Raw genomic sequence first — 57671 nt, 5'->3', positions numbered from 1 at the left:
GCCAGGACCACCAGGTGCTCACGGTGTAGAGACCGACGATCAGCGCGAGAAAATAGACGGCCATGTAGGGGTTGAAGACATTGTCGGCCTGCCACGGTGTGGTGCCACCCGCGACCGCGCGCCGATACAACCACTCGGCGCCCGCCGCCCCGAGGAGGGTGCCGACGATCAGCAGCGGGCCGAAGCGGCGCACGGCACGGTCGACGGTGCCGATATGCCATGCGGCGACCGCGCCGAACAGAATGTAGAACTGGTACGGCAGTACCGTCACGTAGAGGTGATTCCACAGTTGCGCCGGCATTCCGGTGAGTGTCGGCGGATGCGTCAGCGCCCACAGCATGCCCAGTTGCACGAGCGCGCTCGTCCCCAGCACCCACCTGTGGTGGCCGGCCGTCCAGCGCACGAATCGGAGCAACAGCGGGAACAGCAGGTAGATCTGCATCGACACCAGCAGGAAGTACAACTGATACCAGGCTTCACCGGTCGCCAGTTCGACCGCCAACCGGCGTATCGCGCCGGCCAAAGACTCCTGATGAATGCCGGCGACCACCGAATAGCCCCAGTAGAACACCGACCAGATGACATAGGGGATGCCGACCAGCGCGAAGCGCCGGCGCCAGAAGTGCGGCGCGTCGAAGGACCGGTCGGCGTACTGGTAGATCAGCACGAATCCGGTCAGCGTGAAGAAGGCCTCGCGGGGAAAGTGCAACAGCACCATGGCCCCGTTCGCCGACACATTGTTCGGGTCACTGGATCTGTCGATCACGTGGACGGCGATCACACAGGCGAAGGTCAGGATCCGGAACAGGTTGACCTGATGCAGGTAGGGCCGCGACGGCTGAGGCCGCCCGGCCGCCCCCGATTCGGTCGTGACGGTGGTGGGCTTACCTCGGACCGATGTCGCAGTCGCCGTACTCATCGTGCCGTGATCCGTGGGCAGGAGCACCGTCCGTCGCGCAGCAAGGTCGCCGACGAATGCGCTCGCGGAAAGGTGTCGATCATCTGCTTCCTCGAGTCGGTCGTCGCACTCCATGATTACGACCGAGCCTGTGAGGTTCCTTATCAGCCCCTTCGAGGCGCCTGAACCGCCTGGTGGCGGCGGTGCGAATCGGCGTTCAGCCGCCGACCGCGACCGGCATGGTGATGCGGCGCGCCGCCTCCAGAATTCCCAGGATCCGGGAGCCCGGCAGGCCGATGGCGGCACCGATCGCGGCGGGAGTCCACGATTCGTCGGTGAGGGTCAGGATTTCGGCGAGCTGGTCGACCGACAGCTTGGACAGGCCGCGACGGCGGATCTCGTGCGCGACCGACCGGATGGCGACCTCGCCGGTCTCTTCCTCCGCGGCATCGATAGCGGCGGAATCGACGGCGATGGATTCGACATCGGCGAATTCGGCCTCGTCCACCTCCGCGACGCCCGGAAGGTCGGTGGGTTCGTCCGGTGCTGTCGTGCGGTCGACGTCGGCAGCGGCCGGTCGCGGTGCTTCGGCGACCGGCTCACCCAGCACCAACTGCACGGCATCGTCCACGGCCCGCCGCGTTCGCGTCTTGTGCGGTTCGTCGGAGACGATCCGCAGCCCGGCGCCGTGCGATCCCGACCGCTCATCGGATCGCGCGGGCGCCTCGTCCTCCTCGAATTCCGTTGGTGCCGTGGTCTTTGCCGGTGCCGCGTCGGAAGAGTCGTCGATCGCCGTCGCCTCGGTGACGACCTCGTATGCCGTGACAGGTTCGACGGGAGACGCGGCCTGCGGGGTCGACGGTGTCTCCGCTGGGGCCACGGCGGCAGCAGCGGCCACGGTCGCTGCCGGCGGCCGGCCGTTCTCCACCGCGTCCGCGAGCCGCAGCGCGGCATCCCATCCCGCCACCGAAACCGGTTGCGGTGCAGTCGTCGACGGGAGCTGGGGATAGCTGGGGAATTCCACGGACCCCGCGCTGTCGGGCAGCGGACGTGCCTCCGCCCACTCCGGAAGATCGTCCGGGCGGTAGCTCGGGCGGTAGCCGGTCGGCGGGAGATCGGAGTCGATGTCTTCCATCGGGATGTCGTCGATGAGCTGCGCATAGCGCGCGGAAACCCAGGCGTGCAACCAGATCACGACGCCGACCATGACCGGGGCGACGGCGGCCTCGGCGGCGCGTGCCGGTTCGCCCGCCACCAGATGCGGGCCGGCGTTGAGCGCGATGGTGACGCCGAGCAGTGCGGTTTCCAGGAATACGACCTTGCCGCGGTCGATGTCGCGACCCCATCGGGCGGCGGTCGTGGCGACGACCATGATCGTGATGATCGGGATCGAGATCATCGCCTCGAAGCCGTAACTGAGCCAGTACAGCGGATCCGACATGTCGCCGCTGGGGACGAGGTTGTGCTGGACGTTCACGCCCGCCCAGACCATGCCGAGCACGACGACGCCGATCAGTGCCCGCGAGGACCATTCGGCGCGGCGGAACAGTTGGGCCAGGCGCGCATCGGGATTCGACACCCGCATGCGGGCCGCGCGGGCGCGCCGGTGCCAGCGGGCGTCCGCGTCGTCGGCCCGGCGCAGTGCCAGGGCGACGCGGCGGTCACGCTTCTCGGCCGACAGCTGTGCCGTCACCGCGCGTTTGCGTTGCCGGCGGCGCTGGGTGCGAATCCATTCGGCGAGATCGCGTTCGGCGGCGATCTCCCGATCGGACAGTTCGGCGAACAGCGCCGGGTCCGCTTGCAGGGGCAGCTTGCCCCGCGCGGTCGCCACCCGCCGCGCCAACGCGTTCAGCTCCGCCTGCGGGGAATGTTCGGGGGTGCGCCGGCGCCGGGCCGCGCCCTTCGATGGTTCCTCCACGGAGATCTCCCCGAAGTGTGCGTCTGCGCCGGTCCGTTCCGTGTCGCGGGGCGGAAGGTGCGCGGAGTCCGCCGGAGGGACGGCGGTCGTGGTGGTCGACTGCTCGTCGAGCATGGCGTGCCTTTCCCGGCAGCGGCCGCGCTACCGAGGTCGATTACCCGAGTACTCGAACATATGTGTGATCGAGGTGAGAGAGTAATCGCCGACCATCGGCGCGGTCAACGCTTTCACCGAACATCAGTTCGGATGAATATGCAAATGGGCTGTTCGGCTCGGCGATTCCGAATTCGGCTGGGGCAGCGGAATTTCAGTGCACGGCGGTGTGCCAGACAATGGCCGCCGCGAGCGCGCCCGCGCCGTTGAGCGACCAGTGCAGTGCGATCGGCGCCAGCAGACTTCCGCTGCGCCGGCGCAACCAGGTGAAGATCACACCGGCGGCCGCGGTCGCCAGGACGGCCAGGGCGATTCCGGCGATCTGCCCGCCGACACCGCCGCCGAACAGTGTGCTCAACCCGCGATTCCCGCTGGTCAAGCCGAGCGACGAGGCGATATGCCAGCAGCCGAAAAGTAGTGAGCCGACGATGAATACGCCGCGCGCGCCGGTCGCCCGATCCAGTGTCCCGTGCAGTACGCCGCGGAAGGCGAGTTCCTCCGGAATCACCGTTTGCAGCGGAATCACGATCATCGAGGCGATCAATGCCCCGGACAAGGTCGCATATCGATTCGCGAGAAAGAACGGCCGCGTAATCGGCAGTAGTGCGCCGATCGCCACGGCTCCCACGACAATCGCGACCGCACCGAGCGCATAGAGCGTTCCGCGGCGCCACTGCCGTGGTGAAAGTCCCAATTCCGCCCAGCCGAGCCCGCGTTGTCGCATCAACAGCACGAGAATCACCGCGGCCGCGGGAACGGTCGCGATATTGGCCCATTGCGAGGTGAAATGCGCGATGAGATTCGTCCCGGCGAGCACCGCCACCACGACGGCGACGTCGAGGTAGGCGTGTAACCGGCGCCCCGGGCCGACCGGGGCCGAGGACTGCGCAACCCCGTTATCGTTTCGAGACATCGTCGCCAGTCTACGTTCATCCGGGCGGGTGTGCCGTGTTCGGCGGGTCACGGTCGCCGCGCCGCCGGTTGCGGCTCGCCGGACGGAACGAGTCGCCGCTATCCGGTCGCTCCGGCGCTCCAGCCCGCGTAGTCCGTCCACGCCTGCAGCGTCCGGGTGGTGTCGAATACCCGCTCGGCCCCGCTGATCGGGTCGGTGAAGGCGAGCCGTGCGGCCAGCAGTTGCAGCGGCCGGGTGAAATCGTCCACGGGGCGATCGGTGAGGTCGGGATAGAAGTCGTCCCCGAGGATCGGGATTCCGAGCCCGTTCATGTGCAGCCGCAGCTGATGGGTGCGGCCGGTGTGCGGGCTCAGCCGGTAGCGGCCGAGGCCGTCGCGGTGCTCGATCAGCTCGACCAGCGTTTCCGCGTTGGGCTCGCCCTCGACCTCGAAGGCGCGAAGTACGGTGCGCTCCTTGACGATCCGGCTGCGCACCGTGCGGGGGAGGGTGAGTTCGGGATCGTAGGGTGCGATCGCCTCGTACTGTTTGTGCACCCGGCGCTTGTGGAACAGAGTCTGATACGCTCCGCGCCGCGCCGGATCGACGATGAACAGGATCAGTCCGGCCGTGGTCCGGTCCAGCCGGTGCGCGGGCACCAGATCCGGAAGGTCCAGATCGCGCCGCAACCGGACGAGTGCGGTCTCGAGGATGTGCTGCCCGCGGGGAATCGTGGACAGGAAATGCGGTTTGTCGACGACGAGCAGGTGGTCGTCGCGATGCACCACGGCGACGTCGAACGGCACCGGTGTTTCGTCGGGGAGATCGCGGTGGAACCACACCGCGCCCCCGGGCACATAGGGTGCGTCCGGCACGATCGGTCCGTCGAGATCGACGATGTCGCCATCGGCGAGCATCTCGTCGATGCGCGCGGCGGGGACCCGGGGGAGCCGATGGACCAGATGGTCGCGGATGGTCGCCCAGGTTCCGTCTTCGGGTAACCGCAGCCGCGCCGGATCGAGTCCGTGGCGCTTGGGCAGCGGCGGCTGTTGCCGGCGTCGCACACATCGACCCTAGTCACCGCCGCGATCGGGGGCCGCGGCGGCCGCCGCGTGGAGACGGATCCTGCCCGGGCTGTCATCGCGCCGGCGCCGGTTCCCGGAGTGCGCGTCGGCCGCGCATCCGGGACCGGCACTGCGCGTGCCGCACTAGACGGTGCAGGGCAGGTTCGCGTAATAGGCGATCGTGCACTCGGATTCGCGGGTCAGCTTCCAGGTGCCGTCGATGTCCTTCCACTTCAGCTCGATGTACATGGCATCGAAGCCGGGGACGTTGATCTGCAGGTTGTCGGTGAGGGTGTCGCCCTGGACGTTCACGGGCGCAACGGCCTGCCACTGGAATCCGGGCACCGTGGCCATCACGCCGCCGACCTGGTCGACCAGGCCCAGCCCGGCCTCGCCGGCCTCCAGCTCGTTGGCGCGGGCGGACCGCGAACCGTTCGGGTCGAGCACCAGCTCGAGCTTGCTCTGCAACTCGCCGACACCCGGGGCGGCGGCGTGGACGGGGGCGGCGATCGGCGCGGCGACGGCCGGGGTCACGGAGGCGACGCCGCCGGCGAAGACCACGGCGGCCAGCGAAAACGCCGCAACGGCACGGGATTTGATCTTGATCATGGTCGTATCCGATCAGTTGTGGGACAGGAGTGCCGTGCCTCGCAATCGTTCCGCAAGGGCTGGCACCACTAAGCAATATAAGGTAAGCCTATGCAAAGGTAGGTAGTACTCAGTCGACTTCGGGCGGATCCGCTCTTCCCGATATGTCGGATCTGCCCAGCTGAACGCCCCGGCGCCCGGCTGAGCGGTGGCTGGAATCACAGAACGGGAGTACCAGTGAAGACGCTTCTCGTGGTCGGAGCCGGGCCGAAAGCGATGGCAGTGGCGGCGAAGGCCCGGGTGCTGCGGGACCTGGGGCTACCCGCTCCACGCGTGGTGGTGGTGGAACCCCATGCGGTGGGCGGCAATTGGCTGCCCAGCGGCGGGTGGACCGACGGCCAGCACCGGCTCGGCACCAGCCCCGAGAAGGACATCGGCTTCCCGTACCACTCCACCTGGGCACGCGGCCACAACCGCGCGATCGACCGGTCGATGATCGCCTACAGCTGGAATTCCTTCCTGGTCGAGAACGGCACCTATGCCGAATGGGTCGACCGGGGCCGGCCCAATCCGCACCACCACGTCTGGGCCAACTATCTGCAGTGGGTCGCGCGCAAGGCCGAGGTCGAGATGGTCGTGGGCGCGGTGCGCCGGATCCGCCCCGCTGCCGACGGCTGGCTGGTCTCGGTGGCCGACGGTTCCGGTGTGGAGACCGAAATCGATTGCGACGGACTGATGATCACCGGCCCGGGCGACAGCCGCCGCGCGCTGGCCGAACATCCGAAGGTGCTGAGTATCGCGGACTTCTGGGATCTCGCGGGTAAGCGCCGGCTACCGGTCTCCTCGCGGGCGGCGGTGATCGGCGGCGGTGAGACCGCGGGCTCGGCGGTGGACGAACTGGTCCGCCACGACGTCCTCACGGTCTCGGTGATCTCGCCCGCGGCCACCATCTACACCCGCGGTGAAAGTTATTTCGAGAACGCGCTGTTCAGCGATCCGGCGAAGTGGCGGGCGCTGAGCCTGCAGGAGCGCCGCGACGTCATCCGCCGCACCGACCGTGGTGTGTTCTCGGTACGCGTGCAGGAGAACGTGCTGGCGGACAATCGCGTTCATCATCTCCAGGGCCGCGTGGTCCGGGTCGCCGAGCGCGGCGAAGGAGTGGCGCTCACGCTGCGCAACGAACTGCGCCCCGACCAGATGCATGCCTTCGATCTGGTGGTCGACGCCACCGGCGGCCAGCCGCTGTGGTTCCTGGATCTGTTCGATTCCGATACCTCGGATCTGGTGGAACTGGCGGTGGGCGGGCCCATCACCCATGCCCGGCTGGAGGCGGCGATCGGCCACGATCTGGCGGTGTCCGGCCTCGACGCCAAGCTCTATCTGCCGAATCTCGCGGGGATGGCGCAGGGGCCGGGATTTCCGAATCTCAGTTGCCTGGGCGAGCTTTCGGATCGCGTGCTGGGTGAGGTGCCGACCCGCCCGGCCGTCGTGGCGGCCCGGGTCGCGGCCGGTCGGCGCCCGGAATGATTACCGAGCTAACAGTAGGCTAGGCTACCCTTAGTTCGAGGGAAGAGGTTCGGTTCATGCGTATCGTGTCGTTCGGTTATCAGACCTGGGGTCGTACCACGCTGCAGGCTCTGATCGACTCGGAACACGAGGTGGTGCTCGCGGTCACCCATCCCGCGAGTGAACATGCCTACAAGGGCATCTGGTCCGATTCGGTCGAGGAGCTCGCCCGCGAACACGGCATTCCGGTCCACCTCACCGAGCGGGCCGATGCGGAGACCATCGATCTGGTCAAGCGTGCCGAGCCCGACATCATCGTGGTCAACAGCTGGTACACCTGGATGCCGCCGGAGCTGTATCTGATGCCGCCGCACGGCACGCTGAACCTGCACGATTCGCTGCTGCCGAAGTTCACCGGTTTCTCGCCCGTGCTGTGGGCGCTGATCAGCGGCGAATCCGAATTCGGCCTGACCGTGCACCGGATGGACGAACAGCTCGACACCGGCGACATCCTCGTGCAGCGTTCGCTGCCGATCGGCCCGACCGCCACCGGAACCGAACTCGTCCTCGCCGGAATGGAATTGATTCCGGGAGCGCTGCGGGAGGCGCTGAGCGCGATCGAATCCGGCACCGCGGTCTGGCGGCCGCAGGACAAGGCCGAGCGCACCTATTTCCACAAGCGTTCCGAGCGTGACAGCCGCATCGACTGGCATTGGGACGCAGAGGATCTGGAGCGGTTCGTGCGCGCGCTGTCCGAGCCGTACCCGCGGGCGTTCTCCTACTATCGGGGCGAAAAGGTGGAGATCACCGCCGCCGCCCTGTCGCAGGCCCGCTACGGCGGAACCCCCGGGCGAGTCGTCGTGCAGGAGGGCGGTGGCGTGGTGATCTGCGGGCCGGACGCACATCGCGGCGGCAATCTCGGTCTGCTCGTGACCCGGGTGCGCACCGCCGACGGCACCGAACACGACGGCGCCGCATTTTTCGCTCGCGGTGGTTATCTCACCGACGCCCCGCGATGACCGCGCTGTCGGCGCAGGAGCCGGCCGCGGGGAAGTTGTCGGCGGGGCAGCGCCGGATCTGGTTCCTGCAGACCCGTGATCCGCAGGACACCACACTCAACTGCTGTGCGGTCTACCGGCTCACCGGTGCCGTGGACGCGGATCGGTTGCGCTCGGCAATCGCCGGAACCATTGCGCGGCAGGATATTCTGCGCACCATCTACACCGTCGGCGAGGACGACGAGCCGCGGGCCGTGGTGCGATCCGACGCGACGCCGTCGTGGCAGGAGGTGGATCTTCGTGATCTCGCCGATGCCAGTCGCGAGCGCCGGGCCGAGGTGCTGATCCGCCGCGAGGCGGGGCGACCGTTCGATCCGTCGTCCGAAACTCCGTTGCGCTGCTTGCTGATTCGCACGGACGAGCGGCGGTTCCTCCTCACTCTCGTGGTGCATACGATCGCGTGGGACGAGGCCTCCTGGCAGATATTCTTCGACGAGGTCGGTGCCCGCTACGACGCGGCGACGGTTCCGGCCGCACCGGAGAGTCGTGGAGACGACCGTGTGCGCAGCCTTCGTGATGTCGAAGGCAGTGGCGCCCCTGCGCCGGCGACCGAGGTCGCTCGCAGTTATTGGCGAAACACGCTCTCGCCCTTGCCGCAGCCGTTGGAGTTGCCGGGCCGCGTCGTCGCGCCCCTGCCCTCGCTGCGCACCGCTCGGATCCGCGCCGAATTGCCGGCCGACGTGGCCATGCGGGTGACGGAGTTCGCGCACCGGGAAGGAGCTACACCCTTCACGGTGCTCCTCGCCGCCTTCGACGCGCTGATCCACCGCTACACCGCCGCAACGGATTTCCTCGTCTGCGTACCGGCCACCGTGCGGAGCGCCGACGACACCGGTATCGGCTACTTCGGCAATACGCTGCTGCTGCGTACGACGGTCGACCCCGCGGACAGCTTCCTCGATTGTCTGCGCGCGGTGAACGACCGTGCGGCAACAGCTTTCGGGCACCGTGGCACGCCGATCGATCAGGTGATCGCCGACCTCAACCCCGAGCGCGGCAGTGGTCGCGACGGGCTGGAGCAGGTGGCTCGCATCGAATTCGGGATCCGCCGGACCGCGTCGCTCGCCCTGGACGGCATCGCGGCCACGGCGGTCGATGTCGGCAGCCCGACGACCCGGATGCCGCTGTCGCTCACCGTGATCACCGCCGGCGACGTAGCCGAGCGAATCGAAATCGTCTATCAGGCAGACGAATTCGATGCCCGCATCCTCGAGCAGTTCCTCACCCACTATGTACGCGTGCTCACCGTGGCGACCGCCGAACCCGAGCGTCGCATCGGCGAGCTGGACATTTTCGGAGTCCGCGACCGCGCGGACATTCTGGAGCAGTCCCACGGTGAACTCGTCCCCGTCGCACCCACCACGCTGGTGGATCTGTTCGAGCGGCGGGTGGCGGCGGATCCCGGTGCGGTCGCACTCGTCGATGCCCGCGACGGAGATCGCGAGCTGAGCTACGACTACCTGAACCGGCGTGCGAATCGGTTGGCGCACCAGCTGATTCGACAGCGGATCGGCGCCGAGGACGTGGTAGCGCTGCGGCTGAGTACCTCCGTGGATTTCGTGGTCGCCGTCGTCGCGGTGCTGAAGGCCGGTGCGGCCTATCTGCCGATCGATCCGGCCTATCCGGCGGATCGGGTGGAATTCCTGATCGCCGATGCGCGGCCCGCGCTGGTCCTGGATGCCGAGGATCTGCGGGCCGCGGAACGGGCCGCGCGCACATCGCCGCAGCACGATCCGCGCGACAGCGATCGCGTGCGTCCGCTGCGTCCCGGCAACCTCGCCTACGTCATCTACACCTCCGGCTCGACCGGAACGCCGAAGGGGGTCGCGGTATCCCACGCGGCGATCGCCGAACATCTCGTGGGGTTCTGTGCGCAGTGGGGGGTGGGCGCCGAGGATCGGCTGCTGCAATCCTCGTCGATCAGCTTCGACGCCTCGCTGCTCGACATCTTCGTACCCCTCACTCTCGGCGCCGGCCTGGTGATTCCGAAGGTGAACGCGTTCGACGACATACCGTATGTGGCGGAATTGATTTCGCGCTGCGGCGTGACCGTGCTGCATATGGTGCCGTCCATGCTCAGCACCTTGCTGATGCTGCCGGAGGTGAGCCGGTGGCGCGCGCTGCGTCATGTGCCGGTCGGCGGCGAGGCGCTCTACGGTGAGGTCGCCGACCGCTTCGCCGGCATCTTCGAGGCCGAACTCCGCAACCATTACGGGCCCACCGAGGCGGTCGTCTCGGCCACCCATCACACCGTGGAGGGCCCGCAGGGAACCCGGATCGTGCCCATCGGCCGTCCCAACCGCAACGTCGCCCTGTATCTGCTGGACGAGCGGCTGCAACTGGTCCCCACCGGCGTGGCAGGCGAAATCTACCTCGGTGGTGCGCAATTGGCGCGCGGCTATCTCGGCCGCGCCACGGCTACCGCCGAACGCTTCGTGGCCGATCCGTTCGCCCCCGGACAGCGGCTCTATCGCACCGGAGATCTGGCGCGCCGCAACGGAAACGGTGAGCTCGAATTTCTCGGCCGTGCCGACGAACAGGTCACGGTGCGCGGCCACCGCATCGAACTCGCGGAGGTGCAGGCCGCCGTCGGCGCCCATCCGGATGTCGCGCACTGTGTGGCAGCCGCGGTGACCGACGACGTGCTCGGCACGGTACTCGCCGCCTACCTCGTGCCCGTGCGCCGCGAAAACGGCAGCGCCGCAGTGGATCCGGAATCGGTGCGAGCGCATGCGGCGGCGGTGCTGCCGCCGTACATGGTGCCGGGCGCCTTCGCGATCATCGACGAGATTCCGCTGACCGAACACGGAAAACTCGACCGCCGCGCCCTGCCGGTGCCACAGCGGTCGCCGGTGGAGCCGTATCGGGAGCCGAATACGGCGGTGGAGACGCGGATCGCGGAATTGTTCGGGCGGATGTTCGGCCGCGAGCGGATCGGCGCCGAGGATTCGTTCTTCGAACTCGGCGGTCATTCCCTGCTGGCGGTGCGGCTACTGGCCTGGATCCGAGCCGAATTCGGCGTGCGGATCGGTGTGCGAGCGCTGTTCGACACTCCGACGGTGGCTGGATTGGCGGCCCGAGTCGAGGTATCGACGGCCAGTGTTAGCTTAGCCTAAGCTACGATTCCGAGGGTCGGGATCGCGAGTCGCCCGGAGCGAAGTACAAGGAGCTGTGCAATGAACTCAGGTCGAACATCCGCGCGTCGCGGAGTCCGAGCACGCGCCGCGGTGCTGCGAACCACGTTGCCGGCGCTGGTCCTCGGGCTGGTGACGGCCGTGGCCGCCTGTGGATCCGGCGCGGACGACACCGATTCCGGTGCGGCCGTGACGATCGAGCACAGCATGGGGAAAACCACCGTCGACGGCACGCCCAAGCGCGTGGTGACCCTCGGCCCCGCCTGGCTGGACGCGGCCGTATCCCTCGGGGTCACCCCCGTCGGCTATCTGGTGCCCGGCGCCGGGGCGGGGATGACCGTGCCGTGGTTGCCGCAGTCGCTGCCGCAGCAGTCCAAGGCGCTGAACATGGGCGGCGACGTCGTCGAGCAGATCGCGGCACTCGAGCCCGATCTCATCGTGGCGCCGGGCTACCTGATGGACAAGGCCATGTACGACAAGCTGTCCAAGCTGGCCCCGACCATCGGTCCGCTGACTTCGGCCCAGATCGATCCGTGGGAGGACCAGGTCCAGGCGCTCGGTAAGGCGCTGCACAAGCAGGACCAGGCCGGCAAGGTCGTCGCCGATGTGCACGGCAGGATCGACGCGGTCGCCGCGAAGCATCCGGGCCTGAAGGGCAAGAGCTTCCTCACCTGCATGCTCACCACGCCCACCCAGCTGATGGTGCTGGCTGATCCGAAAGACGGTTCCGCCCAGGTGTTCACGCGGCTCGGGATGACCATGCCGGCGAAACTCGTCGCCGAGGCCCCCTCGGGTGGACGGCTGGCGCTGTCGCCGGAACGGCTCGGGGATCTGACCTCCGATCTGCTGGTGTGCGGCGCGGCGCCGGGCCTGCAGGAGAAGTTCACCCAGCTGCCCGGTTACGCGGATCTGCCGTCGGTGCGCCAGGGCGGAATCTCGTTCGTGGACATGATCACGATCAACGCCATCAACCAGCCGACCGCACTGTCGGTGCCGTATCTGCTCGACAAGCTCGAACCGACGCTCGCCACCGTCGGCAAGTAAGGACTGATGACCCATGTCTGATTCGCCCGTGCCGAACACGACCGCGCCGGCCACGACTGCTCCGAACAACGCTGCGGCCGCGCCGGAGTCGCGAACGGGCGGGCGTGGCATCCCGTTGTCCCCGGCCCAGCAGGCCGCGCTGCTGCCGGAACGACTGCGCGGCGTCGCGGCGACGAATCTGTTTCTCGCCCTGGAGATCACCGGCGACCTCGAACCGGCCGCCCTCGACCGCGCCGCGGTGGCCGCGGTGAGCCGGCACGAGATTCTGCGCACGGTCTATCCGGACGATCGCCGGATTCCGTACCAGCGCGTCGTCGACGCACCCTTGACGGTGGTCGAAACGGTCGCGACCGCGTCGTCGGAACTCGACGCCGCGCTGCGCTCGGATGCCGCACACCGCATCGACCCGGTGCGCGAGCTGCCGATCCGAATCAGACTGCACCGCACGACCGATCGGGACGTCCTGTCCCTCACCGCTCATCCCGTAGCCGCTGACGACCGCAGTCTCGAGCTGCTGGCGGCGGAACTGCTCGGGGAAACGACAGCCGAGCAGGTGACGCAGTACCGCGGCTACGCGATGGCGCAGATGAAGTCGCTGGTCGCCGTCGCCGCCGCCGATCCCGACCTGGGGTACTGGCTGGACCGGCTCGCCGATCTGCCGGAACGGGCAACCCTGGCAGTGGCCGGAAATCCCGGCGCGGAATCGGATCCGGCCGCCGCCGCGACCGCGACCCGCACCCTGCGGATTCCGGCGGCTGCCTTCCGCGACCGCGACGCCGAACTGTCCGTGGTCGCCGCGCTGGCCGCAGTGCTGGGCGCGGCGGGTCTGGGTGGTGATGTGCCCGTCGCCATCGTCGATGCGGGAAGGTCCGAGGCACACGCTGATTCGGCGCTCGGTGCGTACGCGAACCATCTGGTGCTGCGGATCGATACCGGCTCGGCGCCCACCGCGCGGGCACTGCTGGAGCAGGTCACGGAGCTGTCCGTCGTCGCCCGCGCCCATGCCGCGGCCCGGATCGAGCGGATCACACATCAGCTGCGTGGCGCCGTCGCCGTCGCCGCCGGTGCGCCGTTCCAAGCGCTGGTCAACCGCCGAACCGAGGTGGTCGGTGCGAACGCGCGTGAGATCGCCCGGCGGGTGGCGCGGCCGCACGGAGTCGATATCGTCGCCGACGTCGTCACCGGAGGCGAAGAGGTAACGGTGATTCTCGAATTTCCGCCGGTACTCGCCGGGCGCACCGAAATCGATGCGCTCGCAAGCGGTCTCGAGCGGTGGCTGCTGAATCTCGCGGAGCCGGAGACCGCGCTGCCCGATGGCGAGCTTCCGACGGTGTTCGAACGCGCCGCGGCCTACCCGGGCGGCACCGGGCTCGGCGGACAGCCCAGCACCGATGCCGAACGGCTGATCGCCGACACCATTCGCGAGGTGCTCGAACTCGACGCGGACGACGAGGTGGGCCGCGCCGACACCTTCTTCTCTCTCGGCGGTGACAGCATCGCCGCGCTGCGCATGGTCACACTGCTCGGCGAGCGCGGTTATGTGCTGGACGTGCAGAAGGTGTTCGAATTCCCGGCCGTGCACGAGATGGCAGCCCAACTGACCGAGGCCGAGGCCGCCTCAGCCGCCGAACAGAGCGCACCCGTCGCGCCGATGAGCGCCTCCGGACTGGACTCGGTCGCGCTGGCGGCACTCGGCAAGAAGTTCGCCGCGCGGTGAGCGAGGTGGAGATTCTCGACGTCGTCGCGCTGTCACCGCTGCAGCGCGGGCTGTATTCGGTCAGTTCGATGGCGCAGGGCATCGATCCCTACCTCGTGACCTTCGCGGTGCGAGTGGAGAATCTGGCCGATCCGGCGGCCTTGCGTGCGGCCTTCGACGGCGTGCTGCGACGTTATCCGCATCTGGGCGCGGCCGTACTCGCCGAGGATGTGCCGCATCCGGTGCTGGTCATCACCTCGGAGGGGCGAATCGGCTGGCGCGAGGTGGATCTGCGCTCGGCCCGCGATCCGGAGGTGGCGGCGCGCGATCTCTACTGGCAGGAGGCGCGCCGGCGGCTCGATCTGGACCGCGGCCCGCTGTTCCGGGTGGTCGCGGCGCGCGTCGGCGAGCGCGATTACGAAGTGGTGTGCACCGCACACCATATCGTCGTCGACGGCTGGTCGATTCCACTGTTGTTCTCCGATCTGATCGCCCTGCATCGCGGGGAGGGCGCGGCGCTGCCGCCGGCTCCGCCGCTGCGCGAGCACGCGGCGTGGCTGGCGAGCCGCGATACCGCGGCCTCGGCACGGGCGTGGGCCGCCGCGCTCGACGGTCTGGCGCCGATGCCGATGCTCGGTCCACCGGCCCCCGCGGACCTCGACCTGCCCGTGGTGGGCGAGGCGCGCCTGGACCCCGCCGGCACCGACCGGCTCGTCGGCTGGGCGCGCGCCAACGGCCTCACCCTGAACACCGTGCTCCAAATGGCCTGGGCCCGAATTCTTTCCGGGCTCACCGGCCGCGACGACGTGGTCTTCGGCCAGACCACCTCCGGCCGCGATGCCTCGCTGCCGAATGCGGAACGCCTCGTCGGCGCGCTGGTCACCACCATTCCGGTGCGGGTCCGGATCGACGAGCGCACGCCGGCGCGGATCGGCGCCGAACTGCAGCGCTCGGTAGCGCAGCTGCGGGCGCACGAGTATCTGGGCATCGCGGAGATCACGCGGCACGCCGGGGCCGGGCAGTTGTTCGACAGCCTGCTGGTCTTCGAGAACTCCCCGGTCGGCGCGGTCGCGCCGCGCATGCCGATGGGCGGCGGCGCCACCATGACCGCCCGCCGCGTCGACTCCCCGAGCCACTATCCGATCGCCCTCGTCCCGGTGCTGGAGCAGGGCGAGCTGATCTGCCGCGTCGAAACCCGCCCCGACCTGCTCACCACCTTCGACCCCGACCGGATGGCGCGCCGGTTGCTCGCGGTCGCCACCCGGATCGTGGACGCGCGGCAGTGTAGTGCGGTCGACGTGCTGCTCGACGACGAGCCCGCCGTGCTGATCTCTGAATACGACTGTGGTGCAGAGTTTTCCGATACGGCGAAGGAGGCGGTCAGCTCATCCGATGTGTCCGGCGTACCGGCTTCCGTCGAGCCCGCGCAGGCGCTGCCCGCTGTGCCGGCCGTGGAGGCTACGACGGTTCCCCAGGCATTGCTGCTTGCGGCGCATGCGGCGGCAGACCGGGTGGCGGTAGTCGACGCGGCGGGCGAGCAGAGCTTCGCCGAATTCGGTGTCGCGGTATGCACGCTGGCCGACGAACTGCGGGCCGCCGGGGTCGGCAGCGGCGACGCGGTGGCGGTCATGTTGCCCCGTGACCGCCGAGTCCTCCACGCTCCCTTCGCGATCGGTCTCGCCGGTGCCACCTGTGTCCACATCGACCCGGCCACCCCCGCCGATCGTGTGGCCTATCTGCTGAGCACCAGCGGCGCGCGGATCGTCCTCGCCGATGCGGATGGAGCCGAGGTGCTGACCGAGGTCCGTGCCCAAGGGGCGGAGTGCCGCCACGGGATCACGGACAGCGACGGCCGCCTCCGATTCCCGGGCATCACTGCGGTTACGGCGGGCGACCGTGGTGTGCAGCGAGTGACGATGTCGGCGGATGCCGCGTTCTACGTGGTGTTCACCTCCGGCACGACCGGCAGGCCCAAGGGGGTCGCGGTATCGCATCGCGCACTGCTCAACCACTGGGGCAATCACGAGCGGCGGATCTTCTCGCCCATCGCCGCCGCCACCGGGCGCACGCTGCGCATCGGCCACGGCTGGTCCACCGGATTCGACGCTGCCTGGCAGCCCACGGTCGCGCTGCTGAGCGGTCACACCGTGGTCCTGCTGGGTGACGAGGTGCGTACCGATGCCGAGCGCATCGTCGGCGCCATCGGCGAATTCGGGATCGACATCTTCGACACATCGCCGTCGATGCTGAACCGGCTGATCGCCGCCGGACTGTTCCGCACCGATCCCGAGACCGGATCCGAGCGCTGTCCGCTGGCCGTGCTCGCGCTGGGTGGTGAGGCGATCGGTCCGGACACCTGGCGGCGCCTGCAGGGATTGGCGACCACTCGTGTCATCAACTTCTACGGCCCGACCGAGGCGACCGTCGAGGCGCTGATGGCCGAGGTGCACGATCACGCCGCGCCGACCATCGGCCGCCCGTTCGCCGGGATGACTGCCGAGGTGCTCGACCATCGGCTGCGGCCGGTGCCGCCCGGTGGGCAGGGCGAGCTCTACCTTTCCGGGCCGCAACTCGCGCTCGGGTATCTGAGGCGGCCCGCCACCACCGCGGCCGCCTTCGTCGCGGGCGAGGCGGGTGAAAGGCGTTATCGCACCGGTGATCTCGTGCGCCGGTCCGACGACGGCACCGTCGCCTACGAAGGCCGTGTCGACCGGCAGGTCAAGATCAACGGATACCGCGTCGAACCCGACGAGGTCAGCGTCGTGCTGCGCGAACTCGACGGCGTACGCCACGCCGCGGCGCTGGCCTTCACCGAGAACGGGCGGACCCGGCTGGGTGCGCTGGTGGTCGGCGAGGGCACCGTCGCAGGATTGCGCTCGGATCTGGCCCGCCGGCTGCCGCAATTCCTGGTCCCCACCCGCATCGCGTTCGTCGACGAGATTCCGTTGAACCGCAACGACAAACTCGATGTGCACGTGGCGACCGACCTGCTGACCCGCCCGGCCGACATTGCCGCCCGCGCCGAACCGCGAACCGAGACCGAACGCACCCTGCTGGCGCTGATCGAGGCGATGAGCGCGGGAGCGGGGACGCGGGTCGGCATCCTGGACAGCCTGGTGGATCTGGGTATCGACAGCATCGGCGTCATCGATCTGGTGTCGCGGCTGCGCGGCGCCGGTTACCGCATCTCGGCGCGAGAAGTGCTGGCCGCGGCCGATCTTCGCGATCTCGCCGAGCGTCTGGACGATCCGTCCGGGGACGCTCCCGGGAATGCCGAGGTGACGCCGGCGGGCACGGTGCTGCCGCTCACCGCGTTGGCCCAGGAGATCCTCGGACACGGCGATTACCGCTATCTCGCCCAGTCCCAGGTCTTCTCGCTCGATCCGGCAGTCACTCCCGAGTCGGTCGTCCAACGGCTGGAGGCCCTGGCGGTCGCCCATCCCACGCTGCGCTCGCGGCTGGTCACCGGCGACGACGGCCGCGCTGTGCTCGTCGCGCAGGAGCAATCCGGCGCCGCCGAACTGCTCACCGTCGCCGATGGAACCGTAAGGCACAGTGCGGCAAACTATCTCGCTGACACTGTGCAGCGCCTGGACCCCGGCGCCGGCCGAATGATGTCGGCCACGCTGCTGCGCGGAGAGCAACCGCGGCTCGTCCTGTCCATCCATCACCTCGCCGTGGATGTGGTGTCCTGGCTCATCCTGGTCGACGACCTGCGCCGGCTGGAACAGGGCGAACAACCGATGAACGAGGATCGGCCGGAATCGGATCCGATCCCGACGCGGTCCGACGCTCCACCGACGCTGGGCACACCGCTCGGCGGACGCTACACCGATCCACGCCGCGACCGGTCGGGCAAGGCGATCCGGCGGATCGTGGAACTCGGCCCCGACGACACCGAGGCCCTGCTCGCCCGGTGCGCGGAAACCGATGTGCCCCTGGATGATCTGTTGCTCGCCGCCTGCGCCCGGCTGGTCGCCGATACCGCCGACGCCACCGACCGCATCGCGGTCACCCGGGAATCGCACGGCCGCGACCCCGGCGACGACACCCGCCGCGTCGGCTGGTTCACCGTCGAGGAGACGGCACTGGTGCCGGCGGCCGAACTCGAGACCTGGACTCCGGCGGCCGGCCGTGCGCCGGTCCACGATCGAACCCTGCATGCGCGCGGGCAGATTCGCCTCAACCACCTGGGCCGCTTCGATGTGCTGCAGTTCGGCAGCGGCCCGTGGACGCCGGTGCCGCTGCCGGACCTCACCGCCGAATTCGGTGCGGCCGGACATCCGGATCTGCCGCTGCGCTTCACGATCGACCTCAACACCGCAGTGGTTCCGAAGGATTCGCGCCCGGTTCTGGTCGCGCATATCGACGTGAACTCCGCGGTGCTGGACGAGGCCGGGGCCGACGAGCGCGCCGAGCGCTGGCGCACCATACTGTGTGATTTCGCCGCCGGAATGTCCGAATTCGGCGCCCAGCGACAGGCAGGGTGACAGCTATGGGAGGGAAGGACTGATGACGGTTCAGACCGTGGATCCGGCCGAGCCGGAGGCAGCGCGGCCGGTGCCGCCCACCACGCCCGACGCACCGCTGGAACCGGACCGGGTCGCGATCGAACAGCAGCGCCGCGCCGACGGTCTGGCCCGCAAACAGGTGCTGGCGCCGGTCAACGGTGCGTTGTCGCTGGCGAGCCTGGTCGTCGTGGCCTCCTCGATCTGCGCCGTGGTGCCGTTCATCCTGATCGTCGAGGCGTGCCGCGAACTGCTGTCCGCTCCGATCGACACGGATCGGGTGTGGACGCTGGTGATCGCCGCGGTCGTGGTGCTGGTGCTGCGCGGATTGCTGCAGGCCGCGGCGCTGGTCTGGACCCATATGGTCGACGCGAAGTTCCAGCTCACGCTGCGACAACTGCTGGCGGCCAAGCTGACCCGGGTGCCGCTGGGCTGGTTCACCGACCGCAGTTCCGGTGAGGTGAAGAAGTTCCTGCAGGACGATGTGGAGGCCCTGCACTATCTGGTCGCGCACGCCCGGCTCGAATTCGTCGGCGCGGTGACGGTGCAGGTGGTGGCGCTGATCTACCTGTTCACCGTCGACTGGCGGCTGACCCTGATCCTGCTGATTCCGCTGGTGCTCTACACGCGCGGCCTCGCGGCCATGATGGGTAAGGCGCATCAGGAGCGCTTCGCCGTCTTCGACGCCAACGAACGCGCCATCGAACAGTCCATCATCGAATTCGTCGACGGCATTCAGGTGGTGCGGGCGTTCGGCCGGGCTCGCAAGGCGCACAGCACCTTCCAGCGCGCGGTCGACAACACCGCCGAGAGCCTGCTGGCCTGGAAGACGCCGATGACCAAGCTGCAGTCGGCCGCCGAGATCCTGCTGACCCCGGTGCTGCTCATGCTCGTCGTGGTGGTGGCCGGTGTGGGCTTCGCCGATCTGGGCTGGACCGATCCGGTCGACATCCTGCCGTTCCTGCTGCTCGGCATCGGGCTGGGTGGCGCGCTGCTGGGCATCGGCTTCGGCGGGCAGGCGCTGCGCGAGGGCGGTGCCGCGGCGTTGCGCCTGCACCAACTGCAGCAAACACCCGAACTCGAGGTGCGAGCCGACGCCGAGGCTGCGGATGTGGCCGGCAACGGCGTCGCGACGGGACTCGCGGTCCGGTTCGAGCAGGTGAGCTTCGGCTATCGCGCCGATCGAACCGTGCTGCGTGCGGTCGACTTCGAACTCGCTCCCGGTTCCATCACCGCACTGGTCGGCCCGAGCGGTTCCGGCAAGTCGACCCTGGCCCGGCTGCTGCCGCGCTTCTACGACGTGACCGCGGGGCGAATCACGATCGGCGGCAAGGACGTCCGCGAGTACTCCACCGCAGAGCTCTACCGCACCGTGGGTTTCGTCCTGCAGGACGTGCGGATGATTCGCGGGACGATCCGCGACAACATCGCGCTGGCCCGGCCCGATGCGGATGCGGCCGCCGTCGAGCGCGCCGCGCGCGCCGCCCAGATCCACGATCGGATCCTGGAACTGCCGCGCGGCTACGACTCCGAGATCGGCGTCGACGCGGTGCTGTCCGGTGGTGAGGCGCAGCGCCTGTCGATCGCCCGCACCCTGCTGGCCGACACCCCGGTGCTGGTGCTGGACGAGGCCACGGCCTTCGCCGACCCGGAATCCGAGGCCGCGGTTCAGGACGCGCTCGCCGTCCTGGTCGCCGGCCGCACCGTGCTGGTGATCGCGCACCGGCTGCACACCATCACGGGAGTCGACCGAATCCTGGTGCTGGACAACGGCGAACTCGCCGGAACGGGCGACCACGCCACGCTGTCGGTCGCCGGCGGGCTCTATCAGCGCCTCTGGGAACAGAATCAGGCGTCGGTGGGCGCGCTGACCCGGCGGGGCGCCGATGCCGCGGCGACCGGTTCCGACTCCGAAGGAGAACTGCGGTGATCAGGAAGATCTTCGCCCTCGTTCCGCTGGAACTGCGCCGCTACGTGCCGCGCCATGTGGCTCTCATCGGCGCGGGCGCGCTGGGACAGATCGCGGCCTATCTGCTGCTGATTCCGGTGTTGCAGGCGCTGTTCGACGGCGATTTCGGCCGCGCGTGGCGCTGGACCGCCTGGCTGGCGCTCGCGGTGATCGTCGCCTCGGTGTGCTCGTATCAGCAGCTGCTGGTGGGCCTGCGGATCGGCGTGGGCATGCTGCGCGGCGTGCAGACCCGGCTGGGCGATCATCTGAGCACGCTGCCGCTGGGCTGGTTCGCCACCGCCAACGCCGGCTCCCTCTCGCGGATGGTCGTCGGCGGCGTGCGCGAAATCCTCAGTGTGGTCAACTATCTGCTCGCACCCGTGCTGACCGCGGTACTGGTTCCGGTGGGTGTCGCCATCGGGGTCGCCTTCATCGACTGGCGGATCGCGCTGGTGATCCTGATCAGCCTGCCGGTACTGCTGCTGGTCAGCCGCTGGGCGAACACCAGCTACACCCGCGCCGACCGCAGACTCGATGCCGCTGCGGCCGAAGCCAATTCGCGCGTCGTGGAGTTCGCGCAGGCACAGCCCGTGTTGCGGGCCTTCGGTGCGGTGGGCGTGGGCAACCGGGCACTCACCCGGGCACTGCGCGAACAGGAGGCGGCTTCCAAGCGCATGATCGTCGCCAGTGTGCCGGGGCTGATGGTGTTCGCGCTGTGCGTGCAGATCGTCTTCCTGATCGTGGTGTCGGTGGTGGTCGCCCGCGGGACCGGCGGCGACCTCTCCATCCCGGCCACGATCGCGCTGATCGCGGTGACCTCCCGGTTCATCGAACCGATCAACCGGGCCGCGCAGCTGAGCACCGCGATCCGCAGCGCCGCCGACGCCGCCGACCGGATCACGAACTTCCTCGCCGAGCGCGATCTGGCCGAGGCTGCCGAACCCGTCACGCCGGGTGCGCCGGAGATCGTCTTCGACAACGTCGACTTCGGCTACCGCGAGGGTGAAAAGGTCATCGACGGCGTATCTTTCACCGTGCCGAGCGGCACCACCACGGCCATCGTGGGACCGTCCGGGGGCGGAAAGACCACGCTGCTGAAGCTGGCCTCCCGGTTCTACGACGTCGGTTCCGGCAGCATCACCGTCGGCGGTCACGATGTGCGCCGGCAGCCCTCGGAAACCCTGTTGCGCCAAGTGTCGCCGGTCTTCCAGGACGTCTATCTGTTCAACGAGACCATCTCCGACAACATCCGCGTCGGCAATCCGGACGCCACGACCGAGCAGGTGCGGCGGGCCGCGGAGATCGCCCGGGTGGACGAGATCGTCGACCGGCTGCCCGACGGCTGGGATTCGGCGGTCGGGGAGGGCGGTGCGGCACTGTCCGGCGGTGAGCGCCAACGGGTTTCGATCGCCCGTGCGCTGCTCAAGGACGCGCCGATCGTGCTGCTCGACGAGGCGACCAGCGCCCTCGATCCGCCCAGCGAGGCGGCGGTGGTGCGCGGCATTCACGAACTGACGCGGGACAAGACCGTCGTCGTGGTGGCGCATCGGCTCGACACCATCGCCCACGCCGATCAGATTCTGTTCGTGGAGGCGGGCCGGATCGTCGAACGGGGCACGCACGCCGAACTTCTCGAACTCGGCGGCCGCTATGCCGGTTTCTGGTCGGAGCGGTCCCGCGCGACCGGCTGGCATCTGGTGTCGGCCTGAGGATTCGGCGCCGAACGGGCGGCGGTCACGCACCTATGCCGTGACCGCCGCCCGGTGCGTGGTGGCGCCCGGTGGCAGCGTGCGGGTCACCGCCAGTAGCCGCGGGCGGCGATATTATGTTTCGGCAGTTTGGCTTTCAGCGATTTGGTGATCGCGCGCGTGGTGGCGGCATCGCAGGCGGCCCAGCCGAAGGCATCGGGGGAGCAGGTGACCGAGTCGGCCGCCTGCCGCAGCAGCTGGCCGTAGTTGACTCGCTGTACCCAGGTCACCTCGGTCTTCGGTCCGGTGCGCACCGGCAGCGACTGCTCGGACTCCTCCTGCCATTCCAGCCACACCCGGGCCGGCGTCTCGCCGATCGCGTCCAGCAGCGAATTGATCGCCGGCAGTGAGGCGCTGTCGCCGAAGATCAGGAATTCCGACGGAACCGGTTCGGGCACCGCGAATTTCGAGCCCATGACGGTGGCGTCGATCTCGTCACCGACCGTGGCCCGCGCGGCCCACTGCGAAGCCGGGCCGCCGTGCAGCGCGAATTCGATATCGAATGCGTCGTTGCCGGGATCGGGGTCGACGAGGGTGTATCCGCGCTGTTGCAGGTCGCCGTCGTCGTCGGGGAACCAGATGCGGATCCACTGCGTGGGATGGACGGGATGGTCGGCCAGCAGCCCGCCGCCGGTGAAGCCGAGCCGCAGGTACTTGTCGCCGATCTGCCGCACCGAGGTGACGGTCAGCCGGTAGTCGTCCGCGCGCAGTGCCTTGAGGATGACGCCGTTGATGCCTTTGCCCATGGGGTTAGGGTAGCTGGGTTAGGTTAGCCAAACCACACCCCTACGGTAGATGGAGGCTGTGGGCTACTATGCTTCCAGGTTAGGCAAGCCTAGCCTTTGAAGTAGGTGGTGAGGCCCGATTTCCGGCCGGTGAGGAGTTTGTCTGATGCTCGGCAAGGCTGACGTTCGTGACATCGTGGCGGCGGAGCTGGGGATCCAACCCGAATCGATCGGATACGACGACGATCTGGTCGGCCTGGGCATGCATTCGATGAAACTGATGCGACTGGCCGGTCGCTGGCGCAAACAGGGCCACGAGGTCCGCAGTTCCGAACTCGCGCTCTCACCCACGATCTCGGCATGGGCCGAGCTGCTCGGCGCCACCCCCGAACCGGCCCCCGCCGACGGCGGTGCCGACTCTGCCACCGACGGTGCGACATTCACCGAGGGCGAGGAATTCGCCCTCGCCACCATGCAACACGCCTACTGGGTCGGTCGCCGCCAGGACCAGCGGCTCGGCGGTGTCGCCGCCCATCTCTACGTCGAATTCGACGGCCGCGGCCTGGAAGCCGATCGGCTGGGCCGCGCGGTCGGCCGCCTGGTACGCCGCCATCCGCAGTTGCGGGTGCAGTTCACCGACGCCGGCACACAGCGCGTGCTGCCCGAGCCGCTGCTCCCGGTGTTCCGGGTGCAGGACCTGCGCACGTCCGACGATCCGGACGCGGAACTGGAACGCCTGCGCCAGGCCAAGAGTCATCAGCGGATGGATGTCGAATCCGGTCAGGTCGTCGACATCACCCTCACTCTGCTGCCCGACGGCGCCCACCGCGTGCACGTCGATGTGGACATGCTCGCCGCGGACGCGTTGAGCTACCGGCGCATTCTCGACGATCTGGCCGCGCTGTACGACGGCGACGCCGATCCGGCCGACACCGTCGGCTACACCTTCCGCGAATATCTCGACGCCAGAACGCGCCACGCGCCGGACAATTCGGCGGCCAAGGCCTGGTGGGAGGGGCGGCTCGCCGATCTGCCCGATATCCCGTCGTTGCCGGTCCTGGCCGAGGACGAGCGCACCGATCCCAGCCGCAGCATCCGGCTGCACCACTGGTTCGAACCCGAGGCCAAGGCCGGATTCGACACACTCGCCCGCAGCCACGGCGTCACCCCGGCGGTCGCGCTGGCCACGGTGTTCGCCGAGACCATCGCGCGCTGGTCCGCGCGGCAGCGCTTCCTGCTGAACGTCCCGCTGTTCGACCGGGAGCCGCTGCACGACGACATCGACCGCGTGGTGGGTGATTTCACGAACTCGGTGCTGGTCGACGTCGATGCCCGCGAGCCGGAATCGATGGTCGCCCGCGCCAAGCGCCTGCAGCGCGAATTGCACACCTGCGCCGTGCATTCCGTCTACGAGGGCCTGGATGTGCTGCGTGATCTCGGCCGGTCGCGTGGTGGGCCGGTGACGCCGTCGGTGGTGTTCACCTCGGGGCTGGACCTGGGTGAGCTCTTCTCCGATCGGGTCACCGCGCTGTTCGGCGAGCCGGTGTGGATTCTGTCGCAGGGCCCGCAGGTCGATCTGGACGCGCAGGTCGCCGAACTGGGCGGCGGACTGCTGGTCAACTGGGATGTGCGCCGCGACGCCATGCCCGAGGGCGTGGTCGCGGCGATGTTCGCCGAATTCCGCCGCCTGCTGCTGACCCTCGCCGAGCCGGGCGCGGACTGGAACGCACCGCTGTCGATCGACCTGCCGGTGCGGCAGCGCGCGGTGCGCGAGCGGGTGAACGACACCTTCACCGACTGGCGGGCGCGCACCCTGCACGGTGAGTTCTTCGACCGGGCCCGTCGCAAGCCGGAAGCCGAGGCCCTGCGCCGGCGCGGCGGCGCCTGCGACTACGGCGACCTGGCCGATCAGGCGCTCGCGGTGGCCGCCGCGCTCACCGATGCCGGCGTGCGGCCGGGCGATACCGTCGCGGTGATCGTTCCCAAGGGGCATCGGCAGATTCCGGCCGTACTCGGTGTGCTGGCCGCGGGGGCGGCCTACATGCCGATCGGCACCGGTCAGCCGCGCGCGCGACGCGATCGCATTCTGGCCCGCGCGGGCGCCCGGGTCGCGCTCACCGATGCGGCGCTCGACCTGCCGGCCGATGTCACCCCGATCGCACTGAGCACCGCGCTGACGGGTCGTCGTCTCGATCGCGCCTACGCCAGTGATCCGGATGCCGTCGCCTACGTGCTGTTCACCTCCGGATCCACCGGTGAGCCCAAGGGTGTGGAGGTCAGCCATCGGGCGGCCGCCAACACCGTCGACGCCCTCGCGGCGTATTTCGGCCTGGACGCGCACGCTCGCCTGCTGGGCCTGTCGTCACTGGAATTCGATCTGTCGGTCTTCGACATCTTCGCCCCGCTCGCGCTGGGCGGTGCGCTGGTGTGCGTGGACGCCGAAATCGAGCGGGACGCCCGGGCGTGGGCCCGGCTGATCGCCGAACACGAAGTGAGCGTGCTCAATTGCGCGCCCGGCTTGATCGGGATGTTGCTGGACTCGGCCGACGCGCAGGACCTGCGCAGCCTCCGGGTGGTCGTCACCGGCGGCGACCGGGTCGAGGCCGAACTCGCCCATCGCCTGCGCGCCCTGGTGCCCGGCCTGCGTTTCGCCGGTCTGGGCGGAGCCACCGAGGCCGCGATTCATTCGACGGTCTGCGAAGTGACCGAGAACTTCCCGGCCGACCGCGCAGCGGTGCCCTACGGCACGCCGCTGGCCAATGTGGCGATGCGCGTGGTGAACGAGCGCGGCGAGGACTGTCCCGACTGGGTCGTCGGCGAATTGTGGATCGGCGGAACCAGTGTGGCCGACGGCTATCGCGGCGATCCGGAACGCACCGCGCAGCGTTTCGTCGAGTACGGCGGCCTGCGGTGGTACCGCACCGGCGATCTGGCCCGCTACCTGCCCGACGGCACCGTCGACTTCCTCGGTCGCGCCGACCATCAGGTGAAGATCCGCGGCTATCGCGTGGAACTCGGCGAGGTCGAAACCGCCCTGACCACACTGCCGTCCGTGCAGCAGGCCGTCGCGCTGGTGACCGGTTCCGGCCGGTTGGCGGCCGCGGTGCGGGCCGGCGCGGCGGTCGCCGCCGACGAACTGCGGGCCGCGCTGCGGGATCTGCTTCCCGCCCAGATGATTCCGGACCTGATCGAAACCGTCTCCGAGATCCCGCTGACTCCCAACGGGAAGATGGACCGGGCGGCGATCCGGCGGCTGGTGGAGGCGGGCGCGCCCGATGCCGGCGCATCCGCGGTGCCGCCGGCGAACGAGGTCGAGGCGGCGCTGGCCTATATCGCGGCGCAGATTCTCGGTGTCGAGACCGTCGGTGTGGAAACCGATTTCTTCGAGATCGGCGGCAATTCGATTCTGGCCACCACGCTGACCGCCAAGGTGCGCGGACTGCTCGCGGTCGAGAAATTCGGTGTCACCGCGGTATTCGCCGGCCGGACGGTGCGCCGCATCGCCGCGCGGTTGCAGGCCGACGAAACCATCCCGGGTCGCTTGGCGCAGGTCTCGCGAATCCTGCTGGAGCTGGCCGAAGTGCCGGTGCCCCAGCCTGATTCGGCACAGGCCGATTCGGCTCTCGCCTCGGCGGGGAACTGAGCCACCGCAGCACAGGCCCCGAGTTTTCGTTGTAGACAGATTGGTTCGTCAGATGCGTTCGCTGGAAGACCTGCAGGTAGCGATGGCCGCTCGGCTCGCCGAGGAGGGTTTGGCCACCGCCGCGGCCGTGCCGGTGCGCCGGAATCCGGAACGGGCGCCGTTGTCGTTCGGACAGCGTTACGTGTGGGCGCATCAGCAGATTTCGCCCGGCAGCTCCGCCTACAACCTGTGCCTGGCGTTGACCTTCGAGGGCGCGGCCGATGCCGAGCCGATCGATGTGGGCGCCCTGCGCACGGCCTTCGCCGCGCTCGTCGAGCGGCACGAGGTGCTGCGCACCACCTATCACACCGATGAGGACGGTGAGCCCTATCAGCGGATCCATTCCGATCTGCCGCCCCGGCTGGTGGAGGAGGATCTGTCCGGTCTCGCCGAGGAGCAGGCCCGGCAGCGGTTGCGTGAGCTGACCGAGGCCGCGGCCCGCGAAAGCTTCGATCTCACATCGGAGTCCTCGCTGCGGGTGACCTTCGTTCGCATATCCGCCGGTGAACTGGTCGCGGTGGTGGTGATTCAGCACATCGCGTGGGACGGTATGACACTGCCCGCGCTCTCGCGGGATGTGGAGAACTTCTACCGGCAGGCACTGACCGGCCCGGTCACGGTGGAGCCGCTGCGGTTGCAGGTCGCCGATTTCGCCGAATGGGAGGCCGACCGGTTCGCCGCCGACGACCATGCCGAGGATATTAGCTTCTGGCGCAACAGCTTCGACGGTGAGCTTCCGGAACTGCAGCTGCCCTACGATCGCCGCCCGGTGGCGGCCACCGAACGCGGCGCCCGCCGCGATCGCCCGCTGAGCGCGGCCGCCGACTCGACGCTGCGCCGCCTCAACGTCGACCTGCGCACCACCCCGTTCTCGGTCTTCCTCGCCGCCTACTATGTCGCGCTGCGCGAGATGACCGGGCGCACCGACATGGTCATCGGCACCACCGTGGCCAACCGCGAAGAGTCCGGGATGGAACTGCTGATCGGCAATCTCGGCAATATGCTCCCGCTGCGCATCGCCGGCCGCGACGATCAGCGCTTCGCCGAGCTGGTCGAGCAGGTGCGCGGCGTGGTCACCGGCGCGTTCGGGCACAAGCATTTTCCGCAGGAAGGCATCGTCCGCGCGGTGAACGCCGCGACCGGCAACGTCGGTTCCCAGCTGTTCGACACGATGGTGCTGTTCCTGCACCAGAAGATCGACGGCCCCCAGCTTCCGGGCGCCACCACCAGCTGGGAGTTGATGGACAACGGCGCGGCCCTGCTGCCGCTGGTGGTGGAGACCTTCATGCACGGTGATCGAACCGACGTCCAGATCACCTATCGCACCGATCTTTTCGATCCCGTCACGATCGATCGCCTGCACGAATACATCGACCTCGTGCTCGCCGCCGCGACCGCCGACCGAAAGGTATCGGAGCTCGCCACGTTGTCGCCGACCGATCGTAAGGCGCTGGCGCAGTGGTCGCACGGCGCCGCGGTGCCGATCGAGGCGGAGACCGCCGACGCGATGATCCGCGCCTCCGCGCGCACCTACCCGGACCGTACGGCCGTGGTGTTCGGCGATATCGAATTGACCTACCGCGAATTCGACAGCCGGGTGAACCGGCTCGCGCGCCTGCTGCTGGCGGAGGGCGTGCGGCCCGGCGACCGAATCGGCGTCTACGCCGAACGCAGTGAGCGGCTGCCGATCGCGTTCGCGGCGGTGCTGCGCGTCGGCGCGGTGTACTTCCCGATCGACCCCAGCTATCCGCTCGACCGCATCGAGTACATGCTCGGCGATGCCGAGCCGGCGCTGCTGCTGATGTCGGCCGACAGCGAGATCGATCTCGAAACCGATGTCGCGGCAATCGATCTCAGCGATACGTCGGTGATCGAACGGCTGTCCGCGCTGGACGGCTCGGAGCTGTCGCCGGTCGAGCTGCCGCGGCCCCTGCATCCGCTCGACCCCGCCTATCTGCTCTACACCTCCGGCACCACCGGCCGCCCGAAGGGCGTCGTCATCCACCACCGCGGTGTCGCCAACCATGTGCAGTGGATGCGCGACTACCTCGGCTTCGGCGAGGAGCGCATCCTGCAGAAGGCGCCGATCGGCTTCGACGTCTCGGTCTTCGAGCTGGTGAACGCGCTGTGCACCGGATCGGCGACGGTGCTGCCGCCGCCGCAGTGGTGGCAGGCCGATGTGGAGGCGCTCGCCGATATCATCCACCGGCACCGCATCACGCAGATCTCGTTGGTGCCCAGTGTGGTTCGCGCCTTCATCGATGCGGGGCCGGACGCGGCGCGGCTGCAATCCATGCGCTACGTGTACCTGGGCGGCGAGGCGGTGCCGCCGGCGCTGGTCGAGGAATCGAGCCGCTTCTTCGGCGGTACGGTGCTCGGTCTCTACGGCCCCACCGAGGGGTCGATGGACCTCATGCACGAGGATTTCGCCGGGCGGACGAACACCGAGGGGGCGGCCGGCGCCGCGCTGGAACCGGCGCTCATCGGCCTGCCCGAATGGAATTCGTCGGTCTACGTGCTGGACGAGCGGCTGCGGCAGGTGCCGCCCGGTGTGATCGGTGAGCTCTACCTCGGCGGCGTGCAGCTGGCCCAGGGCTACCATCGCCGCCCCGATCTGACCGCCGGGGCCTTCGTGGCATGCCCGTTCGCCGGTGAGCCCGGAGCCCGGATGTATCGCACCGGCGATATCGTGCGCTGGAATTCGCAGGGCCGCATGGAATATCTGGGCCGGGTCGACGATCAGGTCAAGGTGCGCGGACATCGCATCGAGCTGGGTGAGATCGGCACCGTGCTGCGCCGCGTGCCCGGTATCGCCTCCGCCGTCGCGATCACCGTGCCGCAGGGCGAGCCGAGCCACGACCTGGCGCTGGTGGCCTACTATGTGCCCGAGGCGAATTCGGAGTTCGCCACCGCCGGCGACGCCGAGAACACCGAGCGCATCAAAGCCGCACTGGCGCAACGCCTGCCGGAATACATGATCCCCACGGCACTGGTGAAATTGGCGGCACTGCCGCTGACCGCCAACGGCAAACTCGACCGCCGCGCATTGCCGCAGCCGGATCTGGGTGGCAGCACCGGGCACGGGCGGGAACTGCGCGAAGGCGCCGAAACCGCGGTCGCGGAGGTGGTGCGCGCGGTGCTGCACCTCGGCGATACCACCGCGCTGGCGGCCGACGACGATTTCCTGGCCCTGGGCGGCGATTCCATCAGCGCGATCCGGATGGCGTCGACGTTGAAGAAGTACGGATTGCTGATCACCACCAGCGCGCTGTTCGAGGCGCGCACGATCGCCCGCATCGCCGCGGCGTGCGAGCCGATCGCCGAAAGCAGCGGCCCGGTCCTGATCGAGGCGGAGAGCCCGGCCGGCTGGATCCCGCTCAATCCCATCGCGGCCCTGCTCACCGAACAATCCGACGACTACCGCTCCTACACCCAGGCCACCGCGGTCGTCGCGCCCGCGCACAGCACTCGCGAGCAGATCGCCGAGGTCGTCTCGGCGCTGGCCGCACGCCATCCGATGCTGCGTGCCCGGCTCGGCACCGATCCCCAGGGCGCCACGGCGTATTACGTCCCGGAACCGGACGAGCCGACCGTCGCGCCCGCTTTCGCCGAGGTCGTGATCGATGACGAGAACTGGGACCGCACCGCGGGTGCGCAGCTGAATGCGCAGTTGGCCGAGCTGAGCGCGCAGCTGAACCCCGGCGCGGGCCGCATGCTCGCCGCCGCCTGGGTGCACTCCGCCGACGGAACCCAGGGGCGGCTGCTGCTGGTCGTCCACCACCTGGTGGTCGACGGTGTGTCCTGGCGTGTGCTGCACGACGATCTGCGTGGACTGTGGGGTGTCGCGGCCCCGACGGTCGAACCGCAGCCGGGGACCTCGGTCAAGACCTGGAACACCGGCCTGGCACAGGTGGCGAGCAGCGACGCCGTCCTCGCGACGCTGCCGTACTGGCGCGCGGCCGTAGAAGCAGTGGATCCGCTGCTCGGCAGTCGCGCCCTGGATCCGGCCGTCGACACCGTCGCGACCGTGCGTGAGATCACCGCCACCCTCGACGCGGACGACACCGCGTTCCTGATGAGCACGGCCACAACGGCTTTCGGCTGCGATTTTCTCGACATCCAGGTCGCCTCGCTCGCGGTCGCGATCCATCGCTTCCGCCGCCGCCGCGACCGGGACGCGGATGCGGTCGCGGTGACGATGGAACGACACGGCCGGGTCGAAACCCTCTTCAGCGGAGTGGATCTCGCGAACACCGTCGGCTGGTTCACCACCACCTACCCGGTCTCGCTGCGCATTCCGGAGGCGGGCGAGCAGGTCGAATCCGCGGTGAAGGCGGTCAAGGAGCAACTGCTCGCGGTGCCCGAATCGGGGATCGGCTGGGGACTACTGAGCCGGCTCAACCCGGAGACCCGCGCCGAGCTGGCCGGTTCACGCTCGCCGCAGGTGAGTTTCAATTACATGGGCCGATTCGCCGAGTCCGCCGCGGACCGCGACTCGGTCCGAACCTGGGACGCCGCACCGGAATTCGGCTATCTGGGTGGTCATGCGGATCCGGCCATGCCGGCCCCGGCGCTGCTGGACGTCAACACCGTGGCACTGGCCGACGGCGACAGTGTGCGTTTGCACGCCTCCTTCCGGTTCCCGGCGGGTCCGCTGTCCGAGGACGAAGCCGGCGAACTGGCCCAGCTGTGGGCCGAGGGTCTGGGCGAACTCGTGAAGACGGTGCGCGACAACCCGATTCGCCGCCTCACGCCCAGCGACGTGGTCGCCGACGAGGTGACCCAGCCGGATCTGGATCGCTGGCAGGCGCTGTATCGCGGATGCGTGGACATCCACCCGCTGGCCCCGCTGCAGGCCGGTCTGTATTTCACCGCGCTCGGGTCCGCGGGTAACGACGTCTACAACGTGCAGACGCTCATCGGGGTCCGCGGCGAACTCGACCTGCCGCGGCTGTCCGCGGCCTTTGACTCCGTGCTCAACCGCTATCCCAATCTGCGCGTGTCGATTTCGGTGTCGCATGCCGGACAGCCCTATGCGGTGGTCGCCGACCACATGAGCATCCCGGTGCGCGAGATCGACTTCGCGGATCTGCCGGACGCGCAGGAGCGGCTGCACGACTTCTTCCGGGCCGACCAGGCGGAACATTTCGACCTCACCCAGGGCCCGCTGCTGCGGGTCACCGTGGTGCATCTGCCCGGCAACCGGCACACGGTCGTGCTGACCTCGCACCATCTACTGACCGACGGCTGGTCCGGGCAGCTGCTGCCGCGGGAGGTCTTCGCCGAATACGCCGGGCGCGGGGGCGAGCCGCTCGGCGATCCGGATACCTTCGCGCGCTTCCTGCGCCTCACCCGGGACCGGGAGGAGGCCACCGAGGCGGCCTGGCGGAACTACCTCGAGGATGTGCGACCGTGCCTCGTCGCCCCGGCACGCACGCCCGACAGCGGCGGCGTACCGGAGGGGCGCACGTTCGTTCTCGACGACGACACGGTCGCGCGTGCCACCGAAATGGCCGCCGAGCAGGGCGCCACCTTCAGCCTGGTCTGCCAGCTCGCCTGGGCCAACGCGCTGCGAACCGTCACCGGCGACCAGGCAACGGTTTTCGGTGAGGTGGTGTCGGGCCGGCCCGCCGACCTCGACGGCGTCGACCATGCGGTCGGCTGCTTCGCCAACACCGTTCCGGTCGCGATCGACCTGGCCGGCGACCGGACCTGGCGCGACCATCTCGCCGAGATGCAGCGGCATCGGGTGGATCTCATGGAGTACCACCAGTACCGGCTCACCTCGGCGATGCGGGCGGCGGGACGGTCGGGCCCGGCGGCGCGCAAGCTGTTCGACAGCATGTTCGTCTTCCAGTCCTATCCGCCGGGCCGCGACGACCTGGAAACCTCGTTGCGCGAGGGCGGTTTGGAGCTGGTGTCGTTCGAGGGCGGCGGCGCCACCGACAACGCGCTGCTGCTGATGATCTTCCCGGCGAATTCTCTGCTGCCAGGCGACGGAGTGCGGGCAGTGGTGTTCTACGCCGAGGACAGTTTCGAGGCCGACGACGCCCGGATCATCGAGACCGCGTTCCGGAATACGTTGCGCGCCATCGCCGAACGGCCCGACCGCACCGTCGCCGACACCACCGTGCTCGACGACGAGGATCAGGGCCTGCTGGTGATGCGGCGGATGTGGCAGTGACAGATATGAGGAGTCAGACGAGCATGGCAGCAGCACCCGGTTGGATCCGGCAGTTCCACGCACCGCGCGGGGCGCGCGCACCGTTGATCATCTGCCCGCACGCGGGCGGCGGCGCATCGACCTACCGGCCCTTCTCGAAGCGGTTGCGCGACCATTTCGACGTCGGTGTGCTGCAGTACCCCGGCCGCCAGGACCGCGCCCGCGAGGCCGCGCTGCGGACGCTGCCGGAGATCGCCGAGGGCGCCTTCGACGAGTTCGCGCTCTCACCGTGGAACCGCGACGAGCCGATCACGGTGCTCGGCCACAGCATGGGGTCGATCGTGGCCTTCGAATTCGTCCGCATCGCCGAATCCGAAGGCGTGCCGGTGCGATTGCTGGCCGTCTCGGGTGCGGTTCCCCCGTCGCGGGTGGCCGAAATGCCCAACCATCCCACCGAGGACGAACAGTTGCTCGACCATATGGCCGGGCTGGAGGGCACCGGCTCGGATCTGCTCGGCAATCGCGACCTGATGCGGATGGCGCTGCCCGCATTGAAGGCCGACTACGCCGCCTTCGACCGCTATACCTGCCCGCCGGACGTGCGGGTGCAGGCTCCCGTGCAGGCGATGGGAGGCAGCGACGACGAGTACGTCACCATGGGCGACCTCTACGGCTGGCGGCAGCACACCGAATCGCAGCTGGCGGTATCGATATTCGACGGTGGCCACTTCTATCTGCACGACCACGTCGAGGGCATCGCGGAGCTGCTCGTCGCCGAGATGGAGACAACAGCGTGAGCGATGCGGATCCCATCGTCGTCAGCGGCCTCGCCGTCGAGGCGCCCGGCGGCATCGAGACCCCGGGCCAGTACTGGGCGGCGCTGTCGCAGGCCCGCGATCTGACCGGGCCGTTCCCGCGCGACCGCGGCTGGCCGCTCGCCGAACTGCTGAACCTGTCGCGCCACGACGGCTGGGCCGCGGTCCGCGACGCGGGCGGATTTCTCGATCGCGCAGCGGAATTCGATCCGATGTTCTTCGGCATCACACCGCGCGAGGCGGTCGCGATGGATCCGCAGCAGCGGGTGGCGCTGCGGGTGGCCTGGCGGGCACTGGAGAACGCCGGCATCAATCCCGCGGCCATCGACGGTGACGAGGTGGGCTGTTATATGGGCGCCTCGCCGACCGAATACGGTCCGCACAGCGCCGAGGTCAACGACTATTCGGGCTATCGTGCGGCCGGCGCGGCGCTGGGAGCGGTGGCCGGGCGGATCTCCAACTGCCTCGGCCTCGGCGGCCCGTCGATCGTGGTCGACACCGCCTGTGCCTCGTCACTGTCGGCGCTGCATATGGCGGCGGCGGCGATCCGCGCCGGGGAATGTGACTGGGCGCTGGCCGGTGCGGTCTGTGTGATGGGTTCGCCCGCCGCGTTCTTCGAATTCTCCAAGACCAACGCGCTGGCCGCGGACGGGCAGTGCAAACCGTATTCCGATGCCGCCGACGGCACGCTCTGGGGCGAGGGCGCGGGGGTGGTCGTGCTGGAACGCGAATCGCGGGCCCGCGCGGCTGGTCGCCGGATCTACGGCCGGTTGCTCGCCACCCGGGTCAACCACAACGGCGCCGGAGCGCCGATCGCCGTGCCGAGCAGCCGCGCGCAGGAGCGACTGATCCGCGCGACGGTTGCGGCAGCGGATATTTCACCCGAGGTCGTCGGCATGATCGAAGGCCACGGCACCGCGACGGCGGTCGGCGATCCGCTGGAACTCGAGGCGCTGGACCGCGTCTACGGATCGGGCTCCGCGCGCCTGGGCTCGGTGAAATCGAATCTGGGCCACGCACAGGCGGCGGCGGGCATGCTCGGGCTGATCAAGGTGCTGCTCAGCGGTCTGCACGGACAGATCGCGCCGACCCGCTTCGCCGACAATCCGACCGGCAAGGTGGATTGGGACGCGACCGGCTTGCGGCTGGCGGCGAAACTCGAGCACTGGCAGCCGCACGACGGCGTGCGCTACGGGGCGGTGTCGTCGTTCGGGGTGTCGGGCACGAATGCTCATGCGCTGCTGGCCATTCCGGCCGAAGAGGAGAGTCATGTCTAGCTACCGCCTGCCCGACGGCAGCGTCCCGATCCTGCTGTCCAGCGACAACCCGGACCTGCTGGGACCGGAGGCGGCCGCCGTCGCGGACTACCTCGCCGACCATCCCGAGGTGACTCCGGACCGCCTGGCCGACATGCTGTTTCGCACCCGCTCACCGCGCCGCCATCGCGCTGTGGTGATGGCGGATGCGCAGACCGATGTGATCGCCGCGCTACGTGCCGTCGCCGACGGCCGACCGCATCCGGCGGTGGTGCGATCGGAGCGCGCCGCGACCGCGCAGCGCGTGGCCTACGTCTTTCCCGGCCAGGGCAGCCAGCGCCCCGGTATGGGCGCGATGCTCTACGAGCACTCGTCGGCCTATCGCGATGCTGTCGACGAGTGCGACAAGGTCTTTCACGATCTCTACGGCTGGTCGCCGCGCCCCTATCTGCTCGAGGCCGGGCAGGAGGCCGACGACAAGGCGCTGACCGTGCAACCGGCGCTGTTCGTGCAGATGGTCGGTGTGGCGGCCATGTGGCAGGCCGCCGGGGTCGGCCCGGGTGTGACGGTCGGGCATTCGCAGGGTGAGATCGCCGCCGCCTACGTCAGCGGGGCGCAGACCCTGCGGGACGCGGTCCGAATCGTCACCACCCGGGCGCGGATCGTCGACGACCGTCAGCTCAGCGGCTATTCCATGGCGGTGCTGGGCATCGACCGCGACGAGTGCGAGGACCTGATCGCACGCCAGGCCGATTTCGTGGAGTTGTCGGTGATCAACTCCCGCCACATCATCGCGATCTCCGGGGAACGCGACGCCGTCGTCACCATCGTCGAATCACTCAATGCCGCAGGGAAATTCGCCAAAGAGATTCGCGTCCGATATCCGGCGCACACCTCCTATGTGAGTGCCGGGCGCGAGTTGCTGGCTGCCACGGTCGGTCCGGACATGGACAACCACGCCTTCATCGACACCGAGATCGACTGTATCGGCGCCACCATGGGCGACCGCCTCCATCCGGGTCTGTCCATCGTCGACTACTGGTATCTGAACCTGCGTAACCGGGTGCGCTTCGACCTCGCGATCCGGAAAGCCGTGGACGCCGGGGCGAGCACCTTCATCGAGATCTCCGAACATCCGACGCTGATGCTCGCGATTCAGGAGAATCTGTCGGAAATTCCGGGGCAGCGGGAATTTCAGATGTTGGGCACCTCGCGCCGCACCGCCGAGGATCTGCGGGAGTTCACCCGCAATCTGGCGACCGTCGCGGTGCACGACGCGAACTATCGGTGGGAGGCGCTGCGCGAACCGGGCGACGGCGGTGTGCCCGCGCTGCCGCTGCTCGATTTCCCCAATACGCAGATGAACGCCAAATCGCTGTGGGCGCCGTTCGATTACGCTCACACTGTCGAAAAGAGCTCCACCGGAAGCGATTCCGACGATTCCACGGTCGCCCCGCAGCGGGTGCTCGAGACCTGGACCAGATTGCGGCGGCGCACGATGGTGCCGCCGCGGACCCTCGCGGTGGTCGATCCGAGCGGCGCCCACGCCGAACTCGCGGCCGCCGTCCGAGCGGCCGCGCCCCGCCAGGGCGCCACGGTGATCGAGGCGGGTACCGGCGCGCGGCCCGACACCCTGGTGGTGCTGGCCCCGCCCGCGTCGCCGGACGGTCCGGTGCACGATGTGTCCGAATTCCTCGGGGACCGCGGCTGGTTGGCCGAACTCGACGGCATCGGCGATATCTGGCTGGTGACCGGCGGCGGCGAACAGGTCGTCGACTCCGATCTGCCGGATCCGTTCCATGCCGCCGCACAGGCCGGATTCCGTTGTCTGGCAGCCGAACACATCGGCGTCGCCTTCCGGCACGTCGATCTCGGCGCCGGGACCGATGCCGCCGCGGAGGCGAAGGCGCTGCTCGGCGCGATCCATATCGCGGGGGAGCCGGAATTGGCCGTGCGCGACGGCGGCTACTACGCGAAACGGCTGATCCTCGACGACACCGCGGGTGATCTTCCGCCGCACGGGGAGGAACTGCGCGAGGTCGTCATCGTCGGCGGCACCGGCAAGGTGGGGCTCGACTTCTGCGAGCAGTTCGCCGCCGCGGGCGCGGGCCGCATCACGGTGATCAGCCGGTCCGGCGGTTCGGCCGCCGCCGCGGCGCGCATCGCCGAGATCGGCGCCCGGCACGAATCCGAGATCGTGGTGCGCCGCTGCGACGCCGGTGACGCAGACGCACTCGCCGACCTCGCGGCGGACTACACCGCGAGCCCGGCGACTCTCGTCGTGCATGCCGCCGTGGATTACGACGCCGCGGCCGCCGATCCGGATCCGGCGGCCATTCGCGCGGCCGCGAACGCCAAATCCGTCGTGCTGCACAACCTCACGCGTATCTTCCCGCGCACCGACGACGGTCGCATCGTGGTGTGCTCGTCGCTGTCGGCCACACTGGGCGGGCGCGGGCATATGGTCTACTCCGCGATCAACCGGATGCTGGACGCGCAGGCCGCGCACTACCGGGCCGAAGGCATCCGATGCTCGGCGGTGCAGTGGGGCCTGTGGCGGGCGGTCGGCGCCGACCATGCCGAAGCGCTGGCCCGCATCAGTGGCACCGGATTGCTGCCGATGGACCCGGCGGTGGCGGTCGCCGCCGGTTTCGCGCCACGCGCGGCCACTGTGCTGGTCGCCGCCGCCCAGTGGGGTCGCATCCGAGATCTGTTCTCGGTCTTCGGTTTCGCGCCGCTGTTCGCCGAACTACCCACCGACGAACCGGAGCCGGAGGCGGCTACGGTGGCCGAACCGGTGACCGAACCCGAGCCCGCCGCCGACACGGCCGCCGCGCGCGGCACCGCCGACACCGTGCGCGATGCCCTGCGGGTGGTGATGGGGTTGGAACCGAGCGAGGCCGTCGACGGATCGGTCCCGCTGGTGGCGCTGGGCCTGGATTCGCTGCAGGCGCTCGACCTCCGCAAGCGGGTCGAGGCCGAATTGCGGCGGGATCTCCCGGTCACCGCCATTCTCGGCGGCGCCTCTCTCGACGAGGTGGTGGCGCTGCTCGGTTGAGGCCGAGGCAGTGGAGTTCATCGAATTATCAAGTTAGCCTTACCAAAGTAACTGGGCGGGCGCTCGGACGGAGAGCATGGTGTCGAATTCAATGGGTAGTCCGGCGGATACGGACAACGCGATCGTCGTCGACGGTGTCGAGAAGACCTTCGGCGCGGTGCGCGCGTTGCGAGGCATCAGCTTCAGCGCCCCCGCGGGCAGTGTGCTGGGCGTGCTCGGGCCCAACGGCGCGGGTAAGACCACCATGGTATCGGTGTTGTCGACGCTGATCCGTCCCGATGCCGGTACTGCGCGGGTAGCCGGCTTCGACGTCGTCACCCAGGCCGCGCAGGTCCGCTCCTCGATCATGCTGACCGGCCAGTACGCGGCGCTCGACGAAATGCTCACCGGCCGGGAAAATCTGGTGCTCTTCGCCCGTCTGATGGGCCTGCGGCGCAAGGCCGCCGCGCAGCGCGCCGACGAACTCCTGGAGCAGTTCGCGCTCACCGAGGCGGCGGAACGACGGGTCGGCCAGTACTCCGGCGGTATGCGCCGGCGCATCGATATCGCCTGCGGATTGGTCCGGCCGCCGCGCGTGGTCTTCCTCGACGAACCCACCACCGGCCTGGACCCCGTCAGTCGCCAGAGCCTGTGGGCGATGGTGCGCTCGCTCAAGGAACAGGGCGTCACGATTCTGCTCACCACGCAGTACCTCGAGGAAGCGGATGCGTTGAGCGACAACATCATTGTCGTCGACAAGGGCGCCGTGATCGCCGAGGGCACCGCCGATCAGCTCAAGGCCCGCTCCGGCGACAGCTACTGCGAGGTCGTCCCGGTCGATGCCGGCGATGTGCCGGCCGTGGCCGCCGCGCTGGCGAGCCTGGGGGAGGTCACGATCGCCGAATCGCAGGACCGCGTGTCGGTGCCCGCGCCCGGTGGCGCGGTGACGCTGTCGGAAGCGCTGGACCGAATCAACAGCGCGGGAATCGAATTGATCGACATCGCCTTGCGCCGTCCCTCCCTCGACGAGGTCTTCATCCAGCTGACCGAACCGGCCGAAGAGATCTCGGCATGACCGCGGCGAGCACCGAAACCCCCGAACTGTTCCGGGTTCCGGCCGGGCTGCAATGGACGGCTTTGAGCGGCCGCATGATTCGCACCGCGCTGCGCGAGGGCGATCTGGTGCTGGCCTTCGCCGCGCCGGTGGTGTTCTTCGTCTGCTTCTACGTGCCGCTGCGGCAGTCGATGGAGGCCGGTGGTATCGACTACGCGCAGTACCTGCTGCCCTTGATCGCGGTCTTCGCCATGTTCTTCACCTCCATGTTCGCCGGTGACCGGGCGGCGCGAGAGGTCGTCGGCGGCATGGCCACCCGGCTGCGGGCGATGCCGGTGCCGCCGTGGGTTCCGGTGACCGCTCGGATGTCGGCGAATCTGGTGCGCGCCGTCGCCGCCTTCGCCGGGGCGCTGATCATCGGCACGATCTTCGGATTCCGATTCCACGGCGCGGATTCCACGCTGGTCTTCGTGCTGGTGGTGCTGGCGTTCGGCGCCACGCTCGTGATCGCCACCGACGCGCTCGGCACCATCACCCGTAACAGCGAACTCAGCGGCACCGTCCTGTTCGGCCCGCAACTGCTGCTGGTGATGACCTCCACCGGGTTCGTTCCGGTGCAGGGATTTCCGGGCTGGATCCAGCCGTATGTACGCAATCAGCCGGTCTCGCAGATCACCGACGCGCTGCGCGGACTGGCGGCGGGGAAGTACCCCGCCGAACTCGGCGTGGCCGCGATCTGGATCGCGGTGCTGCTGGTGGTCGCCGTGGTCCTGGCAGTGCGAGCGGAAGGGCACCGGCGATGAGTGCGACCGTTGTGGACGATTCTCCCGTGCTCGGCTCCCGGATCGGTGATCTGTGGTCGCAGACCCTGATCGAGACCGGTCGCCTGCTGCGGCGCTGGTCACGGCAGCCGGAGGTGATCACCAGCACGCTGGTGCTGCCGATTCTGCTGCTGCTCATGTACGACCTGGTGCTCGACAAATCCCTCGGCGCCGCCGGCGGGGCCGACCCGATCTACGGGTTCGTGCCGATGATCGCCGTCGCCGGGGCGATGTACGGCGCGATGGGTACCGGCATGTCGTTGTACGCCGAGCGGGAAAGCGGTCTGCTGCGCCGATTCTGGGTGCTTCCGATGCATCGCTGGGCCGGACTGTCCGGCCGGCTGGCCGCCGAATGCGCCCGCGCGCTCGCGGCGACGGTCGTGGTCGTCGCCGTCGGCATGGCGCTGGGCCTGCGCTTCCAGCAGGGCTGGGGCGGTGCGATCGGCGTCCTGCTGGTACCGGTGATCGTGATCGCCGGATTCACCCCGCTGGTCATCGCGGTCGGGGTGAGCAGCGCCGGTGACAAGGTGGTGCAGCTGTTCGCGATCGTGGTGTTGGTCGGCATGTTCTTCAATTCCGGATTCGTGCCGGTGCAGAACTATCCGGGCCGGCTGCAACCGATCGTGCGGGCTCAGCCGATGAGCTGCGCCATCGAGGCGATGCGCGACTTCACTCTCGGTGGTCCGCTGCTGGTTCCGGTATTGCAGACCGTGGCGTGGTCGGTGGGGCTGATGGTGGTTTTCGGCGCCGTCGCCATTCGCGGTTACCGTCGTGCCGCCCAGAGCTGACCCGTCTTCCGCCTCCTGACAAGCCATTAGCCCGTAATTAGCGAGACACGCCGAGTGTCATTCTGATTCACCGAAGATCGATCCGTCTTTTTCGGTACTGTCGAGATCCGTTTGTTCGTTCCGATAGGCATCCCGAAGCTCAGGAAAGGACGAATCGTGCGGAGCCGGATACACAGTTGTACCGCTGTCTTGTTCGGAGCTCTCATCGCCGTCGCGGGCGGAATGGTTTCCGCGCCGCATGCCTGGACGCAGGCTCCGGCGCAGGCCGCCGCCGATGATGATTTCTACGTTCCGCCGGCGCCCCTGCCCCCCGGTCCCCCGGGAGCGATCGTGCGAGCTCAGCCCGCATCGCTGATGTTCTCGGCGCCGGGACAACCCGGCGTCGTCCCGGCGATCTCGACACGCATGATGTATCTCAGCAACGACACGCACGACGCGCCGACCGCGGTGACGGGAACGTATCTGCAGCCGATGCTGCCGTGGACCGGTCCCGGTGACCGCCCATTGGTCGCGTACGCGGTCGGAACGCAGGGCCAGGGCGACCAGTGCGCGCCCTCGAAATTGCTGCCGCAGCTCGTCCGATACCAGCCGCCGTTCGACGTCATCGCCGAATACGATGGGTTGGCGCTGTATTCGCTGCTGTCGCGCGGTATGGCCGTCGTGGTCACCGATTACCACGGGCTGGGCACACCGGAAATGCACGACTTCCTGAATCGGAAAGCGCAATCCTATGCGGTACTCGACGCGGCGCGGGCCGCGGAGCAGTTGCCGAACAACGGTCTGGGGCCGCGGCCGCCGGTCATCGTGTACGGCTACTCCCAGGGCGGTATGGCCTCGGCCGGTGCGGCCGAATTGCAGCCGAGTTATGCGCCCGAACTGAATATGCGTGGCGCGTACATCGGCGGGCCGGTGGTCGATCCCGAATACTTCATCGGCTTCAACGAGGGCCAGCCGAGCCTGTCCGGCGCGGTCGGATTCACACTCAACGGCATCGCGGCGGACTATCCCGAGACGCGCCCGGAACTCGACGCCGAACTCAACGATGCCGGCAAGGCGCTGCTGAGCGACGCCGCGAACAAATGTGCGATCGCGGTATCGATCGACAATCCGCAGCGGCAGACGGCCCAGTTCACTTCCAGCGGACAGCCACTCACCACGGTGATCGATCGCTCCCCGGCGTTGAGCCAGGCCTTCGCCGATCAGCGCATCGGCGGCGGCACGCCGTCGGCGCCGGTGCTCATCGCCTCGGCGAAGAACGACGAGGGCGCGCCGTACGCGCCCATCCGAGATGTGGCCGCCGCGTGGTGCAGTCGCGGCGTCCCGGTGCAGATCGATGCGAACTCCCAGCTTCCGCCGATTTCCGGCGTCGTCGGCACCCACGATCTCGCCTTCTTCCCGTCCTTGGCGGCCTCGCAGATGTGGCTGACCGATCGGCTCGCGGCGGCACCCGCGGCGAGCAATTGCGCCGCGTTGCCGTAGCGGCCGACGTGCCCGGAGAGGCCGCAGACCCCCACCCGGGCCACCGATGTTCGATCGCTCGACGCTCGATGTATATCCGCTGAAAACGCAGGGAAGGATCGATCGTGAGGGGCTTGATCCGCAGATGGAACGCAGTTCTGTTCGGCTCGCTCGTCGTCATCGCGGGCGCGGCGATATCGGCGCCACCCGCGTCGCCGCAACCGGCTACGCAGGTCGCCGCCGATGATTTCTACATACCGCCGCCGCCACCGCCGATGCCGCCGGGCACGATCCTTCGTACCCAACCGGCGGCGCTGGCTTTGTCGGCACCCGGCCAGCCGGGTGTCGTGCCGGCGGCGTCGACGCGAATGATGTATCTCAGCAGCGATACTCACGATGCCCCGACCGCGGTGGTGGCGACGTATCTGCAGCCGGTGGTGCCGTGGACCGGGCCGGGCGAACGTCCGCTGGTCGCCTACGGCGTCGGCTCTCAGGGCCAGGGCGACCAGTGCGCGCCGTCGAAGGTGCTGCCGCAGTTGGCCCAGTTCCGGCCGCCGTACGACGTCATCGCCGAATACGACGTCATCGCGCTGGCCTCGTTGCTCGCCCGCGGTATGGCCGTGGTGCTGACCGATTATCACGGACTGGGCACGCCCGATGTGCACGACTTCCTCAACCGGAAGGCCCAGGCGTATGCCGTACTCGATTCCGCCCGTGCCGCATTGCAGCTGCCGGGCACCGGACTGAATCCGCATTCGCCGGTCATCCTGTTCGGCTATTCCCAGGGCGGTATGGCCTCGGCCGGGGCCGCCGAACTGCAATCGAGCTACGCACCCGAACTGAACGTGCGTGGTGCCTACATCGGCGGCCCGATCGTCGACCCCGAGAATTTCATCGGATACAACTACGGCCAGCCCGGTGTCGGATCCGCCGCGCCGTTCACCCTCAACGGTATCGCCGCCGACTATCCCGAAACGCGGCCGATCCTCGATGCCGAAATCAACGACGCGGGTAAAGGGTTGATGCGCGACGCGCTGGACAAGTGCGCTATCGCCGCGTCACTCGACATTCAAATACGGCGAATAACGCAAATCACCAATAGCGGAGAACCTCTCACCGCTCTCATCGACCGGTCGCCGGCGCTGAAAGCGGCATTCGACGAACAGCGCATCGGAACGATCGCGCCCACGATGCCCGTGCTCATCGCCTCGGCCGTGAACGACGAAGGCACACCGTATCCACCGGTTCGCGCCGTGGCCGCCGGGTGGTGTGCCGGCGGCACTCCGGTCCAGCTGGACGCGAATCCGCAACTGCCCGCTATCACCGGCGTCGTGGGCACCCACGACCTGGCCTATTTCCCGTCGCTGATGACCGCGCATTCATGGATGACCGATCGGCTGGCCGGTCTGCCCGCGCCGACCAATTGCGGCGCCCTACCGTAGCGAGCCCGGCAGACGCCGCCCGCCGACAGGGTGGGCGGCGTCGCGTCGTCTCGGATCGAGACCCAGTCCGAAAAACTGCTGTCATACCTTGGCGATTTCGGGGTATCCGCACGTCGGTAGGTCTTTTTCGCTGATCTCTGGACAGCCTGGGAGGAGCGGCTACTCTGAATGTTTCAGGCCTACGCCGCTTCATATTTCAGGCCGGCGCCGCTTCGCGCGGCCGCATTCTCGATCTGGTGTCACTTCTGGATAGCGAGAAGTACATGGCGATCTTCGAAAACACGCGTGCCCGCGACCCCAAGCGCTACCTCTGGATGCTGGGGTTGATAGCACCGGCCTGTGCCCTGCTCCCCGGACCGCTGGTGGTAGTCACCGGCTCACCGGTGTTCTGGTGGATCGGGCCGATCATCGTCTTCGTGGTCATCCCCCTGCTGGACTGGGCGATCGGGAACGACGGCAGTAATCCGCACGACGAGGACTACGAAGCGCTCTCCAACGACCGCTACTACCGTTGGTGCACTTACCTGTTCTTGCCGATGCAATTCCTCGGCCTGTTCATCGCGGGCTATCTGTGGGTGGACACGGGGCTGTCGTTCGTCGACAAACTCGGCCTCACCATCACACTCGGAGTGGTGTCCGGCATCGGGATCAATGCCGCGCACGAACTCGGCCACCGGTCCGAGCATCTGGAACGGTGGCTGTCGAAGATCGCCCTGGCGCAGTCCGCGTACGGGCACTTCTTCGTCGAGCACAATCGCGGCCATCACGCGCGCGTCGCGACACCGGAGGACCCGGCCAGCGCCCGCTTCGGCGAGTCCCTGTGGGTGTTCCTGCCGCGCAGCATGTTCGGCGGGCTCCGCTCGGCGTTCCGGCTCGAACGAGACCGCCTGGCACGCAGGGGAAAACGGTGGTTCAGCTACGAGAACCATCTGTTGCAGGCCTGGTCGATGAGCGTCGTGCTGTTCGGCGCCATGATCCTGTATTTCGGTCCGCGGGTGATCCCGTGGCTGGCCTTGCAGGCGTTGATCGGCGCCTGTCTGCTCGAGACGGTGAACTACGTCGAGCACTACGGCCTGCTGCGCGTGCGCCGCGCCGATGGCACATTCGGGCGCTGCTCGCCGCGCGACAGCTGGAACAGCGACAGTCTGGTCACCAACATCTTCCTGTTCCATCTGCAGCGCCACAGCGACCACCACGCGAATCCGGGTCGCCGCTACCAGACCTTGCGCAGCGTCGAGCAGGCGCCACAGCTTCCGATGGGCTATGCCGGGATGGTCCTGCTGGCGGCGGTGCCGCCGCTGTGGCGCGCCGTGATCGATCCTCGCGTGCTGGCCCACTACGGCGGTGACCTCGGCCTGGTCAACGTCAAAACGCGGCGCAAACAGCCGATCGAGGGGACTGGCGAGCGCTCGCGCTGAGTTTTTCGGCGATGCGCCGTGCCGTGCCACAGCGCGGATTTGCGACCTGGTCGAGGGATTGGCCGTGCCGAGCACCGTTCAGCGGTTACTCTCGATGATCGAGACGTTCTCGTGCGAACGTTGTCGGATAGGCCCACGCAAACCTCGAGCCGGATCGGTTGTCGCCGGTGATCAGGGAGGAGCCGTTCGCGATGGTGATGTTCGAGTCGACGAAACGATCTACCGTGCCTACCGCGGCGCCGCGACACCCCCGAGTGGGTGATGCGCGATGACCGGGCCCTCACCTCTCAACGGCGGCGAACCCGCCCTGCTGAACGGTTCGGTGACGCTGGTCGAGGGCAGCACCTTCTGCCTGTCCGACCGGGTCGGCGATGTGGAATCGGGAACCTCACAGGGCCTGTTCTATCGCGACGCCCGGGTGGTGTCGCGGTGGGAGCTGCGCGTGGACGGGCAGCGGCTCGAACCGCTGTCGGTGCTCAGCCCCGAGGCATTCACCGCGCGCTTCATCCTGCGGCGGCCGCCGCGGTCCGGCGCCGCCGATTCCAGTCTCCTGGTGGTGCGCGAACGACTCGTCGCCGACGGGATGCGAGAAACGGTCATCCTGGAGAATCTCGGCCGCGAACCCACGGCCGTCGTGCTCGAGCTGCGCGCCGACGCCGACTTCGTGGATCTGTTCGCCGTCAAGGAGGGCCGGGCCGGGCACGGACGCGCCGAAATACTGGTCACCGACAACGAACTGCTGCTCAACGACCGCTCCGATCGCGCACGCGGCCTGGCAGTGTCCTCCTCGGAGCTCCCGACCGTGCTGCCCGGCTCGCTGACCTGGCGCATCGTCGTGCCCGCCACCGGCCGCTGGCAGACCGAGATCCTCGCGCAGCCGACCGTGGCCAATCAGCGGGTGCATGTCGCCCTGCGCCCCGGCGAGCACTATCGCAGCAGCGAACCGGGCCGCAAGATGGCGGCCTGGCGTGACACCGCCACCAAACTCACCACGGGTGATCCGCAGCTCACCGCCATTCTGCAGCGCACCGAAAGCGATTTGGGCGCACTGCAGATTCGCGAGGAACGCCGGCATCGCACCTTCGTCGCGGCCGGCGCACCGTGGTTCATGACGCTGTTCGGCCGCGACTCACTGCTCACCGCGTGGATGGCGCTGCCGCTGGACTCCTCGCTCGCACTCGGGACCATGCAGCAGCTGGCCGAAATGCAGGGCCAGCAGGTCGACGCGCTGACCGAGGAGGAGCCGGGCCGGATCATGCACGAGATCCGCCGCGGACCGGCGGGCGGACTGGCCCTGGGCGGGGAGGTGTACTACGGAACCGTAGACGCCACACCACTTTTCGTGATGCTGCTGGCCGAGACCCGGCGCTGGGGTGCGTCGCCGGAGGCGGTGCAGACGCTGCTGCCGGCGGCGGACGCGGCCCTCGACTGGATGTCGCACTTCGGCGATCGCGACGGTGACGGCTTCGTCGAATATCAGCGCGCGACCGACCGCGGCCTGATCAACCAGGGCTGGAAGGACAGCTTCGACGGCATCAACGACGCGGCCGGACATCTCGCCCAGGCGCCGATCGCGCTGTGTGAGGTACAGAGCTACGTCTACGCGGCGATCCTGGCCCGGGCCGAACTGGCCGAGGAATTCGGCCAGTCGGACAAGGCCGGGAAGCTGCGCGAACATGCCGCCGAATTGCGCACGAAATTCGCCGAAGCCTTCTGGATTCCCGAAAAGGGCTGGTATGCGGTCGCTTTGGACGGTAACAAGCGCCGCGTCGATGCGCTCACCAGCAATGTCGGCCATTGCCTGTGGTCGGGCATCGTCACCGACGACCACGCCGAACAACTGGTGCACCATCTGGCGACCGCGGAGATGGACTCCGGATTCGGTTTGCGCACACTGTCTTCCGGGATGGGCGCGTTCAATCCGATGAGCTATCACAACGGTTCGGTCTGGCCGCACGACACCGCCATCGCGGTCGCCGGTCTGCTGCGTTACCGCCACATCCCGGGCGCGGTCGGGCTGGCCACCCGGTTGTCCAACGGATTACTCGACGCCGCAACCGCTTTCGGCGGCCGGCTGCCCGAGTTGTTCTGTGGTTTTCAGCGCTCCCGCTTCTCGGCGCCGGTGCCGTATCCGACCTCGTGTTCCCCGCAGGCCTGGGCCAGCGCCGCGCCGCTGTTGCTGGTCCGTTCGTTCCTGGGGCTCGAACCCGACGTGCCGCACCGCACGGTGACCGTCCTGCCGCATGTCCCCGCGCGCTGGGGCAGGGTAGAGCTCACCGATCTGCGCCTCGGCGGAACGGCGGTGGATCTGGCAGTGGACGGTGAGCAGGTGACCGCCGCCAACCTGCCCGAGGATTGGCGGCTGATCACCCACTGACCTCACAGAATCACGCGCTGGTCCTCGGGCAGGAAGAGCTTGTCCGAGGGCTGGACGCTGAAGGTCGCGTAGAACTCCGGCAGATTGCGCACCACCTGGTTGCAGCGGAATTCGCCGGGGGAGTGCGGATCCGTGGCGACCTGCTGTTCGAGCGACTGCTGGGTCTGCTTCTCCCGCCAATTGCGGCCCCAGGACTGGAACATCGGGGTGTAGTCGGGCGTGTTGCGGCCGTTCTTGGCTTCCTCGATGCGGAAGGCGGCCAGCGCGATCATCAGTCCGCGCAGGTCGGCGAGGTTCTCACCGACGGTCAGCTGGCCGTTGACGTGATCGCTGGGCGGCAGGCCCTCGGGCACCAGGGCGTTGTACTGATCGATCAGCTGCTTCGTCTTGGCCTCGAAGGCGGTCCGGTCCTCCGGGGTCCACCAGTCCTCGCGATTGCCGTCGCCGTTGTACTTCGAGCCCTGGTCGTCGAAGCCGTGCCCGATCTCGTGGCCGATGGTCGCGCCGATCGCGCCGTAGTTCACCGCCGGTTCGGCGTCGGTGTCGAAGAACGGGGCTTGCAGGATCGCGGCCGGGAAGTTGATGGAATTGGAGGTTGCCTCGTAGTAGGCGTTGACGGTCTGCGGCGACATACCCCATTCGGCCTTGTCCACCGGCGTCCCCAGCTTGTCCATCGAACGCTTCGCCTCGAAAGCCTCGATGGCGAGCAGGGATTCGACCAGCCGGCCGCGCGTGACCTTCAGCTTCGAATAGTCCACCCACTTGTCGGGGTAGCCGATCTTGACCGTGATCTTGTCCAGTTTCGCGATCGCGGCCTCGCGGGTCCGCGGCGACATCCACGACGAGTTGCGGAAGTTGTCGCGATAGGCGGCCAGCAGATTGTCGACCAGCTCCTTGGCGCGCGTCTTCGCCTGCGGCGGAAAGTATTTCGCCGCGTACAACTTGCCCAGCTGCTCACCGAGATTGGCGTCGACCACCGCGACCGCCGACTTCCACAGCTCCGGGCGCTGCTCGATCCCGCTGGTGGCCTTCAGGAAATCGAAATTCGCGTCCGACAGATCCTTGTTCATGTACTTGGCGTATTTGCGCAGCAGGCTGAGCTTCAGCCATTCCCGCCAGATGTTGATATCCACCTCGGTCCACAGCTGCCCGGCCGCGGTGACGAACGACGGTTCGCCGACGACCATCTTCCCGAACAGTTCCTTGGGCCGGTCGGTGCTGCCGGCCAGCCACGGCTCCCAGTCGAAACCCGGTGCCAGCGTGGTCATCTCGTTCCACGCCATGAGGTTGTAGGTGGCATCGGAGTCGCGGGTGCGCACGTTGTCCCAGTAACCGGCGGCGATGCGCTTCTCGAGATCCAGTGTGCGTTCGGCCGCGCCGTCCGGATCGGGCAGGCCGGCGCCGGTCGCCAGTTTGTGCAGCAGCGTCTGGTACGCGGAAAGATATTGCGCGAATTCGGGATTCCGGTAGTACTGCTCGCTCATTCCGAGACCGGACTGGCCCACGGACGGAATGTAGGCATTCGAATTCTTGCGGTCGATACTCACACCGAGCCCGATCAGGCCGCCCAGCGGCAGCGCGCCCATGACCTTCGCGAGATCGGCCTTGGTCTGCGCCCCGTCGATCCGCGCGAACAGCGGTTGCAGCGGGGTGGTGCCGAGCTTCTCGAGTGTGTCGAGATCCATCCGCGCGTCGTAGAGGTCGCGGATCTGCTGGCCCTCCGACCCGTCCTTAGGATCGTGGATTCCGTCGATGACCTCGCGCAGCTGCCCTTCGACCCGATCGGACACCTCGGCGAAGGTGCCGTAGGAGACCTTGTCCGGCGGCAGTTGGTAGGTGCGCAGCCAGGCGCCGTTGATATTGCGGTACAGATCGTCCTGCGGCCGCACCGCGGGATCGACGCCCGACAGATCGGGGCCGGTGAGGGGTTTCGGCTTCGCGTCGCTATTGCACGCCACCAGGGCGGTGGCCACCGGCACCGCGCCGAGGGCGATCAGGAACGAGCGGCGACCCAGGCGGACCTGGCGACCGGACGATGTCACAGAAAATCCTCTCCCCGACTCATCGTGCACCTGCGCGACGACCGTCACTGCGACTCCACGCGGAGGCCGGGCCGGTTGCGTCCGTGAGAGGCTAACCGAACCTGCTGAGACTCGGCTGAGTTCGACCGCCACCCGTGGGGTGGCCGTGCCGGACCCCGTTCGACCCTGATTTGGGCGCGACCTGCGGCTTCGCTACACTTGTCGGGTTGCCTGCGGGTATTGTGCCCGCACTTCGGCCGCGAACCCACAGTGGTTGATCCTTCCGATCATGCAAAACCGCTGGCAGGCGCTGCCCCGCTGAGCTTGCGGGAGCGGGCCGTCAAGGTCCGTCGAAGGGCAACTGACCATGCCCGTCGGGTCGGCAATCCGGCGTGCATTACGTCCAGGTCTAGGAGGAGCTGAAGTGATTCAGCAGGAGTCGCGACTGCGCGTCGCCGACAACACGGGTGCCAAGGAGATTCTGTGCATCCGCGTGCTCGGCGGGTCGTCGCGTCGCTATGCCGGTATCGGCGACGTCATCGTCGCCACCGTCAAGGACGCCATCCCCGGCGGCAACGTCAAGAAGGGTGACGTCGTCAAGGCGGTCGTCGTGCGCACCGTCAAGGAGCGTCGTCGTCCGGACGGCTCGTACATCAAGTTCGACGAGAACGCCGCGGTGCTGATCAAGGCGGACAACGATCCGCGTGGCACCCGCATCTTCGGCCCCGTCGGCCGCGAGCTGCGTGACAAGCGGTTCATGAAGATCGTTTCGCTGGCCCCGGAGGTGCTCTGACATGAAGGTGCACAAGGGCGACACCGTGATCGTCGTCTCGGGTAAGGACAAGGGCGCAAAGGGCAAGGTCATCCAGGCCTACCCGGCGACCGACAAGGTCCTGGTCGAGGGCGTGAACCGGATCAAGAAGCACGTCGCGAACTCCGCGAACCAGCGCGGCGCCAGCTCCGGCGGCATCGTGACCCAGGAGGCGCCCATCCACGTGTCCAACGTGATGGTTGTCGACTCCGACGGCAAGCCGACCCGGGTGGGTTACCGCACCGACGAGAACGGCAAGCGGGTGCGCATCTCCCGTCGCAACGGGAAGGACATCTGAGCATGACCACGTCTGAAAAGATTCAGCCCCGCCTGAAGCTGCGCTACCGCGCGGAGATCAAGGACGCGCTGAACAACGAGTTCAACTACGCCAACGTGATGCAGATCCCGGGCGTGGTGAAGGTCGTCGTCAACATGGGTGTCGGTGACGCCGCCCGCGACGCCAAGCTGATCAACGGCGCCGTCAACGACCTGGCCCTGATCACCGGTCAGAAGCCGGAGATCCGCAAGGCCCGCAAGTCCATCGCGCAGTTCAAGCTGCGTGAGGGTATGCCGATCGGTGCGCGCGTCACGCTGCGTGGCGACCGCATGTGGGAGTTCCTGGACCGCCTGGTGTCCATCGCGCTGCCCCGTATCCGCGACTTCCGCGGCCTGTCGCCGAAGCAGTTCGACGGCAACGGCAACTACACGTTCGGCCTGAGCGAGCAGTCGATGTTCCACGAGATCGACGTGGACTCCATCGACCGTCCGCGTGGTATGGACATCACGGTCGTCACCACCGCGACCAACGATGAGGAGGGCCGCGCCCTGCTCAAGCACCTCGGCTTCCCGTTCAAGGAGAACTGAGCACATGGCTAAGAAAGCTCTCGTCAACAAGGCCGCCGCGAAGCCGAAGTTCGCCGTGCGTGGCTACACCCGCTGCCAGCGCTGCGGCCGCCCCCGCGCGGTCTACCGCAAGTTCGGCCTGTGCCGCGTCTGCGTCCGTGAGATGGCGCACCGCGGCGAGCTGCCGGGCGTGCACAAGAGCTCCTGGTGAGCTCGCGCTGCTGAGGCAGCGCCCGCGCTGAGCGCGACAATCGAATCGAAGAAGGGTACGGACTCGGGCGAGTCCGTACCCTTCTTTGCGTGGGGTCTGCTCGCGTGCCGACAACCCTTAATACGAACAGCCCTTATTTAAGGTTATGCGATAACCTTAAATAAGGAGGTGGCATGGCTAAGGTTGTGCGGCAGCACTGGACTGGCAATCTCGATGCCGGATTGTCCCGGAAAGACCGTGGTTCGGGCAGCTACGAAGCATATGTGCCCGATCGTCTGGTCGGGCGTTCGATCGTGCTCGACAGTGACACCGCCGCCGATGTCGTCGACGCGGAAGTCGCTGTCCACCAACTCGATTCCGAAGCCAACGCGCTGGTCGAAACCGAGGCGCTGTCACGTCTGTTGCTGCGAGCCGAGGCCATCGCGTCCTCACGGATCGAGGGATTGGAAATCGGAGCCCAGCGGCTGTTGCGGGCCGAGGCTGCCCGGCAAGCGGAAGGAGCATCCAGCGACGTGACAGCTGTGGAGGTGCTGGCCAATATCGATGCCATGGCCGTGGCCGCCAATGCTGTCGCGCCTGACGAGCCGATCACCGAGGAGATACTCCTCGAGGTTCATCGCCGTCTGCTCGCCGGGACGAACATCGCATCGCACGGCGGGGAACTGCGCACGGTCCAGAACTGGATCGGCGGCAGTTCGTACAATCCGTGTTCGGCGGACTTCGTCCCACCACCACCCGAATACGTCCCCGAATTGATCCGGGATCTGATCGATTTCTGCAACAGCGATGATCTGCCGGCCGTCGCGCAAGCCGCGATCGCGCACGCGCAATTCGAGACGATTCACCCGTTCATCGACGGAAACGGAAGAACGGGCCGGGCGCTGATACATCTGATTCTGCGACGCCGCGGTGTCGCCGAACGTGTGGTCGCCCCCGTGTCATTGGTCCTTGCCACTTGGAGGGACAGCTATATCGAAGCCCTGACCCGCTTCCGGTATATCGGTGCACCGGAGTCGGCGGAGGCGATATCCGGTCTGAACATCTGGGTCGCACGTTTTGCGGCGGCCTGTGCCCGGGCTGTCGCGGACGCTACGGTTTTCGAGTCGGCGGCCGCTGATCTGCAGCGTTCATGGCGTGCGCGAGTGGCCCCGGTGCGCGCGAATTCCGCACTCGATCTGCTGCTGGGCAGACTGGTCGGCGCGCCGATCCTGACAACCTCCACCGCCGCCACGCTGATCGGCAGGAGTTTCCCCGCGACCAATGCGGCCATCGAGCGTCTGACCGAGGCCGGCATCTTGCGACAAGTCACCGTCGGCCGCCGGAATCGAGCCTTCGAATCACCCGAAGCAATAGCGGCATTCACCGCCCTCGAACGACGATTGGCCAGTCCGCAGGGCACCCGGACCTCGGACCCATCGCGGCCCGTGCCGCGCCGAGCGCAGTCCCGGTGAAAGTCTATCGCGCTGAGTTGTGTTGTCCCGCTGAGTATCTCGGTTCGCGTTGTCGCACAACAGCCAATTCGGGACGGTCAGAGTTCGAGGTCGGACCACGGGATGTTGATGGGGAAGGGGAATTTCGTGTTGATCGCGGGGGACTCCTTCGGAGTCCATTTCCCGGTGAGCAAGTAGTTCATCGGGTAGAGGGGGTAGACACCGGCGGGTAGATCGCCGTGGGTTCTTTCCAGGGCGAATGTGCGTACGGTGGCGATCGCGCCCTTCTCGCGCTCCAGGGTGACTTCCCAGTACCAGGGGATGCCCGCCGGGGCGTAGCGTGCCCGCCTCTCATCCATATCGGTGTGCGAATTCAAAGGTGACAGGACTCCGCCGACCAGCAGCACATCGGCGGCACGGACGTCCTGATACGGGTTCGGCAAACACCGTGTGACGAGAAAATCAGGAGTCACGAAATCGGATTTCCCCGTCGAACCGAAGAAGACATTCGTTTCGGTGTGCACCCGCCAGCACTGCTCGGGATCCGCGGACATCGCTTCCTGGGCGCACCGGCGCAGCCCACTCCACAGGAGATTGGTGAAGTCCTGGTGTTCGGCCGGGCCTCTCGGCAACCAGACGACGCGGCCTTCCCACAGCTCGACCTGACCGGCGATCTCGTCCGGCAGCCGCTCCAGCTCCTCCCACGTCATGTATTCGGGGAGGTGAGGACGTTCGATGCGCGGATGCGACATGCTTCGATCGTAGACTCGCTCGGCCGCCATCGGGTGTGCTCAGCCCCGATCCTCAGCCCCCTCCGGGCCCGCCGGGAGGTTCGGTCGAGCATGTCGCTCCGGGTATCGGGGCCGGCTGGCAGCTCGGCCGCCAAGAGCGCATCGCGGAAGAACTCGAGGTGTCGATCGCCTCGCATGCTGCCGACGTCGAGCTGAAATCTGCTGGCGCGCAACGTTTCTCTCGAGTGCAGAGCTTGAACTATGTACTCCGGCATGGAACAGTTCGAGCTGGAATCGAAACCGTAGAAATGGGACAAATATGAAGAAGTTCGCCGTTGTCGCCGCGTTGATCGCAGGGCTCGCAGCGCCCGTCGGTTCCGCGGCCGCGGAACCGGTCACCGCGCCCGCCGCCGTAACCCCGATCGATGCTCCGACGGGCTCGTCGTCGGCGGATGTCTTCTGCGCCGTCTTGAAATTCCTGAAAGGCGGATGGGCGGGGCGGCCGGCCGACTGCTCTTTCTGAGGAGTGCGGTTTGCTGACCCGAAAACTATGACAGTCAAAGGAATTTCGACATGAGGTCGAAGGGTGTCGGTCGTCATGCCGCGGCAGTTGCGTGCGGCACGGTGATGCTGCTCGCCGGCTGTGACGCCACCTCGGACAACACCGCGCCGACTCCGGGCAGGACTACTTCTGTAGCGGCCACCGCCGCCGGGCTCCCGGCTACGGCTGCTGTCGGGGGTGGGTTCACCGCAGCACCGGCGCCGCCCCCAGAGGCGGGCGCACCGGCGCCGCCCCCCGACGCGGGCGCACCGGTCACCGCCCCGCCCGGGACGCCCGCCGCCACGACCGCGGCACCCGCGGCCGCTGCCTTCTGGGATCCGTGCTCGCTGCCGGACTCCGAGATCGCTGCGGCCGGATTGAACGCCGCCGGAAAATCTCGGCTGTCGGACAGCACGTATCCCACCTGGAAGATGTGCAAGTGGTCGTCTGCTGATGAGACCTTCGAGCTGGTGATCGCCTCCTCGGACCGGACGGTGGACGACCTGCTCGCCCCCGGGACCTACCAGGACCTCAGGCGGACCGAGTATTACGGCCGGCAGTGGATCCAATATCGCTCGGTCGAGGACACGAACAAGATCGCCTGCGATATCGCCACGCCGGCCGAATTCGGCAGTATCGTGTTCGCGTTTCGCACCGCCGGGGGCAAGCGCAACGGGGTCGACACCTGCGCCAAAGGAAACGAGGTCGGGGCTCGTCTGTTCCGGTCGCTACCCTGATCGAGCCCTGCGCGGGCAGCTGATCGCGGGGGACTCCCCGCAGCAGCCACCCGCCTGATCCGGGTCGGCCTTCTCGTGCATCGTCCACCGAAGCCGGCCCGGGCGGCGCGAGAGCCGACCGTCTCGATCTCACCCCGATTTTGCCCGCTCATACCGCTCGCCTACACTAGACCGGTTGCTCGGGCACCCTCGTGCCCATATGCGTGCGCGCTGCTCCGGGTGACAGCATTCCAATCCGGTCGGCAACGGTGTCGGCCGGACCAGCCGAAATTGTCGTAGGCCCACGACCGCCCCGCGTGACGGTGCTGTATGGGAACCGCGGCGAGAAAGGTAACGGTCAACACATGACCATGACTGATCCGATCGCAGACTTTCTGACCCGTCTGCGCAACGCCAACTCGGCGTACCACGATCAGGTGAAGGCCCCGCACTCGAAGCTCAAGGCGAACATCGCCGAGATCCTCAAGCGCGAGGGCTACATCGCCGACTACCGCACCGAGGATGCGCCCGTCGGCCAGACCCTGATCGTCGACCTGAAGTACGGCCAGAGCCGGGAGCGCAGCCTGCAGGGTGTGCGCCGCGTCTCGAAGCCGGGTCTGCGGGTGTACGCGAAATCCACCAACCTGCCCAAGGTGCTGGGCGGTCTGGGCGTGGCAATTATCTCCACGTCGAAGGGCCTGCTCACCGACCGTCAGGCCAAGCAGCAGGGTGTGGGCGGGGAAGTCCTCGCCTACGTCTGGTAAGGGAGGTAGGAACAATGTCGCGTATCGGTAAGAAGCCGATCTCGGTTCCCGCCGGCGTCGAGGTGACCATCGACGGCCAGCAGGTGTCGGTGAAGGGTCCGAAGGGCACCCTCTCGCACACCGTCGCCGAGCCGATCACCGTCACTAAGGCCGAGAACGGTGAGCTGGAGGTGGGCCGTCCGGACGACGAGCGCCGCAACCGCTCGCTGCACGGCCTGAGCCGCACCCTGATCAACAACATGATCGTCGGCGTGACCCAGGGCTACGAGAAGAAGATGGAAATCTTCGGCGTCGGTTACCGCGTGCAGCAGAAGGGTTCGAACCTCGAGTTCGCCCTCGGCTACAGCCACCCGGTTCCGATCGAGGCCCCCGAGGGCATCACCTTCCAGGTCGAGGCCCCCACCAAGTTCTCGGTGTCCGGCATCGACAAGCAGAAGGTCGGCCAGATCGCCGCAGTGATCCACGGCCTGCGCAAGCCCGACCCGTACAAGGGCAAGGGCATCCGCTACGCCGGTGAGGTCGTTCGCCGCAAGGTCGGAAAGACGGGTAAGTAAGCCATGGCACAAACTGAAGCTCAGAAAGCCGCCCGCCAGCCGGTCGGCAAGGATGCGTCGACTCGTCGCCGGGTGTCGAAGACCCGTCGGCACTTCCGTCTGCGCAAGAAGGTCCTCGGCACCGCCGAGCGTCCGCGTCTGGTCGTGTTCCGCTCCTCGCGGCACCTGCACGCCCAGGTGATCGACGACTCCGTCGGCAAGACCGTCGCCTCCGCGTCCTCGATCGAGGCCGATGTGCGCGCGCTCGACGGTGACAAGTCCGCGAAGGGCAAGAAGGTCGGCGAGCTGCTGGCCGCCCGCGCGAAGGCTGCCGGTGTGGAGGCCGTGGTGTTCGACCGCGGTGGCCACGACTACCACGGCCGCATCGCCGCTCTGGCGGATGCTGCTCGCGAAGGTGGGTTGAAATTCTGATGCAGATTCAGCTCATGGACCGAATGAACATGAACGGAAGGAACGTCTGATGCCGGGACGTCAGCGGCGTGACGGCGGCAGCGGACCCGCCGGACAGGGTGGCAGTGGCAACGAGCGCGATCAGCGCGGCGGCGGTCGTGACCGTCGCGGCGGCGGTGACCGTCGCGACAATGCCGCCGAGAAGAACCAGCTCGAGCGCGTCGTCGCGATCAACCGCGTCTCCAAGGTCGTGAAGGGTGGTCGTCGCTTCAGCTTCACCGCCCTGGTGATCGTGGGCGACGGCAACGGCCTGGTCGGTGTCGGATACGGCAAGGCCAAGGAAGTCCCCGCGGCCATCCAGAAGGGTGTCGAGGAGGCTCGTAAGGGCTTCTTCCGCGTCCCGATGATCGGCAGCACCATCACGCACCCGGTGCAGGGTGAGGCTGCCGCCGGTGTCGTCATGCTGCGTCCGGCCTCGCCCGGTACCGGTGTGATCGCCGGTGGTGCGGCGCGTGCCGTGCTGGAGTGCGCCGGTATCCACGACATCCTGGCCAAGTCGCTCGGTAGCGACAACGCCATCAACGTCGTGCACGCGACCGTCGCTGCCCTGAAGATGCTGCAGCGTCCGGAGGAGGTGGCCGCTCGCCGCGGTCTGCCGATCGAGGACGTTGCCCCGGCGGGCATGCTGCGTGCGCGTGCCGGACAGGGAGTCTGACATGGCACAGCTCAAGGTGACCCAGATCAAGTCCACGATCGGCGCCAAGAAGAATCAGCGGGAGTCGCTTCGCACCCTCGGCCTGCGCGGTATCCGCCAGACCGTGGTCCGCGAGGACAACGCCCAGAACCGCGGGCTGATCAACGTCGTGCGCCACCTCGTTTCCGTTGAGGAGGAAACCGCATGACCCCCATCAAGCTCCACCACCTGCGGCCCGCCCCGGGCGCCAAGACCGAGAAGATCCGTGTGGGTCGCGGTGAAGGCTCCAAGGGTAAGACCGCCGGTCGCGGTACCAAGGGTACGAAGGCTCGCAAGAACGTGCCGGCCCGTTTCGAGGGCGGCCAGATGCCGATCCACATGCGCCTGCCGAAGCTGAAGGGGTTCACCAACCCGTTCCGCGTCGAGTACCAGGTCGTGAACGTCGGCGATATCGCGCGGCTGTTCCCGCAGGGCGGCACCATCGGCAAGGACGAGCTCGTCGCTGCCGGTGCCGTGCGCAAGAACCAGTTGGTGAAGGTGCTCGGCGAGGGTGAAATCGGTGTGGCCGTTCAGGTCAGCGCCGACAAGTTCTCCGGCTCCGCCAAGGAGAAGATCACCGCCGCCGGTGGTACCGCCACCGAACTGGGCTGACAGTTACTGGTAATACAGTCGGGGGGGGGGGGGGGGGGGGGGGGGGGGGCGGGGGGGGGGGGGGGGGGGGTGGGGGGGGGGGGGGGGGGGGGGGGGGGGGGGGGTGGGGGGGGGGGCGGGGGGGGG

Annotated in this window: 41 protein-coding genes (1 of these 41 running past the window's edge); 33 read left to right on the top strand and 8 right to left on the bottom strand. The window is 68.1% G+C overall.

The genetic code is table 11. The features are described 5' to 3' along the window. The 5 genes from A5789_RS31090 to A5789_RS31070 all read right to left on the bottom strand — a co-directional run. A protein-coding gene (locus A5789_RS31090; RefSeq protein ID WP_193615457.1) for an acyltransferase crosses the window boundary here: on the bottom strand, positions 1-919 show its 5' portion. The gene continues 386 nt to the left of window position 1, outside the view; the window shows 919 of its 1305 coding nt (coding positions 1-919); its start codon is at positions 917-919; its stop codon lies beyond the left edge, outside the window. A gap of 196 nt (positions 920-1115) precedes the next feature. Next, positions 1116-2816: a hypothetical protein gene (locus tag A5789_RS31085; protein ID WP_155525554.1), complete on the bottom strand. Its 1701-nt coding sequence runs from the start codon at positions 2814-2816 to the stop codon at positions 1116-1118. A 307-nt stretch (positions 2817-3123) separates the two neighbouring features. Continuing rightward, positions 3124-3882, bottom strand: a complete 759-nt coding sequence (locus tag A5789_RS31080) for a CPBP family intramembrane glutamic endopeptidase (protein WP_063018225.1) — start codon at positions 3880-3882, stop codon at positions 3124-3126. A gap of 98 nt (positions 3883-3980) precedes the next feature. Next, positions 3981-4922, bottom strand: coding sequence for an RluA family pseudouridine synthase (locus tag A5789_RS31075; RefSeq protein ID WP_064905196.1), 942 nt, complete (start codon positions 4920-4922; stop codon positions 3981-3983). A 144-nt stretch (positions 4923-5066) separates the two neighbouring features. After that, on the bottom strand, positions 5067-5531 hold the full coding sequence (locus A5789_RS31070) for a hypothetical protein (RefSeq protein ID WP_064905197.1): 465 nt from the start codon (positions 5529-5531) through the stop codon (positions 5067-5069). 216 nt (positions 5532-5747) lie between these two features. Here A5789_RS31070 and A5789_RS31065 point away from each other — a divergent pair, with 216 nt between their 5' ends. The 8 genes from A5789_RS31065 to A5789_RS31030 are packed head-to-tail and all read left to right on the top strand — an operon-like array spanning position 5748 to position 22113. Continuing rightward, positions 5748-7037 (top strand): SidA/IucD/PvdA family monooxygenase, encoded by a 1290-nt coding sequence (locus A5789_RS31065; RefSeq protein ID WP_064905199.1) that lies wholly within the window; start codon positions 5748-5750, stop codon positions 7035-7037. Between the two features lie 56 nt (positions 7038-7093). Beyond that, entirely contained in the window at positions 7094-8035 is a 942-nt protein-coding gene (locus tag A5789_RS31060) for a methionyl-tRNA formyltransferase (protein ID WP_063018233.1), read from the top strand. After that, entirely contained in the window at positions 8032-11190 is a 3159-nt protein-coding gene (locus A5789_RS31055; protein WP_064905201.1) for a non-ribosomal peptide synthetase, read from the top strand. The genes A5789_RS31060 and A5789_RS31055 overlap by 4 nt, the downstream gene beginning before the upstream one ends. Positions 11191-11250: 60 nt before the next feature. Next, positions 11251-12252 (top strand): ABC transporter substrate-binding protein, encoded by a 1002-nt coding sequence (locus A5789_RS31050; protein ID WP_082941082.1) that lies wholly within the window; start codon positions 11251-11253, stop codon positions 12250-12252. Between the two features lie 13 nt (positions 12253-12265). Next, complete coding sequence (locus A5789_RS31045) at positions 12266-13969, top strand: condensation domain-containing protein (protein WP_064905203.1); 1704 nt, start codon at positions 12266-12268, stop codon at positions 13967-13969. Next, positions 13966-18438, top strand: a complete 4473-nt coding sequence (locus A5789_RS31040; RefSeq protein ID WP_227462749.1) for an AMP-binding protein — start codon at positions 13966-13968, stop codon at positions 18436-18438. The genes A5789_RS31045 and A5789_RS31040 overlap by 4 nt, the downstream gene beginning before the upstream one ends. 22 nt (positions 18439-18460) lie before the next feature. Then, positions 18461-20386, top strand: a complete 1926-nt coding sequence (locus tag A5789_RS31035; protein WP_064905206.1) for an ABC transporter ATP-binding protein — start codon at positions 18461-18463, stop codon at positions 20384-20386. Continuing rightward, complete coding sequence (locus tag A5789_RS31030) at positions 20383-22113, top strand: ABC transporter ATP-binding protein (protein ID WP_064905208.1); 1731 nt, start codon at positions 20383-20385, stop codon at positions 22111-22113. Before A5789_RS31035 ends, A5789_RS31030 begins: the two co-directional genes overlap by 4 nt. 86 nt (positions 22114-22199) lie before the next feature. Here A5789_RS31030 and A5789_RS31025 read toward each other — a convergent pair whose 3' ends face one another. Beyond that, on the bottom strand, positions 22200-22898 hold the full coding sequence (locus tag A5789_RS31025; RefSeq protein ID WP_063016724.1) for a siderophore-interacting protein: 699 nt from the start codon (positions 22896-22898) through the stop codon (positions 22200-22202). A gap of 145 nt (positions 22899-23043) precedes the next feature. On the opposite strand from A5789_RS31025, the gene A5789_RS31020 reads away from it, so the two are divergent. The 12 genes from A5789_RS31020 (at position 23044) to A5789_RS30965 (ending at position 47188) form a co-directional block, all read left to right on the top strand. Continuing rightward, a complete protein-coding gene (locus A5789_RS31020; RefSeq protein WP_064905210.1) occupies positions 23044-26520 on the top strand; it encodes a non-ribosomal peptide synthetase in 3477 nt (1158 codons plus the stop codon). 52 nt (positions 26521-26572) lie between these two features. After that, a complete protein-coding gene (locus A5789_RS31015; protein ID WP_064905212.1) occupies positions 26573-32743 on the top strand; it encodes a non-ribosomal peptide synthetase in 6171 nt (2056 codons plus the stop codon). Positions 32744-32766: 23 nt separating this feature from the next. Next, the gene (locus A5789_RS31010; RefSeq protein ID WP_064905215.1) at positions 32767-33519 is read left to right on the top strand and encodes a thioesterase II family protein; all 753 of its coding nucleotides are present in this window, start codon (positions 32767-32769) and stop codon (positions 33517-33519) included. After that, positions 33516-34814 carry a polyketide synthase gene (locus tag A5789_RS31005; protein WP_064927413.1) on the top strand — a complete coding sequence of 433 codons (1299 nt, stop codon included), beginning with the start codon at positions 33516-33518 and terminating at the stop codon, positions 34812-34814. Before A5789_RS31010 ends, A5789_RS31005 begins: the two co-directional genes overlap by 4 nt. Then, positions 34807-37851 carry a nocobactin polyketide synthase NbtC gene (gene nbtC / locus A5789_RS31000; protein ID WP_064905219.1) on the top strand — a complete coding sequence of 1015 codons (3045 nt, stop codon included), beginning with the start codon at positions 34807-34809 and terminating at the stop codon, positions 37849-37851. Before A5789_RS31005 ends, nbtC begins: the two co-directional genes overlap by 8 nt. Before the next feature lie 76 nt (positions 37852-37927). After that, positions 37928-38905, top strand: a complete 978-nt coding sequence (locus A5789_RS30995; protein WP_227462748.1) for an ATP-binding cassette domain-containing protein — start codon at positions 37928-37930, stop codon at positions 38903-38905. Then, entirely contained in the window at positions 38902-39687 is a 786-nt protein-coding gene (locus A5789_RS30990) for an ABC transporter permease (RefSeq protein ID WP_064905223.1), read from the top strand. The genes A5789_RS30995 and A5789_RS30990 overlap by 4 nt, the downstream gene beginning before the upstream one ends. Further along, the gene (locus A5789_RS30985) at positions 39684-40493 is read left to right on the top strand and encodes an ABC transporter permease (RefSeq protein ID WP_082941081.1); all 810 of its coding nucleotides are present in this window, start codon (positions 39684-39686) and stop codon (positions 40491-40493) included. The genes A5789_RS30990 and A5789_RS30985 overlap by 4 nt, the downstream gene beginning before the upstream one ends. A 189-nt stretch (positions 40494-40682) precedes the next feature. After that, complete coding sequence (locus A5789_RS30980; protein ID WP_082955859.1) at positions 40683-41972, top strand: lipase family protein; 1290 nt, start codon at positions 40683-40685, stop codon at positions 41970-41972. Positions 41973-42076: 104 nt separating this feature from the next. After that, positions 42077-43393 carry a lipase family protein gene (locus tag A5789_RS30975; RefSeq protein WP_155525593.1) on the top strand — a complete coding sequence of 439 codons (1317 nt, stop codon included), beginning with the start codon at positions 42077-42079 and terminating at the stop codon, positions 43391-43393. Positions 43394-43707: 314 nt separating this feature from the next. Next, the gene (locus A5789_RS30970) at positions 43708-44811 is read left to right on the top strand and encodes an alkane 1-monooxygenase (RefSeq protein ID WP_082857263.1); all 1104 of its coding nucleotides are present in this window, start codon (positions 43708-43710) and stop codon (positions 44809-44811) included. A gap of 268 nt (positions 44812-45079) precedes the next feature. Then, positions 45080-47188, top strand: a complete 2109-nt coding sequence (locus A5789_RS30965) for a glycogen debranching N-terminal domain-containing protein (RefSeq protein WP_063016702.1) — start codon at positions 45080-45082, stop codon at positions 47186-47188. Positions 47189-47190: 2 nt separating this feature from the next. On the opposite strand, the gene A5789_RS30960 is transcribed toward A5789_RS30965, so the two are convergent. Next, positions 47191-49230: a M13 family metallopeptidase gene (locus A5789_RS30960; protein WP_227462747.1), complete on the bottom strand. Its 2040-nt coding sequence runs from the start codon at positions 49228-49230 to the stop codon at positions 47191-47193. A gap of 403 nt (positions 49231-49633) precedes the next feature. On the opposite strand from A5789_RS30960, the gene rplN reads away from it, so the two are divergent. From rplN to A5789_RS30935, 5 genes are all read left to right on the top strand, one after another. Then, positions 49634-50002: a 50S ribosomal protein L14 gene (gene rplN, locus A5789_RS30955; protein ID WP_030513395.1), complete on the top strand. Its 369-nt coding sequence runs from the start codon at positions 49634-49636 to the stop codon at positions 50000-50002. 1 nt (position 50003) lies between these two features. Beyond that, positions 50004-50318 carry a 50S ribosomal protein L24 gene (gene rplX, locus A5789_RS30950; protein ID WP_036498213.1) on the top strand — a complete coding sequence of 105 codons (315 nt, stop codon included), beginning with the start codon at positions 50004-50006 and terminating at the stop codon, positions 50316-50318. Positions 50319-50320: 2 nt separating this feature from the next. Further along, entirely contained in the window at positions 50321-50884 is a 564-nt protein-coding gene (gene rplE / locus A5789_RS30945) for a 50S ribosomal protein L5 (RefSeq protein ID WP_030513397.1), read from the top strand. 4 nt (positions 50885-50888) lie between these two features. Further along, on the top strand, positions 50889-51074 hold the full coding sequence (locus tag A5789_RS30940) for a type Z 30S ribosomal protein S14 (RefSeq protein WP_025347225.1): 186 nt from the start codon (positions 50889-50891) through the stop codon (positions 51072-51074). A 173-nt stretch (positions 51075-51247) separates the two neighbouring features. Then, a complete protein-coding gene (locus A5789_RS30935) occupies positions 51248-52525 on the top strand; it encodes a Fic family protein (RefSeq protein ID WP_064905227.1) in 1278 nt (425 codons plus the stop codon). A gap of 77 nt (positions 52526-52602) precedes the next feature. Here the strand turns inward: A5789_RS30935 and A5789_RS30930 are convergent, their stop codons facing one another. Next, a complete protein-coding gene (locus tag A5789_RS30930; RefSeq protein WP_064905259.1) occupies positions 52603-53256 on the bottom strand; it encodes a Uma2 family endonuclease in 654 nt (217 codons plus the stop codon). 298 nt (positions 53257-53554) lie between these two features. Between A5789_RS30930 and A5789_RS30925 the strand changes: the two genes are divergently transcribed. From A5789_RS30925 to rplO, 8 genes are all read left to right on the top strand, one after another. Next, a complete protein-coding gene (locus A5789_RS30925; protein ID WP_064905229.1) occupies positions 53555-53758 on the top strand; it encodes a hypothetical protein in 204 nt (67 codons plus the stop codon). Positions 53759-53808: 50 nt separating this feature from the next. Beyond that, positions 53809-54513 (top strand): DUF3558 family protein, encoded by a 705-nt coding sequence (locus A5789_RS30920; RefSeq protein ID WP_082941078.1) that lies wholly within the window; start codon positions 53809-53811, stop codon positions 54511-54513. Positions 54514-54857: 344 nt separating this feature from the next. Beyond that, on the top strand, positions 54858-55256 hold the full coding sequence (rpsH, locus tag A5789_RS30915) for a 30S ribosomal protein S8 (protein ID WP_030513400.1): 399 nt from the start codon (positions 54858-54860) through the stop codon (positions 55254-55256). 14 nt (positions 55257-55270) lie between these two features. Then, positions 55271-55810, top strand: coding sequence for a 50S ribosomal protein L6 (rplF, locus tag A5789_RS30910; protein ID WP_030513401.1), 540 nt, complete (start codon positions 55271-55273; stop codon positions 55808-55810). 3 nt (positions 55811-55813) lie between these two features. Then, entirely contained in the window at positions 55814-56221 is a 408-nt protein-coding gene (gene rplR / locus A5789_RS30905; RefSeq protein WP_030513402.1) for a 50S ribosomal protein L18, read from the top strand. Positions 56222-56270: 49 nt separating this feature from the next. Then, on the top strand, positions 56271-56915 hold the full coding sequence (gene rpsE / locus A5789_RS30900) for a 30S ribosomal protein S5 (RefSeq protein ID WP_039776501.1): 645 nt from the start codon (positions 56271-56273) through the stop codon (positions 56913-56915). Position 56916: 1 nt separating this feature from the next. After that, on the top strand, positions 56917-57102 hold the full coding sequence (rpmD, locus tag A5789_RS30895; protein ID WP_030513404.1) for a 50S ribosomal protein L30: 186 nt from the start codon (positions 56917-56919) through the stop codon (positions 57100-57102). Beyond that, positions 57099-57545: a 50S ribosomal protein L15 gene (gene rplO / locus A5789_RS30890; RefSeq protein ID WP_030513405.1), complete on the top strand. Its 447-nt coding sequence runs from the start codon at positions 57099-57101 to the stop codon at positions 57543-57545. Before rpmD ends, rplO begins: the two co-directional genes overlap by 4 nt. The last annotated feature ends 126 nt before the right edge of the window (positions 57546-57671 follow it).

Origin of the sequence: Nocardia sp. 852002-51101_SCH5132738, assembly GCF_001665695.1 — a bacterium.
Classification (GTDB): domain Bacteria; phylum Actinomycetota; class Actinomycetes; order Mycobacteriales; family Mycobacteriaceae; genus Nocardia; species Nocardia nova.
This window is presented reverse-complemented; position numbering and strand designations above follow the sequence as displayed.

What these genes read in the sequence shown, in the direction of transcription:
- A5789_RS31055 (WP_064905201.1), top strand. Translation starts at nt 8,032, where the DNA reads ATGACCGCGCTGTCGGCGCAGGAGCCGGCCGCGGGGAAGTTGTCGGCG.
- A5789_RS31020 (WP_064905210.1), top strand. Translation starts at nt 23,044, where the DNA reads ATGCTCGGCAAGGCTGACGTTCGTGACATCGTGGCGGCGGAGCTGGGG.
- A5789_RS31050 (WP_082941082.1), top strand. Translation starts at nt 11,251, where the DNA reads ATGAACTCAGGTCGAACATCCGCGCGTCGCGGAGTCCGAGCACGCGCC.
- nbtC (WP_064905219.1), top strand. Translation starts at nt 34,807, where the DNA reads ATGTCTAGCTACCGCCTGCCCGACGGCAGCGTCCCGATCCTGCTGTCC.
- rplF (WP_030513401.1), top strand. Translation starts at nt 55,271, where the DNA reads ATGTCGCGTATCGGTAAGAAGCCGATCTCGGTTCCCGCCGGCGTCGAG.
- A5789_RS30925 (WP_064905229.1), top strand. Translation starts at nt 53,555, where the DNA reads ATGAAGAAGTTCGCCGTTGTCGCCGCGTTGATCGCAGGGCTCGCAGCG.
- A5789_RS30920 (WP_082941078.1), top strand. Translation starts at nt 53,809, where the DNA reads ATGAGGTCGAAGGGTGTCGGTCGTCATGCCGCGGCAGTTGCGTGCGGC.
- A5789_RS31045 (WP_064905203.1), top strand. Translation starts at nt 12,266, where the DNA reads ATGTCTGATTCGCCCGTGCCGAACACGACCGCGCCGGCCACGACTGCT.
- A5789_RS31080 (WP_063018225.1), bottom strand. Translation starts at nt 3,882, where the DNA reads ATGTCTCGAAACGATAACGGGGTTGCGCAGTCCTCGGCCCCGGTCGGC.
- rpsH (WP_030513400.1), top strand. Translation starts at nt 54,858, where the DNA reads ATGACCATGACTGATCCGATCGCAGACTTTCTGACCCGTCTGCGCAAC.
- A5789_RS31025 (WP_063016724.1), bottom strand. Translation starts at nt 22,898, where the DNA reads ATGGGCAAAGGCATCAACGGCGTCATCCTCAAGGCACTGCGCGCGGAC.
- A5789_RS30935 (WP_064905227.1), top strand. Translation starts at nt 51,248, where the DNA reads ATGGCTAAGGTTGTGCGGCAGCACTGGACTGGCAATCTCGATGCCGGA.
- A5789_RS30965 (WP_063016702.1), top strand. Translation starts at nt 45,080, where the DNA reads ATGACCGGGCCCTCACCTCTCAACGGCGGCGAACCCGCCCTGCTGAAC.
- rpmD (WP_030513404.1), top strand. Translation starts at nt 56,917, where the DNA reads ATGGCACAGCTCAAGGTGACCCAGATCAAGTCCACGATCGGCGCCAAG.
- A5789_RS30930 (WP_064905259.1), bottom strand. Translation starts at nt 53,256, where the DNA reads ATGTCGCATCCGCGCATCGAACGTCCTCACCTCCCCGAATACATGACG.
- rplO (WP_030513405.1), top strand. Translation starts at nt 57,099, where the DNA reads ATGACCCCCATCAAGCTCCACCACCTGCGGCCCGCCCCGGGCGCCAAG.
- A5789_RS31060 (WP_063018233.1), top strand. Translation starts at nt 7,094, where the DNA reads ATGCGTATCGTGTCGTTCGGTTATCAGACCTGGGGTCGTACCACGCTG.
- A5789_RS31015 (WP_064905212.1), top strand. Translation starts at nt 26,573, where the DNA reads ATGCGTTCGCTGGAAGACCTGCAGGTAGCGATGGCCGCTCGGCTCGCC.
- rplR (WP_030513402.1), top strand. Translation starts at nt 55,814, where the DNA reads ATGGCACAAACTGAAGCTCAGAAAGCCGCCCGCCAGCCGGTCGGCAAG.
- A5789_RS31035 (WP_064905206.1), top strand. Translation starts at nt 18,461, where the DNA reads ATGACGGTTCAGACCGTGGATCCGGCCGAGCCGGAGGCAGCGCGGCCG.
- A5789_RS30995 (WP_227462748.1), top strand. Translation starts at nt 37,928, where the DNA reads ATGGTGTCGAATTCAATGGGTAGTCCGGCGGATACGGACAACGCGATC.
- rplE (WP_030513397.1), top strand. Translation starts at nt 50,321, where the DNA reads ATGACCACGTCTGAAAAGATTCAGCCCCGCCTGAAGCTGCGCTACCGC.
- rpsE (WP_039776501.1), top strand. Translation starts at nt 56,271, where the DNA reads ATGCCGGGACGTCAGCGGCGTGACGGCGGCAGCGGACCCGCCGGACAG.
- rplX (WP_036498213.1), top strand. Translation starts at nt 50,004, where the DNA reads ATGAAGGTGCACAAGGGCGACACCGTGATCGTCGTCTCGGGTAAGGAC.
- A5789_RS31010 (WP_064905215.1), top strand. Translation starts at nt 32,767, where the DNA reads ATGGCAGCAGCACCCGGTTGGATCCGGCAGTTCCACGCACCGCGCGGG.
- A5789_RS30970 (WP_082857263.1), top strand. Translation starts at nt 43,708, where the DNA reads ATGCTGGGGTTGATAGCACCGGCCTGTGCCCTGCTCCCCGGACCGCTG.
- A5789_RS30940 (WP_025347225.1), top strand. Translation starts at nt 50,889, where the DNA reads ATGGCTAAGAAAGCTCTCGTCAACAAGGCCGCCGCGAAGCCGAAGTTC.
- A5789_RS30985 (WP_082941081.1), top strand. Translation starts at nt 39,684, where the DNA reads ATGAGTGCGACCGTTGTGGACGATTCTCCCGTGCTCGGCTCCCGGATC.
- A5789_RS31070 (WP_064905197.1), bottom strand. Translation starts at nt 5,531, where the DNA reads ATGATCAAGATCAAATCCCGTGCCGTTGCGGCGTTTTCGCTGGCCGCC.
- A5789_RS30990 (WP_064905223.1), top strand. Translation starts at nt 38,902, where the DNA reads ATGACCGCGGCGAGCACCGAAACCCCCGAACTGTTCCGGGTTCCGGCC.